44 protein-coding genes and 1 pseudogene are annotated in these 53468 nt (G+C 67.9%); 8 read left to right on the forward strand and 37 right to left on the reverse strand.

Translation table 11 applies throughout. The annotated features are described in order from the left end of the window. The 4 genes and pseudogenes from ACAH41_RS23425 to ACAH41_RS23440 all read right to left on the reverse strand — a co-directional run. Positions 1 to 525: pseudogene (locus ACAH41_RS23425) on the reverse strand (hypothetical protein); the annotation flags it as partial. A gap of 141 nt (positions 526 to 666) precedes the next feature. Continuing rightward, entirely contained in the window at positions 667 to 6468 is a 5802-nt protein-coding gene (locus ACAH41_RS23430) for a hypothetical protein (RefSeq protein ID WP_325655637.1), read from the reverse strand. A 266-nt stretch (positions 6469 to 6734) separates the two neighbouring features. Beyond that, complete coding sequence (locus tag ACAH41_RS23435; protein WP_325655636.1) at positions 6735 to 7508, reverse strand: SDR family oxidoreductase; 774 nt, start codon at positions 7506 to 7508, stop codon at positions 6735 to 6737. Between the two features lie 57 nt (positions 7509 to 7565). Continuing rightward, entirely contained in the window at positions 7566 to 8729 is a 1164-nt protein-coding gene (locus ACAH41_RS23440) for a hypothetical protein (RefSeq protein WP_325655635.1), read from the reverse strand. Positions 8730 to 8880: 151 nt separating this feature from the next. Here ACAH41_RS23440 and ACAH41_RS23445 point away from each other — a divergent pair, with 151 nt between their 5' ends. Beyond that, positions 8881 to 9876, forward strand: coding sequence for an ABC transporter substrate binding protein (locus ACAH41_RS23445; protein WP_325655634.1), 996 nt, complete (start codon positions 8881 to 8883; stop codon positions 9874 to 9876). A gap of 46 nt (positions 9877 to 9922) precedes the next feature. Then, the gene (locus ACAH41_RS23450; protein WP_370538558.1) at positions 9923 to 12220 is read left to right on the forward strand and encodes an ATP-binding protein; all 2298 of its coding nucleotides are present in this window, start codon (positions 9923 to 9925) and stop codon (positions 12218 to 12220) included. Here ACAH41_RS23450 and ACAH41_RS23455 read toward each other — a convergent pair. Beyond that, entirely contained in the window at positions 12210 to 12917 is a 708-nt protein-coding gene (locus ACAH41_RS23455; RefSeq protein WP_325655632.1) for a response regulator transcription factor, read from the reverse strand. The two genes, ACAH41_RS23450 and ACAH41_RS23455, sit on opposite strands and share 11 nt — an antisense overlap. 172 nt (positions 12918 to 13089) lie before the next feature. Here ACAH41_RS23455 and ACAH41_RS23460 point away from each other — a divergent pair, with 172 nt between their 5' ends. Both ACAH41_RS23460 and ACAH41_RS23465 read left to right on the forward strand, forming a co-directional pair. Next, the gene (locus tag ACAH41_RS23460) at positions 13090 to 14574 is read left to right on the forward strand and encodes a hypothetical protein (RefSeq protein WP_325655631.1); all 1485 of its coding nucleotides are present in this window, start codon (positions 13090 to 13092) and stop codon (positions 14572 to 14574) included. A gap of 142 nt (positions 14575 to 14716) precedes the next feature. Beyond that, positions 14717 to 15691 (forward strand): hypothetical protein, encoded by a 975-nt coding sequence (locus tag ACAH41_RS23465; protein ID WP_325655630.1) that lies wholly within the window; start codon positions 14717 to 14719, stop codon positions 15689 to 15691. A 9-nt stretch (positions 15692 to 15700) separates the two neighbouring features. Here ACAH41_RS23465 and fghA read toward each other — a convergent pair whose 3' ends face one another. Together fghA and ACAH41_RS23475 are read right to left on the reverse strand one after the other, a co-directional pair. Then, positions 15701 to 16594: an S-formylglutathione hydrolase gene (gene fghA, locus ACAH41_RS23470; protein WP_325655629.1), complete on the reverse strand. Its 894-nt coding sequence runs from the start codon at positions 16592 to 16594 to the stop codon at positions 15701 to 15703. A 2-nt stretch (positions 16595 to 16596) separates the two neighbouring features. After that, a complete protein-coding gene (locus tag ACAH41_RS23475; protein ID WP_370538559.1) occupies positions 16597 to 17697 on the reverse strand; it encodes an S-(hydroxymethyl)glutathione dehydrogenase/class III alcohol dehydrogenase in 1101 nt (366 codons plus the stop codon). A gap of 155 nt (positions 17698 to 17852) precedes the next feature. Here ACAH41_RS23475 and ACAH41_RS23480 point away from each other — a divergent pair, with 155 nt between their 5' ends. Further along, positions 17853 to 19181, forward strand: a complete 1329-nt coding sequence (locus ACAH41_RS23480; RefSeq protein WP_325655627.1) for a DEAD/DEAH box helicase — start codon at positions 17853 to 17855, stop codon at positions 19179 to 19181. On the opposite strand, the gene fdhD is transcribed toward ACAH41_RS23480, so the two are convergent. The 6 genes from fdhD to ACAH41_RS23510 form a co-directional block, all read right to left on the reverse strand. After that, a complete protein-coding gene (gene fdhD, locus ACAH41_RS23485) occupies positions 19182 to 20024 on the reverse strand; it encodes a formate dehydrogenase accessory sulfurtransferase FdhD (RefSeq protein ID WP_325655626.1) in 843 nt (280 codons plus the stop codon). It abuts the gene before it with no gap. Between the two features lie 65 nt (positions 20025 to 20089). Then, positions 20090 to 20326, reverse strand: coding sequence for a formate dehydrogenase subunit delta (locus ACAH41_RS23490; protein ID WP_325655625.1), 237 nt, complete (start codon positions 20324 to 20326; stop codon positions 20090 to 20092). A gap of 63 nt (positions 20327 to 20389) precedes the next feature. Then, positions 20390 to 23281, reverse strand: coding sequence for a formate dehydrogenase subunit alpha (gene fdhF / locus ACAH41_RS23495; RefSeq protein ID WP_325655624.1), 2892 nt, complete (start codon positions 23279 to 23281; stop codon positions 20390 to 20392). 54 nt (positions 23282 to 23335) lie between these two features. Then, on the reverse strand, positions 23336 to 24922 hold the full coding sequence (locus ACAH41_RS23500; protein ID WP_325655623.1) for an NADH-ubiquinone oxidoreductase-F iron-sulfur binding region domain-containing protein: 1587 nt from the start codon (positions 24920 to 24922) through the stop codon (positions 23336 to 23338). Next, complete coding sequence (locus ACAH41_RS23505) at positions 24919 to 25389, reverse strand: formate dehydrogenase subunit gamma (RefSeq protein WP_325655642.1); 471 nt, start codon at positions 25387 to 25389, stop codon at positions 24919 to 24921. The genes ACAH41_RS23500 and ACAH41_RS23505 overlap by 4 nt, the downstream gene beginning before the upstream one ends. Before the next feature lie 259 nt (positions 25390 to 25648). After that, positions 25649 to 27334, reverse strand: a complete 1686-nt coding sequence (locus tag ACAH41_RS23510; RefSeq protein ID WP_325655622.1) for an OFA family MFS transporter — start codon at positions 27332 to 27334, stop codon at positions 25649 to 25651. A 170-nt stretch (positions 27335 to 27504) separates the two neighbouring features. On the opposite strand from ACAH41_RS23510, the gene ACAH41_RS23515 reads away from it, so the two are divergent. Beyond that, a complete protein-coding gene (locus ACAH41_RS23515) occupies positions 27505 to 28587 on the forward strand; it encodes a substrate-binding domain-containing protein (protein ID WP_325655621.1) in 1083 nt (360 codons plus the stop codon). Here ACAH41_RS23515 and ACAH41_RS23520 read toward each other — a convergent pair. From ACAH41_RS23520 to ACAH41_RS23570, 11 genes are all read right to left on the reverse strand, one after another. Then, positions 28563 to 30026, reverse strand: coding sequence for a chloride channel protein (locus ACAH41_RS23520; protein ID WP_370538560.1), 1464 nt, complete (start codon positions 30024 to 30026; stop codon positions 28563 to 28565). The genes ACAH41_RS23515 and ACAH41_RS23520 overlap by 25 nt on opposite strands. Before the next feature lie 72 nt (positions 30027 to 30098). Next, positions 30099 to 30242, reverse strand: a complete 144-nt coding sequence (locus ACAH41_RS23525; RefSeq protein ID WP_325655620.1) for a hypothetical protein — start codon at positions 30240 to 30242, stop codon at positions 30099 to 30101. A gap of 154 nt (positions 30243 to 30396) precedes the next feature. Next, entirely contained in the window at positions 30397 to 31548 is a 1152-nt protein-coding gene (locus ACAH41_RS23530) for a hypothetical protein (protein WP_325655619.1), read from the reverse strand. A gap of 1 nt (position 31549) precedes the next feature. Next, the gene (locus ACAH41_RS23535) at positions 31550 to 32878 is read right to left on the reverse strand and encodes a hypothetical protein (protein WP_370538561.1); all 1329 of its coding nucleotides are present in this window, start codon (positions 32876 to 32878) and stop codon (positions 31550 to 31552) included. 155 nt (positions 32879 to 33033) lie between these two features. Beyond that, complete coding sequence (locus ACAH41_RS23540) at positions 33034 to 34812, reverse strand: MFS transporter (RefSeq protein WP_370538562.1); 1779 nt, start codon at positions 34810 to 34812, stop codon at positions 33034 to 33036. Positions 34813 to 35040: 228 nt separating this feature from the next. Then, entirely contained in the window at positions 35041 to 35358 is a 318-nt protein-coding gene (locus ACAH41_RS23545; RefSeq protein WP_325655617.1) for a hypothetical protein, read from the reverse strand. A gap of 40 nt (positions 35359 to 35398) precedes the next feature. Further along, the gene (locus tag ACAH41_RS23550; protein WP_325655616.1) at positions 35399 to 36049 is read right to left on the reverse strand and encodes a hypothetical protein; all 651 of its coding nucleotides are present in this window, start codon (positions 36047 to 36049) and stop codon (positions 35399 to 35401) included. Between the two features lie 36 nt (positions 36050 to 36085). Next, on the reverse strand, positions 36086 to 36367 hold the full coding sequence (locus ACAH41_RS23555) for a DUF1289 domain-containing protein (protein ID WP_370538563.1): 282 nt from the start codon (positions 36365 to 36367) through the stop codon (positions 36086 to 36088). Between the two features lie 5 nt (positions 36368 to 36372). Beyond that, positions 36373 to 36888, reverse strand: a complete 516-nt coding sequence (locus ACAH41_RS23560; protein ID WP_325655615.1) for a YbaK/EbsC family protein — start codon at positions 36886 to 36888, stop codon at positions 36373 to 36375. A 23-nt stretch (positions 36889 to 36911) separates the two neighbouring features. Beyond that, complete coding sequence (locus tag ACAH41_RS23565; protein ID WP_325655614.1) at positions 36912 to 38102, reverse strand: YbfB/YjiJ family MFS transporter; 1191 nt, start codon at positions 38100 to 38102, stop codon at positions 36912 to 36914. Then, positions 38089 to 38694: a 2-hydroxychromene-2-carboxylate isomerase gene (locus tag ACAH41_RS23570; RefSeq protein WP_325655613.1), complete on the reverse strand. Its 606-nt coding sequence runs from the start codon at positions 38692 to 38694 to the stop codon at positions 38089 to 38091. The genes ACAH41_RS23565 and ACAH41_RS23570 overlap by 14 nt, the downstream gene beginning before the upstream one ends. 113 nt (positions 38695 to 38807) lie before the next feature. On the opposite strand from ACAH41_RS23570, the gene ACAH41_RS23575 reads away from it, so the two are divergent. After that, positions 38808 to 40217, forward strand: coding sequence for a serine hydrolase domain-containing protein (locus ACAH41_RS23575; protein ID WP_325655612.1), 1410 nt, complete (start codon positions 38808 to 38810; stop codon positions 40215 to 40217). Between the two features lie 2 nt (positions 40218 to 40219). Here the strand turns inward: ACAH41_RS23575 and ACAH41_RS23580 are convergent, their stop codons facing one another. The 9 genes from ACAH41_RS23580 to ACAH41_RS23620 all read right to left on the reverse strand — a co-directional run bounded on the left by ACAH41_RS23580 (position 40220) and on the right by ACAH41_RS23620 (position 48588). Then, complete coding sequence (locus ACAH41_RS23580; protein WP_325655611.1) at positions 40220 to 40864, reverse strand: chorismate lyase; 645 nt, start codon at positions 40862 to 40864, stop codon at positions 40220 to 40222. Positions 40865 to 40884: 20 nt separating this feature from the next. Next, entirely contained in the window at positions 40885 to 42015 is a 1131-nt protein-coding gene (locus tag ACAH41_RS23585) for an acyl-CoA dehydrogenase family protein (RefSeq protein WP_325655610.1), read from the reverse strand. Positions 42016 to 42046: 31 nt separating this feature from the next. Continuing rightward, positions 42047 to 42742 (reverse strand): SDR family oxidoreductase, encoded by a 696-nt coding sequence (locus ACAH41_RS23590; RefSeq protein ID WP_325655609.1) that lies wholly within the window; start codon positions 42740 to 42742, stop codon positions 42047 to 42049. Position 42743: 1 nt separating this feature from the next. After that, positions 42744 to 43388, reverse strand: coding sequence for a phosphatase PAP2 family protein (locus tag ACAH41_RS23595; RefSeq protein ID WP_325655608.1), 645 nt, complete (start codon positions 43386 to 43388; stop codon positions 42744 to 42746). Between the two features lie 58 nt (positions 43389 to 43446). Beyond that, the gene (locus tag ACAH41_RS23600) at positions 43447 to 44109 is read right to left on the reverse strand and encodes a LysE family translocator (protein ID WP_325655607.1); all 663 of its coding nucleotides are present in this window, start codon (positions 44107 to 44109) and stop codon (positions 43447 to 43449) included. A gap of 1 nt (position 44110) precedes the next feature. Next, on the reverse strand, positions 44111 to 45289 hold the full coding sequence (locus tag ACAH41_RS23605) for an acetyl-CoA C-acyltransferase (RefSeq protein ID WP_325655606.1): 1179 nt from the start codon (positions 45287 to 45289) through the stop codon (positions 44111 to 44113). Between the two features lie 44 nt (positions 45290 to 45333). Beyond that, positions 45334 to 47148, reverse strand: a complete 1815-nt coding sequence (gene aceK / locus ACAH41_RS23610) for a bifunctional isocitrate dehydrogenase kinase/phosphatase (protein ID WP_325655638.1) — start codon at positions 47146 to 47148, stop codon at positions 45334 to 45336. Positions 47149 to 47190: 42 nt separating this feature from the next. Further along, positions 47191 to 47955, reverse strand: coding sequence for a carbonate dehydratase (gene can, locus ACAH41_RS23615; RefSeq protein ID WP_325655605.1), 765 nt, complete (start codon positions 47953 to 47955; stop codon positions 47191 to 47193). Positions 47956 to 48090: 135 nt separating this feature from the next. Continuing rightward, a complete protein-coding gene (locus ACAH41_RS23620; RefSeq protein WP_325655604.1) occupies positions 48091 to 48588 on the reverse strand; it encodes a MerR family DNA-binding transcriptional regulator in 498 nt (165 codons plus the stop codon). A 156-nt stretch (positions 48589 to 48744) separates the two neighbouring features. Between ACAH41_RS23620 and ACAH41_RS23625 the strand changes: the two genes are divergently transcribed. Next, positions 48745 to 49866, forward strand: a complete 1122-nt coding sequence (locus ACAH41_RS23625; protein WP_325655603.1) for an MBL fold metallo-hydrolase — start codon at positions 48745 to 48747, stop codon at positions 49864 to 49866. Here the strand turns inward: ACAH41_RS23625 and ACAH41_RS23630 are convergent. From ACAH41_RS23630 to ACAH41_RS23645, 4 genes are all read right to left on the reverse strand, one after another. Continuing rightward, positions 49791 to 50576 carry a GntR family transcriptional regulator gene (locus ACAH41_RS23630; RefSeq protein WP_370538564.1) on the reverse strand — a complete coding sequence of 262 codons (786 nt, stop codon included), beginning with the start codon at positions 50574 to 50576 and terminating at the stop codon, positions 49791 to 49793. The two genes, ACAH41_RS23625 and ACAH41_RS23630, sit on opposite strands and share 76 nt — an antisense overlap. A gap of 61 nt (positions 50577 to 50637) precedes the next feature. Then, a complete protein-coding gene (locus ACAH41_RS23635; RefSeq protein WP_325655601.1) occupies positions 50638 to 51522 on the reverse strand; it encodes an ABC transporter permease in 885 nt (294 codons plus the stop codon). Then, positions 51522 to 52427, reverse strand: a complete 906-nt coding sequence (locus ACAH41_RS23640) for an ABC transporter permease (RefSeq protein WP_325655600.1) — start codon at positions 52425 to 52427, stop codon at positions 51522 to 51524. Before ACAH41_RS23640 ends, ACAH41_RS23635 begins: the two co-directional genes overlap by 1 nt. Before the next feature lie 16 nt (positions 52428 to 52443). Beyond that, the coding region (locus ACAH41_RS23645; RefSeq protein WP_370538565.1) for a PotD/PotF family extracellular solute-binding protein at positions 52444 to 53468 on the reverse strand (1025 nt) is incomplete at its 5' end.

Raw genomic sequence — 53468 nt, forward strand, 5'->3', positions numbered from 1 at the left:
CACGCTGCTGGCGCTCGCCGCGCCGCCGACGCCGCCGGCCGCGCCGAGCCCGGCGCCTGCGCCGGCGTCACTGCCCGCGATACCGGCATTGCCGCCCACGCCGCCGCTGGCCTGTGCGCTGCTGTTCAGCGCCTGGCCGCCGGCCTGCGCGCCCGCCTTGGCCGTTGCCGCTGCTGCGCCGCCGTTGCCACCCTTGCCGGCATTGCCTCCGGCGACGTTGGCTGCGCCTGCGCCGCCATTGCCTCCCGCGCCACCGTTGCCTCCACCGGCCTGGGCCGTGTTGGCGGCATCGGCCGATGCATTGGCGCTGGCGTTGGCGGTGTTGCCCGCGCCGCCCGCACCGCCAGCGCCGCCGGGCACGTTGCCCGCCGCGCCGGTGCTGCCGGCGGCGGCGCTGTCGTTCACCGTGGTGGCCCAGGCCTGCTGAACTGCGGCGGAAAACAACAGCGGGACCAGCGGCGACCACACGCGCCATGCGGCCTTGCCGGCGCTGCGCGCAGCGCCGGCGTGGAAACGAATCGTCATGAAGAGGCTCCTAGAGGGGTCGGCGACTGGCGATCCCACCGGTTGCTGGCCCGTGCCGGCCGCCCCTCTTCATTCGCCATCCGGCGGCATCGTGCCACCGGCGCGCTGTGCCCGCCCCCCCACGATCTTGGGGTAGGGGCTTCAGCGCCGGTCCACCCCGCGCAGGTTCGCCGCGCCGGCCACCGGCATTGCACGCACCGCGCGGCCCCGCCCGGGCTCACCGTCTGCATCGGCGGCAGCCTCGGCCACTGCGGCCGAGCGCGGATTCAGCCGGCTCACCAGCGCGGCGCCGCCCAGCGTCGGCTGCAACGAGCCCAGGCCGGCTCTGAAGCCGACGCCACCGCCGATCCGGCCGACCAGGGTCGGTGCGCGCCGGGCGCTTGCGGTGCCGGCGGCCACCGCGGTCGCCGGGGCCCCAGCGGCCAGGCCCCCCGTCGGCTTGGCCGACAGCACGTAGCCGATGTCCGCGCCCTTGGCGGCGCTGGCCGTCAGGCTGAAGCTGATCACCAGGTTGTTCGCACCCGCCACGAAAGTGCCCAGCGACAGCGGGTGGTCGGTGAAGTAGGTCTGCGCCGAGGCCATCGTCGTGAAGCTGGTGCTGACCAGCGTGGTGGCGCCGCTGACGACGCTGAAGTTCATGCTGGTGAAGCCGCCGTTGTAGGCGGTCATGCCCAGCAGGCCCAGCGTGACGTTGCTGTTGCTGGCCAGCGAGAAGTTGTAGGTCGAGCTGGCGCTGTAGGTGCGGTTGCCGGTGGCGCTGGCCGAGTAGTTCGCACCCAGCGAACCGAGGCCGAGCACGCTGCCGCCACTCACCGCAGCAGTCACGTTGGGCCGGCCGCTGAGCGCGCTGGTCAGCGTGCCGGCGCTGGGCGAGCCATTGCTGTAGGCGAAGGCCTGCAGCCCGTTGCTGCCGCTGCTCAGGTTCGGGAAGGTGAAGCCGGTGGCAGTGTTGAAGGTGCTGCTGGCCTGGCTGTGGGCGCCGGCCTTGGCGGCCGCGGTGGCGCTGTTGCTGATGCTGCTGCTGCCGCTGGTCACGGTGCTGACCGCCGTGCCGGTGCCGGCTTCGCCGGTGACGTAGGCGTCGGCGCCGGCGTCGGCCGCCGCCACGCCGATGCTGGTCGCGGTGACGTTGGCGGTGTAGCCGGTGGCGGTGCCGGTGGCATGGGCGTAGCCGTTGGCGGCGGTGGCGGTCGCCGTGACGGTGGTGGTGGCATTGCCGCGGTTGCCGCCATTGCTGGTGCCGCCGGTGGCGGTGGCATTGAGCAAGCTGTAGGCCTGGGTGTTGCCGCTCAGCGTGGCGGTGGCCTTGCTGCCGGTGGCGCTGCTGGTCGAGTTGCCCGCGGTGGCCGCCATGTAGCCGGTCAGGTGGGCACCGGCCTTGGTGTCGCTCAGCGTGCCGGTGGCGGTGGCCGCGCCGGCAATGGCGGCAGTACCGGTGCTGGTGCCGCCGCCGGTGCCGCCGTTGGCATTGATGGTGACGTTCAGCGTGCTGGGCTTGGCGGTGTTGAACGTCAGGTTCGAGGTGGCATTGCCGCCCTTGCCGGCGGTGCCGGTGTACGAATAGCCACCGGCGCCGCCGTTGGCCGTCTGGGTCAGCGTGAGCGTGCCATTGGTGTTGCCGGCAACGCCGTTGGCCACGGTGACCGCGGCACCATTGCCGCCGTTGGCGCCGCTGTAGCCGGTGCCGCCGCTGCCGCTGGTCCCTGTCGCGCTGACCGACACCGCGCCGGTGCCGGTGGTGCCGGTGCTCTTGAGCAGCGTGGCAACGCCACCGACGCCGCCTGTCTGGCCAGCGCCATTGGCGGAGCCGCCGCTGCCGGCGCTGGCGGTGGTCTGCAGCGTGACGGTCTGGCTGCCGCTGCTGGTGGCCACGCCCTGGCTGCTGGCCGCGCCGCCGGCATTGCCATTGGCCGCGCTGGTGCCGGCACCGCCCACGCCGCCAGCGCTGGTGGTGTAGAGGGTGGTGGTGCCAGCGCCGGTGAGCGTGGCATTGGCAGTGGCTGCGCCACCGGCCCCCGCCGTGCCGGTGGCGCTGTTGCCACCGCTGCCGCCATTGGCCTGCACGCTGGACGCCAGGCTGCTGGCGCTGGTGTTGCTGAAGCTCAGCGTGCTGCTGGCCGCGCCGCCCGCGCCGCCAGCGGCGCTGTCCGAGCTGCCACCGTAGCCGGCCGCCGCAAGCTGGTTCACCGTCAGGCTGCCAGCGGTGCTGCCGCTGACGGCATCGGCCAGCGTGACATCCGCGCCCTTGCCGCCCTTGGCGCCGCCCGTGCCGCCGCCGCCGTTGCCGCCATCGGCCCGGCCGTTGACGTAGACCGCACCGGTGCCGCTGCTGCCACTGGCGCCCATGGTGGCGCTGGCGCCGGCGCCGCCGGTCTTGCCGCTGCCGTTGGCCGCACCGCCGCTGCCGCCGCTGGCCTGGGCGTTGACGGTGGCGGCGAAGCTGCCGCCGGCATGGGCGGCAGTGCTCACGCCCCCGCTGCCGCCGAGCTGGCCAGCCGCGCTGGCGCCACCGCCGCCGCCAACGCCGCCGGTGGCGTAGCTGTAGATCGTCAGCGCGCCGCTGCTGGTGATGTCGGTGGTGTTGTTGGCGGTGCCGCCGGCCTTGGTGGTGCCCGAGGTGGTGCCGCCGCCGGCGCCACCGTTGGCGGTGGTGTTGACGTTGGTCTGCGCGGCGCCCAGGCCGCTCAGCGTGAGGCTGCTGACGGCACTGCCGGCGTTGCCGGCCGCCGCGGTGTAGGCATAACCGCCGCTGCCGCCGGTGGCATTTTGGGTCAGAGAAAGCGTGCCTGCGGTGCTGCCGGAGACGGCGTCGGTCACGGTGACCGCGCTGCCGGCGCCACCGGCGGCGCCGTTGTAGCCGGTGCCACCGTTGCCGCCATAGGCCAGCGCGCTGGCGCTGGCTGCGCCGGTGCCGCTGCCCACCTGCGAGGCCACGCTCGCGCTGGCGCCGGCCCCGCCGGTCTTGCCGGCGCCAGAGGCCGAGCCGCCGCTGCCGCCATAGGCTGTGACTTGGCTGCTGGCGCTGTGGCCCGCCGTGGTGACGGCTGCGCCGGTGGCGCTGGCCGCCTTGCCGGCGGCACCGCTGGCGGTGTTGCCACCTGCGCCGCCTTCGCCGCCGTCGCCGGAGACGTTCAGCGTCAGGTTGCCGACCGAGTGCACGTCACTTGACGCGGTGGCCGTGCCACCCACCTTGGTGCTGCCGGTGCTGGAACCGCCGCCGGTGCCGCCGGTGGCGTTGACCGTGACGTTCAGCGTGCTGGCCGCAGCGTCGTTGACGGTCAGCGCGCTGGCCGCGTTGCCACCGGCGCCGGCCGCCGCCGCGTCGCTGCTGCCACCGCCGCCGCCGTAGGCAGCCTGGGTCAGCGTCAGGCTGCCGGTGGTGCCGCCGCTGGTCGCATCGGTCACGGTGCTGGCGCTGCCCGCGCCGCCATCGGCCGCCGCGGTGCCGGAACCGCCCGCGCCGCCACGCACCGAGTTGGCCACGTAAACCGTGCCGTTGGTGCTGCTGGCACTGGCCGTGCCAGTCCCCTTGTTGCCCGCGCCGCCCACCTGGCCGGCACCGCTCGCAGCGCCGCCCGCGCCGCCCTGGGCGTTCAGCGACAGCGAAGCGCCACTGCCGCCGCCCACCTGCAGCGCGCCGCTGGCCGTGGCCGTGCCGCCCACGGTGCCGCTACCGGTGCCGGCCCCGCCGCCGGTGCCACCGGTGGCATAGACGTAGGCGGTCTGGCTGCCGGTGGTGGTGCTGGCCAGCATGCTGCTGGCCGCGGCGGCATTGCCTGCAGTGCCGGTGCTGGTGCCGCCGCCATTGCCGCCTGTGGTGTTGATGGTGGTGGTGAGCTGCGAGGCGGTGGTGTTGTGGGTGGTCAGGCTGTTGGTGGCCTTGCCGGCGTTGCCGGCCAGGCCGGTGTACGAATAGCCGCCCGAGCCGGCGCTGGCCGTCTGGTTCAGGTAGACGGTGCCGCTGCTGCTGCCGTTGGTGGCGTCGGTCAGCGTGACGGCTGCGCCATTGCCGCCGCCAGCGCCGGTGTAGCCCGTGCCGCCGCTGCCGGCGTTGGCGTAGGTGGTGGACGTGACGGTGCCGGTGCCCGAGGTGCCGCTGGCGCTGGAAGTGGCCGTGCTGCCGTTGCCGCCCTTCTTGCCGCTGCCCGAAGCAGAGCCGCCGTTGCCGCCGTAGGAGGTGGCGTTGATGTTGACGGCATGCGCCACGGTGCTGGTGCCACTGGCGGTGGCCGCGCCGCTGCCGCCAGCGGCGCCGTTGGCGGTGGTGCCGCCCGCGCCACCGCCGCCGCCGCTGGCCGTGACGTTCACCGTCAATCCGCCAATGCCCTGGGCACTGCCCGTGGCGGTGGCGGCCGCGCCTGCAGAGGCGGTGCCCGTGGTCGTGCCGCCGCCTTCGCCGGCATTGGCGTTGGACTGCACCAGCAGGCTGCTGGCGGCGTTGTTGACCACGTTGAGGTTGGACTTGGCGGTGCCGGCAATGCCCGCGGTGGCATCCGCGGAGCCACCCGCCGTGCCGCCGATGGCGTACTGGTCCAGCGTCAGCGCGCCTGCCGTGCTGCCGCTGGTGGCGTTGACGAGTTGCACGTTCGCCCCGTTGCCGCCGCCTGCACCGCCGCTGCCCTGGCCGCCATTGCCGCCGTAAGCCCGGGTGTAGATGGAAGCCGTGCCGGTGCCGGAGCCGCCCCCGGCCTGCGCTGAAGCGCCGCCGCCATTGCCGCCCTTGGCGCCCACGCCTGTGGCGCTGCCACCGGTGCCGCCCGAGCCCTGGGCTGTGACGTTGCTGGAACCACCGCCGGTGACGGTGCCGCTGGCGGTCGCCGAGCCGGCACCGGCCGCGGCGCCGCTGCCCGCGCCGTCGCTGCCGCCCGCGCCGCCGTTGCCATAGGCCGCCAGGCTCAGCGTGCCCACGCCAGTGACGCTGGCCGTGCCCTGGCCGGCCGCGCCCGCGGCGGCCGTGCCGGTGCTGGTGCTGCCACCCGCGCCGCCGGTGCCGGTGACCGAGATGTTCTGGTAGCTGGCCGTGGTGTCGTTGCGGGTCAGGCTGCTGCTGCCGCTGCCCGAGGCGCCGGCCGCGCTGTAGTACGAATAGCCGCCGCTGCCGCCGGTGGCGTTCTGGGTCAGGTAAAGCGTGCCGGCGGTCGCGCCGCCCACCGCATTGCTGACGCTCTGGGCCGCGCCGTTGCCGCCATTGGCGCCGTCGTAGCCGGTGCCGCCCGAGCCCGCCGAAGCGGTGGCCGCGACCGACACCGTGCCGGTGCCGGAGACGCCTTGCGCGCTGATGGCGGTGACCGCGGCGCCGTTGCCGCCCTGGTTGCCGGCGCTGATCGCCGCACCCCCGTTGCCGCCATAGGCCAACGAGTTGGCGGTGGCGCTGCCGCCGCCAGCGGCCGTGGCGCTTGAGCTGGCGCCGGCGCCGGCGCCATTGCCGCCGGAAGAACCGGTGCCCGCACCAGCCCCGCCATTCCCCCCCGGCGAGCCGGAACTGCCACCGCTGCCGCCGTAGGCCGTGGCCGCCGCCGTGGCATTGCCGGCTGCCGGCGTGGACGTGGCCGAGGCCGCAGCGGCACCGCCGTTGCCCCCCTTGCCGCCCTTGCCGCCCTGGATGGACGCCGTGCCGGCACCACCGGCGCCGCCGGTGCCGCCGCCGCCGCCCGAAGCGGTGGCGGTGTTGCTTGCATCGCTGCTCGAAGCCGTGGCCGACGCGTTGCCGCCAACACCGCCCGCCCCGCCCGCAGCCCCGGGCGTGGCGCCATTGGCGCCGGGCGTGCCCGCCGTGCCGCTGTCATTGACCGTCACCGCATAGGCTTGCTGGATGGCCGCGCTGAGCAGCAAAGGCACCAGCGGCGCCAGCATCGCGCCCAGGCGCAAGGCGCGGGCAGAGGAAGCGGAAAGCGAAGACGCGCCGGCGGGAGCGCCGGCAGCAGTGCGGAGGCGACGAGACATGGTGATTCCTTGGGAGTGAGCGAGGACAGCGACGGGCGCCCCATGCGCGGTCGTGCCTGATTGGCCGCCGCTGCGTTCTTTTGCCCGGCCGGCATCCTCCCACCGGGACCCCCATGCGCGTCACCCCCAGGTGGGGGGGCGCGCTGCCTCAGCGGCCGTGCCGTCCCCTGTTACGGGGACGGGGTGTCCCGTTCGCCGTCCCAGCAACGTTCCAGTGCCGATCAACCTTCAGAGGGCTGGATCCGTCGCGTCGTCGCCTCAGAGGCTCAGCCCCGGCCAACAAACGGCATGCCGGTCGCCATGATGGTCATGTTGAGCACGTTGGCGCTCAGCGGCAGCGCGGCCATCTGGACCACAGCTTCGGCGACGTACTGAACGTCCATGCGCGCTTCGGGTTTGACGCTGCCGTCGGCCTGCGGCATGCCGTGGGCCATCGCGGCCGTCATGTCGGTGGCGGCGTTGCCGATGTCGATCTGGCCGACGGCGATGTCGAAGGCGCGGCCGTCCAGCGCGGCGCTCTTGGTGAGGCCGGTGATGGCGTGCTTGGTCGCCGTGTAGGCAATCGAATTCGGCCGCGGGGCATGGGCCGAGATCGAGCCGTTGTTGATGATGCGGCCGCCGCGCGGCGCCTGCGCCTTCATGATGCGGAAGGCCTCGCGGGTGCAGAGGAACACCCCCGTGAGGTTGGTGTTCACCGCCGCCTGCCAGGCCTCCAGCGGCAACGCATCCAGCGGCACGCCGGCGGTGAACACGCCGGCGTTGTTGAACAGCAGGTCCAGCCGGCCAAAGCGCTCGCGGATGTGGTCGAACAGCGCCTGCACCGACAGCGCATCGGTCACGTCCATCGGCAGCGCCAGCGCGTTTGCCGCCTGCGGGTGACCGGTGAACGCGGCCTCCAGCGACGCCTGCTGGCGGCCGCTGAAGATCACCGTCCAGCCGGCCGACAGCAGGCCCAGCGCGCAGGCCTTGCCGATGCCACTGCCGGCACCGGTGATGAGGGCGATGCGAGGGCGCGCAGCAGATGGTGAGGTGGCAGACATGACAAAGTCTCAAATCTTGGATTGAGTGTGTAAGTCTGCCATGCGCATTGCGCGAGCTTACCAGAACTTGAAATATTGTTTACATTCGGCCCGCGCGCCATCCATAAGGGTCGTAAATGTTGAGTTACCGAGCAATCTATTTGCGCACCACGCAGCCACCGCTTTACCGGCTTTGGAGTCGCTAGCAAAATGAACACCGGCAATCTCTCTATTTTTCGCAACTTCTCCTGCTTTTGCATCAAACTCGCCATCATCCCATGTCATACCGTAAAGCTTGGAGAAAAGCTCCTTAAGCAGGATGGCAACTAGAGCGGCCTGCGCAGCATGACCGGATGGGAAGGAGGGATGGCCAGGGTCCTTTATCAATCGATGGACATTCCCGCCCACAACGGACCAAGGTCTGCCTCGGTTAAAAAAAGCCTTGAACAACAATAACAATGCATCCATGTCTCGCAATGCTTCGCCCAGCATGTGCAAGGTCGCGTGCAGCCCCGCTCGCTGAAGGTCATCAACGTCGGTAACCTTGATGACGGGCGAAACGGCTCGCCATAAGCTAGCGGACTGCACCAAAATCTGCTGCCTCGAGTCGTTCCAACGATTTGCAATGGAGTTCAAAGCCTCACATTCTCTGAGCGATCCGTGGTAGCCAGGCAAAAGCGCCGCTAGCTGATCCTTGAGCTCCTTCAATATCGAAAGATCGCTTCCCAAATTCAGGTACAGAGGGGAATATGGTTCAACACTCTTGATCCAGTCCGTGCCGTATCCGGGACAGTTGTCGTCGCGCTCTGGTGGGGTCCAGTCCCCGGGGGTATCATCGGCAACCGCGACAATTCCTTTGGCTTCGTCGACGTCAGTATGGAGTTCAACTTCAAAGAGGAAGTACTCCAAAGCGCCCGACAACCATTCTTGGCCACCACCAACCCCAACCTGCTGCAACCAACTGACAGCGCGACTTCTGTCCGGCCCCGCCGCATGGTATCGATACTGAACCGAAGAACTTGGAATTCCAGGATAATCGCTATCCAACCGGAGACAAGGAATTATTTTGACCTCTTTATCCATTGCCCCAGCCAACAAACATGGAGGGCGAGTGATCCACTCCCAATGGAAATTCACCCCCGCCCTTCCAACACCTTCGAAGGTTTCGTCTTCTCCAGACGGTACTGGACATACTTTTACCCAGAAGAAAAAACTTCCGGCGCTGCTTTCTCGCGTAACCATCACGACTCTCCTGTTCTTTCGTCATCAGACGCGGCTTGCTGGCCGCCCTGTTGACGGCAAAGTAGGAGCCGCGTCGATGCTCCCCTCAGCGTTCCAACTACTTATGTCAAACCGGTGGGGCACAGGAATGACTCGAAGCGAGTCATTCACTATGTCCGCGGCGCTGTTCATCGCTCTTGCTGTCGGCCTGTTTGATCCATGTCCCGCGTCCGCCACAGAGGTCCTCAATAACGACGAACGCACGACGCCTACCATTGCAATCTTGGGCTCTGCAGCTGCAGGCAAAGAAGACCCCAGCTACCAGCGCTTTGCCAAGGCATGGCTGGCTCGCTCGTCAGGTTGTTCATCTCACCACTTGGCTTATCTTTCGGGCCCCGAAATACAAGCCCAGCTTGATGCCGACTTCTCGCGCCAATTGAGACAACTCTCGTCTGACCCGCGCAGTATTTTTGTGGCCCCCACCGCAGCCTTCGCCGAATCAGCTCTACCTCTTCTTGGCCCGGCAAGCCTGGTTTTCGCAACCTACGCCGACCCCGTCGCCCACGGCCTGCTGGAACCCAGTGGCGCCCGCCACCGCCACGTCACTGGCGTATCGCTCAACGACCAGCTGTCACTTTTGCGCCTGACGCTTCTCATGGAAGCGTTTCCTCGCATCAAAGCCATCGGCGTGGTGGCCGACGACTCCTGGGCGGGAGAGCAATTCAAGGAATTGGAAACAGCGTTCCGGAAACAGCATCCCAAGGTTCGCCTGGAACTGCTGACGGCCAACAAAGCGTCTGACCTGGATGCAGTGTTCCGCAAGGCGGCAAGCCCGTCCATCGGCGCTTTGTACTATCCGCCCAGTGCCATCGCCTACTTTGAGGAGGCGACGCTCATTGCCCGCACGGTGGCACTGCGCAAGCCGGCCATGCATTCCACGCAAGGCGAAGTACAAAGAGGTGCCCTGATGGCCTATTCACAAGACACCAGCTTTGTGTTTGACGCTTTGGCGGATCTCGTCCTGCGCATCTGCCGGGGCGAGCCTGCCGAGACCATTCCCGTGGAGCGGCCCCGCCGCTTTGTGCTCAGCATTCGCGCGCAGTACGACCTGGGTGGCGCGAAGATCGCGCCTGCAGTCGTGTCGCGCGCCGATCTTGTCGTGCCCTGAGCACCATGTCCCGCTCGACATTCACTCCTGCGGCGACGCCCTCGCAATGAGGCGCCCTCAGCTGCCATTGACCACCCTGCTGGCGCGCCGCCAGGCGCTCAGGGTGGCAGTGATCGCCATGGGCATGCTGCTGCTCTCGGGCCTCACGGAGATGTGGTTCTCCTATCGGGAAGCACGGGCTCAGGTTTCAAGGCTGCAACAGGCACAGGCCAGCGCGGTGGCGCGGGAAATCGGCCAGTACCTGCGCAACATCGAAGCAGGGCTGCGAGACACGGCCAAGCAGCCGTGGGGTGACACAGGGTTCAAGCTGGCCCGCCAACGCGAGGAACTGCTGCGTCTGATGGTGCTGTTCCCCGCCCTGGCCGAACTGCACACGCTGGACGACCAAGGCCGCGAGCTGCTGTTCATTTCCCGAACCGAGCCGAGCAGGCAAGGCCACGGCGTGCTCAATGCCAGACCGGTAACGCAACAAGCGACCACGGGCAGCGTCACCTACGGCCGCCCGTATTTCCAGAACGGCGCTGAACCTCATGTGCTGATGACCGTGCGGGAAGCCGGCACAGCCGGCCAGTCGCCACACGACAGCCTGGTGGCGGTGGTGCATCTGCGCGTGGTGGCAGACGCGCTGGCTCGCCTCAGCGGAACGGGGCGCGCCTACCTGATCGACGACCAGGACCGTTTGATCGCCCACCCGACGCAGATCGAGATGCTGCGCCAGCGCGACATGCACCAGCGACCGGAAGTGCGCGCGGCCCGGGCGGCGCTGGCCGCCGGCGCATCGGACCTTGCAGCGACGGAAAGCTCCGACCTGGATGGACAGGCCGTCATCGCGACTGCGGTGGCCTTGCCAGAGACCGGCTGGCTGCTGTTTCTCGAACAGCCGCGCGCCACTGTCATGGAGCCGGCGCTGGAAACCTTGAAGCGAACGACCTTGCTGATCCTGCTCGCCGCCCTGGCCGCAGCGCTGGCCAGTGCCTGGCAGGGCGGGCGGCTGGCGCAGCCCATTCTTGCGTTGCGCCGAGCCAGTGCCCGCATTGCCGGCGGCGACTTCAGCACCCCGGTGGAACTGCACACCGGCGATGAACTGGAACTGCTGGCGCAAGACCTCAACAGCATGGCGCATCGGCTGGGCCGCTTCTATCAAGAACTGGAAGAGCAGGTGGTGCTGCGCACCGAGGAATTGGTAGCGGCCCGCGAAGTCGCAGAGCGTGCCAGCCAGGCCAAGACCCGCTTCCTGGCCGCCGCCAGTCATGACCTGCGCCAGCCCATGCACACCATCGGGCTGCTGGTGACCCTGATGCGCAGCCGCATTGAGTCACCTGAGCTGCTTGCCCTTGCGCAGAAACTCAGCATGTCCGTCGAGGTGATGGAACGCCTGTTCAGCAGCCTGCTGGACATCTCCAAGCTGGACGCTGGCGCGGTACAACCACAACCCGAAACCTTCGCCGTACAAGACCTGCTGGACCGGATCGCCCAACGCTTCGAAGCGGCTGCTGCAGAGGCGGGCCTGCAGCTGCTCGTTCGGCCCAGTCGCGTCGTCATTCACAGCGACCCCGGTCTGCTGGAACGCTGCCTGAGCAACCTGGTGTCGAACGCACTGCGCTACACCGAGCATGGGCGTGTGCTGGTGGGCTGCCGGCTGCGTGGCCATCAGTTGGCCATCCAGGTCCACGACACCGGGATCGGCATTCCCGCCGAGCACCTGGATGCGATCTTCGAAGAGTTTGTCCGCCTGCCGTCGGCACAGATGAGCCCCAGCAAAGGCCTGGGGCTGGGCTTGCCCATCGTGCGCAGGACGGCAGAACTGCTGGGCCACGCCATGCGCGTTCGCTCAAAGCCGGGCCAAGGCTCCATGTTTGAGCTGCTGGTGCCACTGCGCCACTCATCTGCCCAAAACACCTTGCCGCCTCAGGCCGGAATCAGCGCCGCGCAGTTGCGGGGGCTGTTCGTGCTGGTGGTGGATGACGACACGGATAACCGAGAGGCCCTGGAAGCCCTGTGCACGCAGTGGGGCTGCCTGGTCGCGACCGCAGCTTCCGCAGCGCAGGCGCTGGCAGCCCTGGACGCGCACCTGCGCACGCCAGACCTGGTGCTCACGGACCTGCGGCTGGGTGCAGACACCGACGAGGACGGTCTGAGCATGTTGGCTGCGTTGCGCCGGACCGCCGAGTTCAACATTCCTGCAGTTATCGTCACTGCCGAGACCACGGCTGGCGTGCAGCAACGCGCCAGGGCGCTTGACGTGCTGGTGCTGCACAAGCCCGCCACGGCAGACCGGTTGGCCAAGGCCATCCGGTCCCTGCTGGACACCGACGTGGCGCGGTCGAAAACCCTCACCGGCTGAGCCGCAGCCCCAGCCGTCCCGCTGCGACAACTGCCTGCGTCCGCGTGGTCGCGTTCAGCGCGCGCAGCACGGCGCTGGTGTGAGCCTTCACCGTTCCGGGCGCCAGGCCCAGTTCGCGCCCGATCAGCTTGGCGGCTTTGCCTTGGAGGATCAGGTCCAGCACGTCGGTCTGCCGGGGCGTCAACCCCAGGTCGGCAGGTGTTCTCACTGGTGCGTGCGCGACCTGGACATCACTGGGCGGCGCGCTCTCAGTGGGTGGATGGTCAACCCATCTTGTCGGCGCGCGCCCACCGGCTGGACCCGTCAGGAAAACTGACGGCGGCAAATAGATGCCTTTGGCGAGCACCAGCCCCAGTGCACCAATCAAAACGGAAGAGTTTGAACTCTTGGGGATGAAGCCCATCGCGCCGGCATCCAGCGCGCTCAGCACCGTTTCCCTGTCGTCCGCAGAGGACAGGGCAACCACGGCGGCGTCTGGGCAATGCACGCGCAGCCACGCGATGCCCTCCAAACCCGACATGCCAGGCAAGCCCAGGTCCATCAGCACCAAGCGCATGTCAGGCTGCACCGCCAGCAGCGTCTGAGCTTCCTCGCAGCTGCCGGCCTCGAACACGACGAGATCTGCCTGCAGCGGCCTCAGCAGCAGCGCAAGCCCTTCTCTGAAGAGGGCATGGTCGTCGATCAGGAGCACGTTCATGGGCATGGCTCGTCCGTCATGTGACGCATGGTGTCATCCAACGGCCATCGCCCGCGACGGCGATGGCTCAGCCAATTGGGCGAGCCATTGGGCGGGTTCACGCAGCGCAGCGAGCGGTATCGAATGCACATCACGCATTCCCCACCCAACGCACCAAGCAAGGAGCCTCGCGATGGCCGATCCGATTCTGTTCTGGAACGCAGTTGCACTGGAAGCCAACCGGCAAGATTTCACTTCCGAGCCCGGCGCCAAAGCCGCGCAGGAGCAGCCCGGGCCAACCATGAGTTCGCGTGCACTGGGGCTGGTGCACTTGGCGATGTATGACGCTTACTTCGGCGCGCTGGGCTTTCCCGCGGGCGTTGCCAGCCCCTACTTGCCGGGCATCACGCCACCGGCCCCGCCGGTCGACCCGGATGGCGCTGTCGCGCAGGCGGCCTACGAAATCCTTCAATGGCTGTATCCCGCGCAGAGCGCACTGTTCAATCGGAATCTGACGCAATTCCTTGGGGCCAACGCAGAGTGGGGTCCAGCCCGGCAGTGGGGCCACGTGGTTGCCAATCAGCTCCGTGCGCGGCGCGAACGCGACCCTGGCGCTGGCGCTGGCGCTGGCGACTCGGGCTACACCTATTCGCAAGCGCCCAGGCACCATCGCGCTGATCCTGCCCAGCCCGAGCAGCGGCCCCACGCACCCTTCTATGGCGCACGCTCGGCCTGCTTTGCAGTGCAAAGGCGGCATGCCCTGCTGGCGCCGCCTGCCCACGGAACCTTGCTTTATTCCGCAGAGCTGCAGCGGGTCCGCAGCAAAGGCATTGCCCCGGAACTGGCCGCTTCCGTGCCATTGGCAATTCAGCGCACGCCCGAAGAAACCATGATCGGCCAATTCTGGGCCTACGACGGAGTGCGCAAACTGGGCACGCCGCCGCGCCTTTACAACCGCATCCTGCGACAGATTGCCCAGGCGCAAGGCAACAGCCCAACGGAAAACGCGCAACTCTTCGCGCTGGTGAATGCGGCCATGGCCGATGCCGGGATCCTGGCGTGGGAACAGAAATACGTTCACGACCTCTGGCGCCCGGTGGTAGGCATACGGGAGCACGACACTGCCGAGATGGGCCCCTCCGCTGTCGGCAGCGCAGTGCTCGCACCGGACTGTGACCCCGGCTGGCTGCCGCTGGGCGCGCCTGCCAGCAACAGCTTCAATCCAAGCACCAAAGCGGGGGAGCCCAACGGCACGCCCCCATTCCCCGCCTATCCGTCCGGCCACGCCACCTTCGGTGCTGCGGCGCTGCACATGATCGAGTTGTTCTACGACGGCAAGCTGGGCCAAGGCAAGGGCAACGACGTGTTCCAGAACGAGGCCTTGGTGTCGGAAGAACTGGACGGCCAGACCACCAGCAACACCGGCGTGACCCGGCCTCGCCATGCCCGCACCTTCCCCGGCGGGCTGCGGCAGATGATCGAGGAGAACGGTTGGAGCCGAGTCTATCTCGGCGTGCACTGGCTGTTTGACGCTTTTCTGCCCGATGCCGATGTCAAACCCGACCTATCGCAGCCGGTTGGCGGCGTCCCTCTGGGCCTTGCCATTGCAGAGCACATCTTCCAGGCCAACAAGGGCACGAGCGCGTGGTCCTCGCCAGTAGGCCCCGCCCAGCCCTGACCCTCGGGCTTCCCACAACAGGCGCCCCTGCCTCATCTAACCCTCTCTGCCGCGTGCCCTATGCACGGCAGAAGCACCGCTGCGGGTGTTTTCTGGCGGGGCCTGCTGGTGCCACCCGCGCAGCAAACAAGGAAACGACATCATGACCTTCGCAACACTTCGATCAATTCTTTGCGCCGCTGGACTGTGCGCTGGCGCCACGACTCACGCAGCGGTGGTCACGCCGACCTGTGCCGGCGGGTTCAGCAGCTACGACAGCGTGAAGCAAACCTGCGTGCTCACTGACGCTGCAACACAAGCTGCCGCACGGTCCAAATCTGCGTGCGAGAGCTACGCTGGAGCCACTTGGGGCGCTCCAGCGAACCCCAATTCCTGCAGCTTGCCGCCTGCACCAGCACCGAGTTGCCCCGGCGGAGCGCGCATCAAGTTTTCCGAAGGTGCTTGCGTCTATGACGACAGCGTCGCCAGCAGCGACATCAACAACTACAAGGGGGACTGCTTCAAAACGGTCAGCCACGTGAATGGCGCTCCGCAAGGGGCCAAGCTGCTCTACGTGGCCTCGCAGTCACCAAACGGTGAGACGCTCAATGTCGTGGAAGGCGCGCTCTGGCCAATCGACTCGGACCTCCTCGACATGTTGGGCATGGCGCTTTGCAAGCCCAAGGAAAAGCTCCAGGACACCAACACGACACCCATTCCGGTCAATGCCATCTTGGAGAGTGGCGCAATGCGACGTGGTTGGGTCTATGGCACCTTGGTGGTCCCATACAAGTACTACACCAACAACCATCAACTGAACGGGACCAGCAGCACGGTCGCGCCCTACTTCGGAAGGCGATCAGAAATGTTCGGTGGCGCGGTGTCCTACATCGCCGCCATCGGTCTGGGCTCGGTAAAAGGCACGATCAACGACGGCGATGGCAAGCCGCGCACCACCGATGCGAACGCCCTCAGCATCGCTGCGGGCGTCACGTTCGAGGTTGCCAAAAGCAAGAGTCCATTCCGGATGGGGTTTCTGGTGGGCAGGGACTATGCGGAGCTCAAGCAGGGCGTGACCTACGACCAGAACCGCCGCACCTGGATCGCCCTGCAACTCGGCTTCGACTTCACCGACTGAAGCGGTGCCTCATGCGCACAGCGCCGCCGCATGGTGGCGCATGTGGTCCTCGATGAAGCTCTGGATGAAGTAGTAGCCGTGGTCGTAGCCGGCCTGGCGGCGCAGGGCCAGCGGCTGGCCGGACTTCAGGCAGGCGGCTTCGAAGGCTTCGGGCTGCAGTTGGCCTTCGAGCAGGAAGCGGTCGGCTTCGCCCTGGTCGATCAGGATGCCGGCCGGGTGCGGCGGGCTCGCTTGGGCCGCCATCAGTGCGCTGGCGTCGTGTTCGGCCCAGCTGCTTTCGTCTGCCCCCAGGTAGCCGGTGAAGGCCTTGCGGCCCCAGGCGCAGCTGCTGGGCGCGCAGATGGGCGCAAAGGCGGACAGGCTGGCAAATTCGCCGGGATGGCGCAGCGCCAGTGTCAGGGCGCCATGGCCGCCCATCGAGTGGCCGAAGATGCCGGTGCGGCCGGGCAGGAAATCCATCGCAGCCAGCTCGGCCCGCACCCCTGGCAGCAGCTCGCGCAAGAGGTAGCTTTCCATGCGCCAGTGGGTGGCCCACGGCGCCTGCGTGGCATCCAGGTAGAAGCCGGCGCCAACGCCGAAGTCCCAGGCCTCCGCCTCGCCCTGCACGCCCGCGCCGCGCGGGCTGGTGTCTGGCATCAACAGCGCAATGCCGAACTCGGCCGCCCAGCGCTGCGCGCCGGCCTTCATCGTGAAGGTTTCTTCGGTGCAGGTGAGCCCGGCCAGGTAGACCAGCAGCGGCACCGTGGCGCCCGGCTTGGCCTGCGGTGGCAGGTACAGCGCAAAGCCCATGGGCAGGCCGATCTCGCGCGATTGGTGGCGCTGGAAGCGCTGCTCGCCGCCAAAGCTCAGGTGATGGCTGACCAGCTTCAGCTCGTCCAGCTGCATGTTGCCTTGCACTGCCATGGTCAGAACTCCACCACGGCGCGGATGGACTCGCCGCGCTTCATCAGGTCGAAGCCTTCGTTGATGCGCTCCAGCGGCAGCTTGTGGGTGATCAGGTCGTCGATGTTGAGCTTGCCGTCCATGTACCAGTCGACGATCTTGGGAACGTCGGTGCGGCCGCGCGCGCCGCCGAAGGCCGAGCCTTCCCAGTGCCGGCCGGTGACCAGCTGGAACGGCCGGGTGCTGATCTCGGCGCCCGCCTCGGCCACGCCGATGATGATGCTGCGGCCCCAGCCCTTGTGGGTGCACTCCAGCGCCTGACGCATGACCTTGGTGTTGCCGATGCACTCGAAGCTGTAGTCGGCGCCGCCATCGGTCAGCTGCACGATCGCGTCGACGATGTTCTCGTGGTCCTTGGGATTCAGGAAATGCGTCATGCCGAACTTGCGCGCCATCGCTTCGCGCGCAGGGTTCAGGTCCACGCCGATGATCTTGTCGGCACCCACCATCTTCGCGCCCTGGATCACGTTCAGGCCGATGCCGCCCAGGCCGAAGACGACCACGTTGGCACCCGCTTCCACCTTGGCGCTGAACAGCACCGCGCCGACGCCGGTGGTCACGCCGCAGCCGATGTAGCAGACCTTGTCGAACGGCGCGTCCTGCCGGATCTTGGCCAGCGCGATGCCGGGAACCACGATGTGGTTCGCGAAAGTGCTGGTCCCCATGTAGTGCAGGATGGGCTTGCCGCCAATCGAGAAGCGGCTGGAGCCGTTCGGCATCAGGCCCTTGCCCTGGGTCGAGCGAATGGCCTGGCACAGGTTGGTCTTGCGCGACAGGCAGAACTTGCACTGCCGGCATTCGGGCGTGTAGAGCGGAATGACGTGGTCACCCGCCTTCAGCCAGGGCACCTTGCTTTCCAGCACCACGCCCGCGCCTTCGTGGCCGAGGATGGCCGGGAACAGGCCTTCCGGATCAGCACCGGAGAGCGTGTAGTGGTCGGTGTGGCAGATGCCGGTGGCCTTGACCTCGACCAGCACCTCGCCGTCCCGCGGTCCTTCCAGGTCCACGTCTTCGATGGTCAAGGGTTGGCCGGCCTGCCAGGCCACGGCTGCACGGGTTTTCATTGCTGCTTCCTCTGCGGTGTCTTTGAATCGAGCGGCGATGCTAAACCGCGGACGCACCCGGCGCCACCGTGGCATGCCACACGGTGCAGGGGCTTGCCTGCCAGCACTTGACGCCGCGCCACCTACACTGCCGGCCAGACCATGAAAAGCGCTTGATGACGTCCTTTGAATCCCTGGGCCTGGCGCCCGCCCTGCTGCGTGCGCTGGCCGACCAGGGCTTGCCGGAGCCAACCCCTGTGCAGGCCGCGGCGATTCCGCCCTTGCTGGCGGGGCGCGATGTGCTGATGCAGGCGCGCACCGGCGCGGGCAAGTCGGTGGCGCTGGCGCTGCCGCTGTTGCAGCAATGGCTGGCCGGTGCGGCGCAACACCCGCGGCCCACGCATGCGCTGCTGCTGGTGCCCACGCGCGAGCTGGCGCTGCAGCTGGGCGAGACGCTGCGCGAACTGGCGCACAGCCTGCCTGGGTTGGTGAAGATCGCGGTGGTGTTCGGCGGCGTGTCGATCAACCCGCAGATGATGGGCTTGCGCGGCGGGGCCGACATCGTCGTCGCCACGCCCGGCCGGTTGCTGGACCTGGTGCGGCACAACGCGCTGTCGCTGGGCCAGGTCAAGACGCTGGTGCTGGACGAAGCCGACCGGCTGCTGGCGCTGGGCTTCGAGGAAGAGCTGGCCGAGGTGCTGGCGCTGCTGCCGGCCCGGCGGCAAACGGTGCTGAGCTCGGCGACCTTCCCGCCGGCCGTCACCACGCTGGCGGAACAGTGGCTGCACGAGCCCGAACAGATCCGCCTGAGCAACCTGGCCACGGCGCGGCCGGACATCCGCCAGCGCGCGCTGGTGGTCGAGGAAACCCGCCGCACCTCGCTGCTGCGCCACCTGCTGGCCCAGCGCATCGAGCTGAAGCAGGACGCGCGCGCGCTGGTCTTCGTGGCCAGCCAGCATGCGGCCGAGAAGGTGGCGCACAAGCTGGCGCTCGCAGGCGTGGCGGCCGAGCCCTTCCACGCCGGGCTGAGCCAGGGCGCGCGGCAGAACATGCTGCATGCCTTCAAGCAGTCCAAGCTGCAGGTGCTGGTGGCGACCGACATGGCCGCCCGCGGCCTGCACATCGACGCGCTGCCGCTGGTCGTCAACTACGACCTGCCGCGCTCATCCGAGGACCATGTGCACCGCATCGGCCGCACCGGCCGCGCGGGTGCCGAGGGCGAGGCCATCAGCTTCGTGACACCGGCCACGGAGGCGCATTTCCGCCTGATCGAGAACCGCCAGGGCCAACGCGTGCCGCGCGAGCAGATCGCCGGTTTCGAGCCGCACGTGCACCATTCCGCGCCGGCCGCGTCGGTCGAGGAAGACACCGGCGACACGCCACTGCCGGCCGGCACCGGGCTGGACCCGAATGGCGGCATCAAGGGCAAGCGCAAGAGCAAGAAGGACAAGCTGCGCGAAGAGGCTGCGGCCGCCGCCGCGCAGGCCCAGCGGCGCCCTCGCTGATCAGGGCACGTAACGCACTGCCTGCTCACCCCGGCAGAAGCCGTAGAGGTGCAGGCCGGCTTGCTGGGCGATGTCGACGGCCAGCGAGGTCGGCGCCGAGATCGTGGCCAGCAGCGGCACGCCCAGGCGGGCGCACTTGCGCACCAGCTCGTAGCTGGCGCGGCTGGACATCACGATGAAGCCGTCGTCCATCGGCAAGCTTGCCCGCACCCGGCTGCCCAGCAGCTTGTCCAGCGCGTTGTGGCGGCCCACGTCTTCCATCACCTGCAGCAGCTCGCCCTCGCGCGTGGCCCAGCCGGCGGCGTGGTGCGCGCCGGTCAAGGCGTTCAGCGGCTGCAGCGCGGGCATCTGCATGAAGGCCTTCAACACGGTGGCCGGCGGCAGTTCGGCCAGCCAGGCGGGTGGCGACAGGCGCTCGGGCAGCAGGTCCAGGCGCGTCAGGCTGTCGATGCCGCACAGGCCGCAGCCGGTGCGGCCGGCCAGCGTGCGGCGCTGGTCCTTGAGCCGCATCTCGGCGGCGGCAGCCACTTCGAGCTGGACCTCGACGCCTTGCGCGTTCGAGATCACGTCAATGCCGTGGCATTCGGCCGGCGACAGCAGCAGCCCTTCGGACAGCGCAAAGCCCAAAGCGAAGGCTTCGAGATCGGCCGGCGTGGCCATCATCACGGCATGCGAAATGCCGTTGAAGACCAGCGCGACCGGCGTTTCGGTGGCCAGCTGGTCGGACTCGGCATGGTCCCGCAACTGGCCCTGCCGCACGCGCTGAACGCTGACAGGCAGCGTGGCGGGCGGCAGGGACTCGTCGGCCGGCGAAAGAAGATGGGGAGAAAAATCGTCGCTCATGCTGGCGGCAGATTCTGCGCGCAAACGCCCGCCCCGGCTTGCGCAGGCTCTCGCACTGGGGGCGCTCAGTCGAGCAGGTCTGCGCGCACCTGCAAGGCGTCGCGCACGATGGGCAGCAGCCCGTCTTCTGCGCCGGCTTCGGCCCGGGCCGCGATGTGCCGCGCCAGGGCTTGGCGCATGCGCGGCGCCCAGAACTTGCGGATGTGGGTGGCAATGCCGTCCAGCGCCTCGGCCCGGTCGGGCTGGGCCTGGAAGAACTGGCCGATCTGGTTGGCCATGCGGACCAGGTGTTCAACGTCCATGAAACGCGCTTTCAGATTGCCCGCGGAGCGGGACGGCGGGCCGGGAGACAGTGGTGACGGTCTTCATTTGCCGACCACCTCCGCGCGCCGCGCCTGGCCCAGCAGGTCCAGCTGGGTCTGGTTGAACTCGGCGTAGCCGCGCTGCCATTCCGAGGGCTGGGCCACCGGCATCACCTGCACCGCCGTCACCTTGTATTCCGGGCAGTTGGTGGCCCAGTCGGAGGCGTCGGTGGTGATCACGTTGGCGCCGGATTCGGGGAAGTGGAAGGTGGTGTAGACCACGCCCGGCTGCATGCGCTCGCTGAGCACCGCGCGCAGCACCGTGTGGCCAGCGCGGCTTTCCACGCCCACCCAGTCGCCAGCGCGCACGCCGCGCTCCTCGGCGTCGTGCGGGTGGATCTCCAGCCTGTCTTCGTCATGCCACTGGTTGTTCGGCGTGCGGCGGGTCTGCGCGCCCACGTTGTACTGGCTGAGGATGCGGCCTGTGGTCAGCAGCAGCGGGTACTTGCGGGTAACCTTTTCCTCGCTGGGCACGTACTCGGTGATGATGAACTTGCCCTTGCCGCGCACGAACTTCTCGCGGTGCATGATGGCGGTGCCGGCTTCTTCGGTGCTGTCGTTGCAGGGCCACTGCACGCTGCCCAGGCGTTCGATCTTCTCGTAGCTCACGCCGGCGAAGCTGGGCGTGAGCATCGCGATCTCGTCCATCACCTGCTCGGGCGAGGCGTAATCCATCGGGTAGCCGAGGGCGTTCGAAAGCTTGACGGTGACCTCCCAGTCGGCCAGGCCCGGCAGCGGCGGCATGGCCTGGCGCACGCGCGAAATGCGGCGCTCGGCATTGGTGAAGGTGCCGTCCTTCTCCAGGAACGAAGACCCGGGCAGGAACACGTGGGCGTACTTGGCGGTTTCGTTCAGGAAGATGTCCTGCACGACGATGCATTCCATGCGGCTCAGCGCATCGGCCACGTGCTGGGTGTTGGGGTCGGACTGCACGATGTCCTCGCCCTGGCAGTACAGGCCCAGGAAACTGCCCTCATGCGCGGCGTCGAACATGTTCGGAATGCGCAGGCCGGGCTCGGGGCTGAGTGTCACACCCCAGGCCGCCTCGAACAGGTTGCGGGCGGTGGTATCGGAAATGTGGCGGTAGCCCGGCAGTTCGTGCGGGAAGCTGCCCATGTCGCAACTGCCCTGCACGTTGTTCTGGCCGCGCAGCGGGTTCACGCCCACGCCCTCGCGGCCCACCATGCCGCAGGCCATGGCCAGGTTGGCAATGCCGATGACCATGGTCGAGCCCTGCGCGTGTTCGGTGACGCCCAGCCCGTAGTAGATGGCCGAATTCGGACCCGCGGCATACAGCCGCGCGGCAGCCCGCACCTCGGCCGCCGGCACGCCAGTGGCCGCTTCCAGCGTCTCGGGCGAGTTCTCCGGCCGGGCGACGAATTCGCGCCATTCGGCAAAGCTCTTGGTGTCGCAGCGCTCGGCCACGTAGGCTTCGTTGACCAGGCCTTCGGTGACCACCACATGGGCCAGGGCCGAGATCATCGCCACGTTGGTGCCGGGGCGCAGCGCCAGATGATGCTGAGCCCGCACATGCGGCGAGCTGACCAGGTCGATCTTGCGCGGATCGACCACCACCAGCTTGGCGCCTTCGCGCAGCCGGCGCTTCATGCGCGAGGCGAACACCGGGTGCGCATCGCTGGGGTTGGCGCCAATGACCAGGATCATGTCCGACTGCTCGACCGACTTGAAGGTCTGGGTGCCGGCCGAGGTGCCGAAGGTCTGGCCCAGGCCGTAGCCGGTGGGCGAGTGGCAGACCCGGGCGCAGGTGTCGACGTTGTTGGTGCCGAAAGCCGCGCGGATCAGCTTCTGCACCAGGTAGGTTTCTTCATTGGTGCAGCGGCTGGAGGTGATGCCGCCCACCGAATCCTTGCCGTGCGCGGCCTGGATGCGCTTGAACTCCGAGGCGGCGTAGCCGATGGCCTCGTCCCAGCTGACGGGCTGCCACGGGTCGCTGATCTTCTTGCGGATCATCGGCGTGGTGATGCGGTCTGCGTGGGTGGCGTAACCCCAGGCGAAGCGGCCCTTGACGCAGCTGTGGCCGTCGTTGGCCTTGCCGTCTTTCCAGGGCACCATGCGGACCACGGTGTTGCCCTTCATCTCCGCCTTGAAGCCGCAGCCCACGCCGCAATAGGCACATGTGGTGATGAGGCTGTGCTCGGGCTGGCCGAGCTCGATGATGCTGTTTTCCTGCAGCGTCGCCGTCGGGCAGGCTTCCACGCAGGCCCCGCACGACACGCACTCGCTGTCCATGAAGGGCTGGTCCTGGCCCGGCGAGACGCGGCTCTCGAAGCCCCGGCCGGAAATCGTCAGCGCAAAGGTGCCCTGGGTTTCCTCACACGCCCGCACACAGCGGTTGCAGACGATGCACTTGCTGGCGTCGTAGGTGAAGTAAGGATTGGAGGTGTCCTGAGGCGTGTCGCAATGGTGCGCACCGGAAATGCCGTCGACCTCCTTGCCGCCCACGCCGTAGCGCACATTGCGCAGGCCGGTGACGCCGGCCATGTCCTGCAGCTCGCAGTTGCCATTGGCGCTGCAGGTCAGGCAGTCCAGTGGATGGTCGGAGATGTACAGCTCCATCACGCCCTTGCGCAGCTGCTGCAGCTTGGGCGTCTGGGTGCGCACGACCATGCCTTGTTCGGCCGGCGTGGTGCAGGAGGCCGGGAAGCCGCGCCGGCCGTCGATCTCCACCAGGCACAGCCGGCAGGAGCCGAAGGGCTCCAGGCTGTCGGTGGCGCAGAGCTTGGGCACCTGGATGCCGGCCTCCACGGCGGCCCGCATCAGCGAGGTGCCCTTGGGTACCTTGACCGGGTAACCGTCGATGTTCAGCGTGACCTCTTGCGCAGATTCGCGCGCAGGGGTTCCAAAATCGATCTCTGTCTTGAGGTGGTTCAGCATGATGGCGGTCCTCGGGTGCAGGCAATGATGGGGCGGGTGATCCGGCAGCGCGGATCAGGCGAGCTGCGGATCGGGCGCGGCGGCAACAGCCGGCACCAGACCGAAGTCCTCAGGGTAGTGATTCAGGGCAGACAGCACCGGATAAGGGGTCATCCCGCCCATGGCGCACAGGCTGCCGTTGAGCATCGTGTCGCAAAGGTCGCGCAGCAGTTCGACCTGCTGCTCGCGATGGCTGCCCACCAGGATGCGGTCGATCACCTCGACCCCGCGGGTGGAGCCGATGCGGCACGGCGTGCACTTGCCGCAGCTCTCCAGCGCGCAGAATTCCATCGCGTAGCGCGCCAGCTTGGCCATGTCGGCCTTGTCGCTGTGCACCACGATGCCGCCGTGGCCCAGCGCCGCGCCCATGGCGGCATAGGCTTCGTAATCCATGGGCACGTCCCACTGCGATTCGGGCACGTAGGCGCCCAGCGGGCCACCCACCTGCACAGCCTTGATGGGCCGGCCGCTGCGGGTGCCGCCGCCAAAGCCGTAGAGCAGCTCGCGCAGGGTCAGGCCGAAGGCCTTTTCGACCAGGCCGCCGTGGCGAATGTCGCCACCCAGCTGGAACGGCAGCGTGCCGTGCGAGCGGCCCATACCGTAGCCACGGTAGAAATCGGCCCCCCGCGAGAGGATGATGGGCACGCTGGCGAAGGTGATCACGTTGTTGATCACCGTGGGCTGGCCGAACAGGCCTTGCAGCGCTGGCAGCGGCGGCTTGGCGCGCACGATGCCGCGCCGGCCTTCAAGGCTCTCCAGCATCGCCGTCTCTTCGCCGCACACGTAAGCGCCCGCGGCCTTGCGCACCTCCAGGTGGAAGCGCTTGCCGCTGCCCAGCACATCGTCGCCCAGGAAGCCGGCGGCGGTGGCGCGGGCGATGGCCTCGCTCATCGCGGCGACCGCATGCGGGTATTCGGAGCGGATGTAGACGTAGCCCATGGAGGCGCCCACGGCCAGCGCGGCGATGGTCATGCCCTCGATCAGCATGTAGGGGTCGCCCTCCATCGTCATGCGGTCGGAGTAGGTGCCGGAGTCGCCTTCGTCGGCATTGCAGACGACGTACTTCTGCGCCGAGACCGCCCCCGCCACGGTCTTCCACTTGATGCCGGCCGGGAAGGCAGCGCCACCGCGGCCGCGCAGGCCCGAATGGGTGACTTCATGGACCAGCGCGGCGCTGTCCAGCGTCACGGCGCGGCGCAGGCCGGCCCAGCCTTCGTGGGCAGCGTAGTCGCTCAGCGAGAGCGGGTCCGTCACGCCCATGCGGCGGAAGGTCAGGCGCTCCTGCAGGGCCAAAAAGGGAATCTGCTCGGTAATGCCGTGACGCAGCGCATGCGCACCGCCTTGCAGCATGCCGGCATCGAGCAGGCCGGGCACGTCTTCCGGCGTGACCGGGCCATACGCGACGCGGCCAGCCGGCGTGGCCACTTCAACCAGCGGTTCCAGCCAGAACATGCCGCGCGAGCTGTTGCGCACCAGTGCCATGGCCAGGCCACGCTGGGCGCAGCCAGTCTGCAGCGCGGTGACGACAGCGTCGGCACCGGCGGCCAGCGCCGCCGAATCGGCCGGCACGTAAACGGTGACAGGAGCGACTGCGGTGTTCATGCCAGGATCTCCAGTTGCTCGCCGAGCTGGCGCAGCCGGGCGGGGGTCATGCGGGCATGCAGCTGGTCGTCCACCTGCACGGCAGGCGAGGAGGCACACAGGCCCAGGCAGAACACCGGCTCCAGCGTCACCGCGCCGTCGCTGCGGGTTTCATGGGATTTGCAGCCCAGCAAGGCCTCGGCCTCGGCCAGCAGCTCGTCGGCCCCACAGGCCTGGCAGGCCTCGGCCCGGCAGACCTGCACCACATGCCGGCCCGGCGGCGTGCTGCGGAAGAAGTGGTAGTAGCTGACCACCCCATGCACCTCGGCACGCGAGAGGTTCAGCGCCTCGGCAATCGCCGGCACCACCATCGGCGGCACATGGCCCAGCCGTTCCTGGACGGCGTGCAGCAGCGGCAACAGCGCGCCGGCCCGATCGCGGTGGGCAGCGATGAGCGGATTGACCTGCGCGGCCAGCGCGGGCGCCATCGGCTCCGCCCCGGCGCCGGGGATCTTGGACGTGCGCGGCACGAAGACCAAAGGGGCCACCACCGGCGCACCGGCAACGGACAAGGGACGATCTGGCTTCATGCTGGCATCCTCTGAATCAAGAGCAGGTTCGAGACAGGGCTCGAACAAAGAACCTTGGAGGCCTGGCAACTGCCGAGCCTTGGCGGCGCTCCGGCCGCGCCGCGATAGCCTGCGCCTTCGCGGGGCTGGCGGCACACCGCCGGCCTCGCTCGGACTGTCAATGGAAGAACTTCGTCACGCTCAGGCCGGTGCGGTAAATGCCCCAGGCCAGCGGGATGCCCACGGCCGCCCAGGCCAGCACCACCCAGACGGGGTTGCTGACGTGCGCAGCTGCATGGCCCACGCCGCCCTGCGCTGCCACCGCCGCCTTGTCATGCGCCAGCCGCTTTTCCTCGGCCAGTTCGGCATCGCTCATGAAATGCTTCTTGTCGATCGGGCGGACCAGCAGGTTGCAGACCAGGCCGATGGCCAGCATGCCGACCAGGATGTACATGGTCTGGTTGTAGACCTGCTCGCGCGGGAGCCCCAAGCCGAGCTGGTAGTCGCGCATGTAGTTCACGACGACCGGGCCCAGGATGCCGGCGGTCGCCCAGGCGGTCAGCAGGCGGCCGTGGATGGCGCCCACCATCTGCGTGCCGAACAGGTCGGCCAGGTAGGCCGGCACGGTGGCGAAGCCGCCGCCGTACATGCTCAGGATCACGCAGACCGCGCCGACGAACAGCAGCTTGGAGCCGGCGGCGGCACTGGCCGGGATGCTCGCGTACATGGCCGCGCCGAGCACAAAGAAGACCACATAAGTCATCTTGCGGCCCAGCTTGTCCGACAGGCTGGCCCAGACGAAGCGGCCCCCGATGTTGAACAGGCTGATCAGCGCCGCGAAACCGGCGGCAACGCCGGCGATGGCCGTGAGCTGACCCTTGTCGAGGGCGGTGAACTTGGCCGCGTCACCGCTCAGGCCGATCAGGCTGCCACCAAAGATCTCCTGCAGCATCGGGCTGGCCATGCCGATCACGCCGATGCCGGCCGACACGTTCATGCACAGCACCATCCACACCAGCCAGAACTGCGGAATGCCCCAGACCTTCTTCACGTGGACATGGCCCTGGGTGATCATCGCGTTGCCGGTCTGCGCCGGCGGCGGCGTCCAGCCCTCTGGCTTCCAGTTGGTGGCCGGCACACGGTAGGCCAGCGCGCCACCCATCATGAAGACGAAATAGACCAGGGCCATCACGACAAAGGTCTGGGCCACGCCCACATCGGTGGGCGTGGCAAAGGTCTTCATCAGCTCGGCTGCCAGCGGCGAGCCGATCATCGCGCCGCCGCCAAAACCCATGATGGCCATGCCGGTGGCCATGCCACGGCGGTCAGGGAACCACTTGATCAAAGTGCTGACGGGCGAGATGTAGCCAAGCCCCAGGCCGATGCCGCCAATGACACCGGAGCCCAGCAGCAGCATCCAGAATTGATGCTGCATCACCCCGACGGCCGACATCAGCATGCCGCCGCACCAGCACACCGCGGCCACCACGCCGGCCTTGCGCGGTCCGGCCCGTTCCAGCCAGCCACCCCACAGCGCCGCCGAGCAACCCAGCAGCACGAAGAAGGCGGTGTACATCCAGCCCAGCGTCGACACCTTCCAGTCACAATTGGTAACAAAAAGCTCCTGCCAGAAGCCCACTTCGGGGCCGCACTTGAGGGCTTCCTTGATGCCCAACGCCTTCGACAGTGGCAGCCAGAACACCGAGAAGCCGTAAGCCATGCCAATGCAAAGATGGATCGCGAGTGCCGCGGGCGGCACGAGCCAGCGGTTGAAACCGGGCGCGGCAATGATGCGTTCCTTGGACAAGAAGCCAGAGGAAGGTTGCGCCGCGGGCGGCATGTCGCCTGCTACGGTGGTGGACATCGTTCGATACTCCTTTTTGTGACAACAGGGGTAATGCGAACCGATCCCAACGACCCGCACCCCGCACCGGCAACAGGTGCTCGGCGATGGTCGCAATAGGCGGGCCAAGGCGCAATATGCAAGGCATTGCAGTTCACATGTGCCCGCCACCGCCTAAAGTGCAATCCCGCATGGACAAGATCTCAATTCAACCCGTCTGGACCATCCAGACCCCGGACGGCAGCGCAGTGCCCACCCGTCTGCTGACGCTGCTGGTGCAAGTGCATGCGCAGGGCAGCCTGCTGGCCGCCTGCCAGCATCTCGGCCTGTCCTATCGTCACGCCTGGGACCTGGTGCGCCAGGGCGAAGCACTCTTCGGCACGCCGCTGCTGCACATGGCGCGCGGCAAGGGCTCGAAGCTCTCCGCCCTCGGCGAGAAGCTGGTCTGGGCCGACCACCGCATTGCCGCGCGGCTCAAGCCGGTGCTGGACTCGCTGGCCTCGGAGCTGGCAGCCGAGATCGGCCGCCTTGTCGTCCATGCGCCCCCCGTGCTGCGGCTGCATGCCAGCCACGGTTTTGCGATCGAGGCGCTGGTCAGCGGGCTGAGCCAGGACGGCATGGCGGTGGAACGACGCTACGGCAGCAGCACCGAGGCTGTCGCCGCACTGTGCGACCACGCCTGTGATGCCGCTGGCTTCCATGTGCCGCTGGGGCCGCTGGCGACGGCCACGCTCGCCCACTACGCCCGCTGGCTGGGCGAGCCGTCGCTTTGCGTGATCGACATCGCCACCCGCCGCCAGGGCCTGATGGTCGCCTGCGGCAATCCAGCGAAGGTCTACGAACTCTCCGACCTGCTGCGGCCGGGCCTGCGCTTCATCAACCGCCAGGCCGGCTCCGGCACCCGCTTCCTGCTGGAGCGGCTGCTCGCCGCGCAGGGGCTGGATGCTGGTCGCATCTCCGGCTTTGAGCAGGGGGAGTTCACCCATGCCGCGGTGGCGGCCTACGTGGCCAGCGGCATGGCTGACGTCGGCTTCGGTCTGGAGCCGCCGGCCCGCCGCTTCGGGCTGGACTTCATGCCGCTGGCCAACGAGCGTTACTTCCTGCTCTGCCATGCCCAGACGCTGGACCGGCCGGCCATGCAACAGTTGCTGGCGCGGCTGCGCGACCCGGCGATGCGCGCCCAGCTCGACGCCTTGCCCGGCTACGACGCCCGCCACGCAGGCCGGGTCACCCCGCTGGTCGAGGCCTTTCAGGAACCTGCAGCGCTGGGCTGAAGCTTGCCCGCTTGAGGCGCGGCCGGGGCAATGCGCAGCAGGCCGGCCAGCTCCTCGTACATCGGCCGCGCCAGCAGCCGCGACACGCCGCTGGCCAGCATCGCGCTGGCCATCAGGCTCAGCACCATCGCGTGGCCGGAGACCATTTCCATCACGATGATGAAGGCCGTCAGTGGTGCCTGCGTGGCCGCGGCCAGGAAGCCGACCATGCCCAGCGCGATCAGCGGAATCGCCGCGTCGCCGGTGATGCCGGTCAGCAAGGCAATGTCCCGCCCGACCCCCGCACCCACCGCCAGCGACGGCGCAAACACGCCCGCCGGCACACCGGACCAGGCCGACAGCCAGGTGGCGCAGAACTTCAGCAGCGTGAACACGCCCGGCAGCTGCGCCTCGCCTTCGAGCATGTCGCGCGTCGGCGCGTAGCCGGCGCCTGCCGTGGCCTGGCCGGTCACCAGGCCGATGACGGCCACCGCCAGCCCGCAGCCGGCGGCAAAGCGCAGCGGATGCGACCGGCGCCAGCCGCTGACCCGGTCGGGCAGTCCGCGCATCGAGACCACCACCAGCCGCGAAAACAGCCCGCCGCCCAGCCCGGCCGTCAGCGCCACCAGCAGTCCGGGAAAGAACATGTGCCAGTTCAGCCGCTGCACCTGCAGCTCGCCGAAATAGGTGTGGTTGCCAAACACCGAGACCGACACCAGGCCGCTCAGCACGATGGCCGCAATCACCAGCGCGCTGTGCGAAATGCCTCGCCGGCGCGAGAGTTCCTCCATCGCGAAGATCACGCCGCCCAGCGGCGTGTTGAAGGTGGCCGCGATGCCTGCCGCCGCACCGGCCACCATCAGGTCATGGCTGTCGATGCCCGACAGCGGCGACAGCCAGCGCCGCGCATGGTCCATCACACCGGCGCCGACCTGCACCGTCGGCCCCTCTCGGCCAATGGACAGCCCGGCCAGCATGCCGCCGGCCACCAGCACCACCTTGGCCAGCGACAGTCGCAGCGAGACCAGCGCGCTGCGCTGCGACGGCGTCAGGTCGTTTTCCAACGCCCGCACCACCTGCGGAATGCCGGAGCCCAGCGCTCCCGGCACCCAGCGGCGGGTGCACCACAGCACCAGCACCGTGACCGCAGGCGTCCAGGCCAGTGCCCACCAGCGCCCGCCCGGTACCGTACCGCGCAACAGCAGGAAGGCTTGATACGCATGTTCGGCCAGCAGCGTGGAGCCGACCACCAGCAGTCCGGTCAGGACCGCATAGACAAGCACCACCGCGCGGTCCACCCACTGCCGGCCGGCCACCATCTCTTGCTGGAGATTGCCCCAGAAATCGGGCGCCACACCGTGCACGCCGCGCACCGCCGCTTGCGCCCTGGCCTGGCCGGCGCGCAACACGCGCCCGAGCATGGCCAGCCAGCGGGTCGGCAACTGTTTGGGCAACTGCATGCCCCGATGATAGGCGGCCCTCGCCCTGTTTCGCGGCCTTCAGGCAGGCTCGCGGCAGGGATACAGGGTACTTCAGGGCGCAGTGCCGGAGGCCTCCGGGGCATGGGACTCGATCCCGTGCTTCTCGCCGCTCATGTCGACCGAATCACCGGCCTTCATCACCACGAAAAGCGCCAGCGCGGCGAACAGCACAAAACCCAAAGCCAGCTTCCACATCGCACTTGTCTCCGTCAGTTATTTGAAGCCCGCAGGCTATCGACCGGCGCTGACGCCACCCCAACACCAGCCGACACCAAGCTGACAACCGGATTGCGCGGGTAAACAGGGGCCAACAGGGCCGCCTTGCGTCAACTGGATTTACACAGCCGACTCAAGGCGGCGACATCCCAAAGAGCTTTTGGTAGAGCTGAGCCACTTGGCTTGCTTCCGGCAATTGCATTTGCTGCGCCGCCTGATGAGCCAGTGCCAACAGTCTCGCCGCCTCGGCGCTGTCCGCCCCATGTCCACGCAAATGCAGGCCAACGGCCAGGTTGACTCGCCCCACAAGCAACTCGCGCACGTCGCCCAGCTGTTCATAGACCGGCAACTGTTCTTCGCGCCGGATCCTCAGTGCCTCTTCCAAATCCCCCCGCGCCTGCAGCACGTCGGCGATCTTGCCCATCGTCACCGCCCGCGAGCGCACGTCGCCTAGGCGATCAAATACAGGCAGTACTTCGCTGGTGAGCAAGCGCAAAGCCTCGTTCGGCTGCCCCTGCACGTGCAAGCACCGCGCGATCTGGGCCTTGGCCTGGGCCGCGTGCAGTTCGTCGCCGCCCTTCGAAAACGCCAGGGCAGCGATCCTTGCATGTTCGGCGCTCCGGCCCATCTGTCCCAGGCGCCAATAGGCCTGGGCGGCCTCCAGGTGCAGGTTGGCGGAACCGGCGCCTTCCAAGTCCGATCGGGCAAGGTACTGCTCGATGGCCTGCAGTCGTGCCATGACTTCGACTGCTTCTTTGCCGGACGCCGGCTCGAAACGCGAACCCGCAACAGGTTCTGCGGTCCTCGTGACAACGGCCGTGAACGACACCACCATCTCACGCCAGTTCCACAAATCGGGCGCCTGGTGCGCCATGGCATCAATGTCGGCATCGGACAGCCACAGCACCTGGATGCCGGGCAGCGCGTCGGCCAAGCGCTCACGAAGAACGTTGGCCTGCTGCCACCACAAGGCGCCCCGCGGCCTATCCAGCGGGAAACACAGATGAAGCCTGCCTGAACCGGCAAGCTGCGCTCGCTCGGCCCCAATCAACCATTCGTCAGGCCCCAGTTCCGGCCCCAGGTCCATGCGTTCCGCCGGTGCGATCTGCCCCAGCCTTTCGATCAGTGCGTCCCGGTAGGCGATGTTGTCCACCGCGGCCAGCACCAGGCTGAAATGGCCTGGATGCCCCCAGAGTTGGGCCAGGCGAACAAAACTGCCCGAGTGCTCGCTGCGGACATCCGGCAGTGCCTGAGCGGCATCGCTTGGGGCGCCGTCGGCGTTCATTTCAACCCGCGCCGTCTGCCGCGGCCGATTGGCGCGCCTTCGCGTAAGGCGGCAGCAAACGCACCAGCGGATGGCTGCGCCACCAGTAGTTGTTGTACTCCAGCAGCACCAGGTCGTAGAGCATGCGCAGCCGGTCGTCGGTGCGATCCTTTTCCTCGCCACGCGACAGGTCGATGCGGACCAACTCGGCCCAATCGCTCTGCCGCACCAGCCGCTGGTATTCGGAGGCCACGTCGCGCACGGCTTGCTCCGCCACCTCGCGCGTGATGAGGTCCTGCGTGATGCGCGAGAACGCTGCCCGTACCAGCCGCAGCAGGTCACGCACGTGGCCGCCGCTGCACTGAACGAGGTAGCGCACGGTTTCCTCATCGTCGAAATACACCAGCGGCATGCGTTTGCACACCAGTGCGATCAGCGCATCTTCTTCGCCGCCGCGTGTCGTCTCATCTTCATTGAAGACCTTCACCATCGGCAACTGCACACGCGTGAACCGCTGCGCTGTGACCGAAACCTCCAGCAGCACTGAAATCGGCGCGCAAACAATCAGGTTGGTCTGGATCTGGCTGAGCTGATTGACGTCCGCATGGAAGAACGCATCCGCATCTTCTTTCGAGAGCTTGTCGGTGCCGTCAATGATGAACAGCAACGGTCCGTGGCCCTGATGGCTCAGCAGTCCATTGGCGTGCGCAATCAAGGCGTTGAAATGCAACGACAACTGCAGGAAACCATCGCGCACTTCGCGCCGCAGTTCCTCGCGATAGCTTGCTCCCCCGCGCACCTTGGCCGTCATGGTCGCCAGCAAGCTGGCCAGGAATGGAATGCCGCCCTGCGCTTTGATTTCGGTCTTGACCTCGCCTTCGATGTCCTTGAAACGCTCCTGCTTCAGGATCCGCGTCTCGAACCAGTCCACCACGGGCTTGATGAACACCGGGTCCGGTCGCAGCGACAACTGCGCATCCTCGAAGGTGTCCACCAAAGCTTGCGCCAACGCGATCAGCAAGTCGCTGAAGCGCAAATTGTTGATGTCCAACTGCTTGGTCAGCTCCAGTTGGTGCACCGTGTAAGCATGCCGGAACAGGCCGGCGTAGTCGCGCAGCTCGGTAGATTTTCCACACCCGACATGGCCGCCAAACAAGACCGCCTCGGCCGTCTTGGCCTTGGTGCCTGGACGCAACTGGCCGGCGGGGTCCAGGTGGAAGGCCGTCAACATCCGCTGCCGGCTGTAGGCACCCCGATGCTGCTCCAGCGGGTAATGGAAGGGACTTTTCGCGTCGACATCGAGGCGAAAGTCAAAGTTGTCCTGGAACGACCAGATGCTGGGTTCGGTCATGTGCGGGAGGTCCCAACGGGAGTTCAGCCAAATTATGGGCCTTTGTGCACTGGCCGGCCGGCTCATGAATCTTGAAAGGAGATCGCCTTGAATCGGCTCGCGAAATTAAAAAGCGGCCCCGCAGGGCCGCCTTGTTGTGATGGGAAGCTGATCGCTCAATCGCCCGCGTAGATGTCCACGTCCTTGGTCTCGCGCACGAACAGCATGCCGATGACGAAGGTGGCGCCGGCGATGATGATCGGGTACCACAGGCCGTTGTACATGTTGCCGGTCTGGGCCACGATGGCCAGTGCGGTGGCTGGCAGCAAGCCGCCGAACCAGCCGTTGCCGATGTGGTACGGCAGGCTCATCGAGGTGTAGCGGATGCGGGTCGGGAACATCTCCACCAGCATCGCGGCGATCGGGCCGTAGACCATGGTGACCAGGATCACCAGGAAGGTCAGCAGCGCAACCAGCTTGACCTTGTCCATCTTGGCCGGGTCGGCCTTGTCCGGGTAGCCGGCGGCCTTCAGTGCGGCCTTGAGCTTGCCGGTCAGCACCGGGTCCTTGGCGGTCTTTTCGTCGCTCAGCGCCTTCAGGCTGGCTTCGGCGGCGGTGATGGCCTTGCCATCCGGCGTGGCGGCGGCCTTCAGGTCGGCCAGCTTCTTCTCGGCGCCGGCCTTGGCGGTGGCAATGTCCTCCGGGCTGACGGCCGTGCTGATCACGGTCTCACCGATCTTGATGACGGCCGGTGTGCCGGCAGGTGCCTCCACGTTGTCATAGCTCACCGAGGCGCCGGCCAGCTTCTGCTTGGCCACGTCGCACGAACTGGTGAACTTGGCGGTGCCGGTCGGGTTGAACTGGAACGAGCACTCCTTCGGGTCGGCCGTCACCGTGACCTTGGCGCTGGCCTGGGCACGTGCGAGGTCGGGATTGGCCGACTCGGTGATCATGCGGAAGACCGGGAAATAGGTCAGCACGGCGATCAGGCAGCCGGCCATGATGATGGGCTTGCGGCCGATCTTGTCCGACAGCGAGCCGAAGACCAGGAAGAACGGCGTGCCGATCAGCAGCGACAGCGCGATCAGGATGTTGGCCGTGGCCCCATCCACCTTCAGTGCGCCGGTCAGGAAGAACAGCGCGTAGAACTGGCCCGTGTACCAGACGACGGCCTGGCCGGCGGTCAGGCCGACCAGCGCCAGGATCACGATCTTCAGGTTCTTCCACTGGCCGAAGGATTCGGTCAGCGGCGCCTTGGAGGTCTTGCCCTCGGCCTTCATCTTCTTGAAGGCCGGCGATTCATTCATCGACAGCCGGATCCACACGCTGATGCCCAGCAGCAGGATGGAGACGATGAACGGGATGCGCCAGCCCCACTTGGCGAACTCTTCTTCGCCCACCGCGGTGCGGGTTCCCAGGATCACCAGCAGCGACAGGAACAGGCCCATGGTCGCGGTGGTCTGGATCCACGCGGTGTAGGCGCCGCGCTTGCCGTGCGGTGCATGCTCGGCGACGTAGGTCGCGGCACCGCCGTATTCACCGCCCAGCGCCAGGCCTTGCAGCATGCGCAGCACGATGAGGATCACCGGTGCGGCGATGCCGATGGACGCATAGTTGGGCAGCACGCCGACGATGAAGGTCGACAGGCCCATGATCAGGATGGTCACCAGGAAGGTGTACTTGCGGCCAATCATGTCGCCCAGGCGGCCGAAGACCAGCGCACCGAATGGCCGCACGATGAAGCCGGCGGCGAAGGCCAGCAGCGAGAAGATGGTGCGCGAGGCCGGGTCCAGCGCCGAGAAGAACTGGTTGCCGATGATCACGGCCAAGGTGCCGTAGAGATAAAAGTCGTACCACTCGAACACCGTGCCCAGCGAGGACGCGAAGATGACCTTCTTCTCCTCCGCTGTCATCGGCGCGGTCGACACCGTCGGTGTCATTGCCACTGTTGCCATGTTTGTCTCCTGATGACCGAGCGCTGCCCCAACGGCGACGCTGCTGCGCACTGTTGGCCTTGGCGCTGACCCGCTTCTGACGCGAAGCTGAACGGAAACTGACAAACTCCGGTCGAACCCTGAGGCATCGTTCCGGCATGCGGAAAACAGACGCTTGGCGAGGGAAAGTCCCAGGGGCCGGCAGGGTCAGTGCAAACCCGCAGCACGGGGGCTCGGAACGAGCCGAGCTCAGGCCAGGGCAGTGAACTCGGCAAACATCGTGTGCGACTCCGGCAGGCTGGCCAGCGGCACGTAGTCGCAAACCTCGGCGAACTCGGCCCACAGCGCCAGCACCGCCGGGTTGCCGTGCGCCGCGGCCACTGCCTCGGCCGAACGCCATTCAAAAACCTCCACCAGCGTGCCTTCGGCCGCCTGCATGACGTAGGCCGGCCGGTCACTCACCAGCCCCTGCTCGGCCAGCACCCGCAAGTGCTTGTCGATCAAACTGCGCAACACCTGGTCCTGGCCCCGCCTGGGCTTGTAGGCCACGATGACAAACAAACCCATGGTGGCACTCCTTCAGCTTGGAAGAGGGTCAGATGCAAGGTCAGTGCCGGGCCTGGCCGCCGAACCCGAGCAAGGTCTGCTGCTGCCGCCAAGCCAGGTAACCCAGCAGCTCGGGCAGCGGGAAAAAGCCTTCTTCGGGCGGATGGGCCGGGAGCTCGCAGACTTCCAGCAGCTCGACTTCGGTGGCTGCAGCGCGTTCGCCCAGGGCGGTGTCCAGCACGATCAGCACGCCATTGTCGAACTCCTCTTCCATCTCGGGGATGAAGCCGGGCACGGCAATGCGAAGGCCCAGCATGTGCGGCGCGTCTTCGTCCAGCAGCGGCTGGAACCACAGCTCGGCTGGCTGCAGCTCGATGCCCTGGTAGCGGATGCCGAAGTCGAAGCCCAGCGGTGGCTTCAGCGCAATGACCAGCCAGCCGGTGAGCGGCGAAGCCAGCGCCACCAGGGTTTCGACCTTGTCGAACAGGTCCACATCGCCCTGCGCGGTGATGACCAGTTCGCGCGGAGAGACCTCGGCCGACGAGACCTCGAACCAAAGGCCTTCGTCGAGTGCCTGCAGGCGCAGCAGCAGCTCGTCCCAGAAGACGTCGTCGGGGCCGCGCAAGGCATCCAGCTCGGCCTGGTGCTCGAACAGCCACATCCAGAACGCCTGGGCCGCCTCACGCCACGGGACGGGGTCATTCAACTGCATGCTTTGGCCTCGGGTGACGGGAGTGGGGGAACGGAGTCAGCTGGCGCCGGGCGACGGTGGCAAAGGGTCGAACAAGGCGTCCTGCTGCTGTTGCCAGCGCCCGGGCAACCGGGCCCAGACCTGCAGCTTGCCGGCCTCGTCCTGGCGCGACCAGGCGATGATTTCGTCGATGTTGCGCAGGCAACCTTCGCACCAGCCGGTGGCCGGGTCCATGCGGCAGACCGAGACGCAGGGCGACGGCACCGGCTGGCCAGCGGACCAATCCGCGGGCAGGACCGGTGGCGCGTCCAGCACAAAAGCGGGAACGGAGCGGTCCACTCAGCTCAGCCTTCCTGCGCCACGTCGGCCACCGGCGCGCCGGTGAGCTGCACCAGCTCGTCCGGGTGCAGGCGGAACACGCCGTTCGGGTGACCGGCGGCGGCCCACACTTCGTCGAAGCGGAACAGCGTGCGGTCGATCAGCGTGACCGGTCGCGTGGCATGGCCGACCGGCGAGACGCCGCCGATGGAAAAGCCGGTGCGCGCCTTGACGAAGGCCGCGTCGGCCCGGCCAATGGGGCCGACCAGCGCGGCGACCTTTTTCTCGTCCACCAGCTGGTCGCCCGCGGCGATGACCAGCACCGCCACTTCGTCAGCCTTGCGCCGGAAGATCACGCTCTTGGCGATCTGCCCGGTCGCCAGGCCCAGCGCATCGGCCGCCTCCTGGCAGGTGCGGGCCGGCACGTCCAGCCACTTCGGCAGGTGCGGGTGGCCACGCTCGGCCAGCAGGCGGGTGACCAGCGCAAAGCCCTCGTGCGGGGCTTCGAAGGCGGAGGAGGAGGATTCGATCTCGGCGCTCATGCCGACATTGTGGCGGCAAGCGCTCAGCGTTTCGCCGCCGGGTCGGCCACCTTGGGCAAGCTGGCCAGCAGCAGCAAGCCAACCGTCATGACCGCAGCCGTCAGGTAGAGCGCGCCATGGAAACCGCCACTGGCCTGCGCCATGCCGCCGGCCAGCGCGGGCCCGATGATTTGCGCGGCGCCGTAGCTCAGCGTCAGCCGCGCCATGGCCTTGCCGGGGTTGTGCGGCGAGCGGCGGCCCACCAGCGCCAGGGTCAGGCTGACAATGCCGATGAAGGTCGCGCCATAGCCAATGGCGCCCAGCAGCGCCGCTGCCAGCGAGCCCGACAGCGCAGGCAGCAGCACCGCCAGCGTCTGCAGCGCAAACGCAATCAGCAGCGCCCTTTGCTCACCGAGCCGGCGTGCCACCCGGTCCCACAGGAACACAGCCGGCATGGCGGCCAGGCCCACCAGCGCCCAGGCCAGCGCGCCCTGCCCGGCCAGCGCCGGCTCGCGCTCGACAATGGTGACGGTGAAGGTGGCGCTGATGACAAAGCCCCAGCCCGCGGCGAAGTACGCGGCCGACAAGGTGGCCAGCCAGCGCAGCGACGGTCCCGGCGCAGCGCCCGCCGCACCAGGGTGGGCGCTGGCTGGCGGCACCGGCGGGCGCCAGCACCAGGCTGGCCACAGGAACAGCGCCCCCACGCCACCCAGCGCCCACCAGTGTGCCGGCCAATGTGGCCACCAGCGCGTGAACAGCCAGGCGCACACGGCCGACACCACGATGCCCAACCCCAGCCCCATGAAATGCAAGCCCAGCTCCGGCCGGCGCCCGGCGCGCATCAGCCAGTTCAGCACCAGGCCCGAGCCCAGCAGCATGCCCGCCGCGCCACACAGCCCGCCCAGGTAACGCAGCAGCATCCAGCCCGGCAGCCAGGCGCCCAGGCCCATGGCCATGGTGCTCAGCAGTGCCAGCCAAAGCCCGCCGCCGTACAGGCGTTGGCGCCAGCGCGGGTCGTCGATGTACGAGGCCAGCAGCGCCCCGCTCATGTAGCCGGCGTAGTTCACGGCCGCCAGCAGGCCGGCATCGCGGTCGCTCAGCCCGGTTTGCGCCTGCAGCGCAGGCAGCAGCGGCGTGTAGGCAAAACGCGCCAGCCCGATGGTCAGCACCAGGCCGCACAGCCCGCCGGTGATGACCTGCCAGGGCCGCAGGCCGGCGGCGTCAGATGCGGCCATCGGCCAGGCGGCGTTCGAGCTGCGGCTTGCGGTCGTTGCCCCAGAAGGGTTCGCCGTCGATGATGAAAAACGGCGCACCGAACACGCCCAGCGCCAGTGCGTCGTCGTTGGCCTGCTTGAGGCGCTGCTTCCACACCGGGTCGCCCCAGGCGTCCTGCGCGGCCTCGGCGTCCAGCGCGGTTTCGGCCACCAACGCCTTCAGCGCCACCGGCTCGTTCAGCGGCACGCCGCGCGTGAAATAGGCCCGCATGCCGGCGCGGGACCAGGCGGCGGCGGCATCCGGCCCTTGCGTGTCGTGCAGCCACCAGAACACGCGGGCGGCGTTTTGCGTGGCGATGGGGAACGGCGAGGGCTGGCGGTAAGGCACGCGCTCGAAACGCGCCGAGCGCTCGAAGTCCAGCAGCGTGTATTCGCGCTTGACCGGATGCGACACCGGGCTTTTCAGCTCTGCGGCCTGGAAGGCCACGCCCAGCAGGATGGCGTGGCGGCGCACCGGCCGGCCGTGGCGCGCGGCCAGCGCGTCGATCCATTCGTTGGCGATGTAGGCATAGGGCGACGAGAAGTCGAAGAAGAAGTCGATGGCGGCGGGCATGATCGTGCAAACGATAGACCGATCCGTCGCGCGTGGCGACAGTGCATGCCCCGGTTGCGCAGTTTCGTCGCAGCAGTACCGCACGCGGCAAGGCCATGCCTAGCATTGGCGCCATGCTGCACCCTCCTGCCCACGCCGCACGACGGCACTTCCAGGCCCTGGCGCTTTCGGCCTTGCTGGCGCTGAACCCACTGGCAACGCGCGCCGCACCGCTCGCCGCCGCCGAGGCCGACGCCATCGACAGCACCGTGCGCGAGGCGCTGCGCGCGCAGCACGCGCCCGGCGCCGTGGTGGCGATCCGCCGTGGCAGCGAGCCGGTGTTCCGCCGCGCCTATGGCCTGGCGGACACCACCAGCGGCCGGGCCATGCACGAGGACACGGCCTTCGAGATCGGCTCCATCACCAAGCAGATGACCGCGGCCGCGGTGCTGCAGCTGGTGCAGGCCGGCCGGCTCTCGCTGGACGACGCGGTCGGCAAGTTTGTGCCCACATTCCCGGCCGCCGCGCGGGTCAGCGTGCGGCAATTGCTTCAGCAGACCAGCGGGCTGCCGGACTTCGCCGGCACGGAGGCTTTCGCCGCCAACGCGACGCAGACCCCGGCCCGCTTCGAGCAGGTACTGGCAACCGTGCAGGCCGCGCCGCTGCAGTTCACACCGGGCAGCCGCTTTCGCTACAGCAACACGAACTACCTGCTGCTGGCCCGCATCGTCGAGACCGTCAGCGGCCAGCCGTTTGCGAGCCGGCTGGGCGAGCAGGTGCTGGGCCCTGCCGGCATGGCCCACACCGGCGCCAGCGACGGCACCTTGCGCTGGCCGGACCTGGCCAGTGGCCACAGCACCGAAGCCGGCCAGGTGCAGCCCGCGCCGCGCTTCCAGCCGAGCTGGATTCGCGGTGCGGGAGAACTGGTGTCGACCGCCGACGACCTGCTGGCCTGGGCCGATGCGCTGGCTGGTGGCCGCGTGGTCGCACCCGCGCAGTTCCAGGCCATGGCCACGCCCGCCATGCTGAACGACGGCCAGCCTGACGGCTACGGCTTTGGCCTATTCGTCGACCGACAGGCCGGCCATCCGCGGCTGTGGCACGGCGGTGGCACGTTGGGCTTCTCGTCCAGCCTGATGCTGTATCCAGCGGACCAACTGACCATCGTCGTGCTGGTGAACCACGAGGCGCTGAATGCCTCGGCGCTGTCGGCCTCGCTGTTCGAGGTGCTGCACCCCGAAGCCCGAGCCGCCCATGCGCCAGTGCCAGGCGAGGACCCAGCGCTGACGCAGCAGGTGCGGGCCTGGCTGGTGGCGCTGAAACAAGGCACGCAAAGCGCCGACATCGCGCTTGCGCCGGCCGTGCGGCTGACATTGCAAAACGCGCTGGACAACTATGGCCGGCCCGAAGCGCTGGTGTACCGCGGCCAGGGCATCGATGGCGAACGGCGCTACCTGCTGCGCTTCGGCGCGCAGTGGTTCCGCTTCGATTTCAGCCGCGCAGTTGGCGGCGCCCTGCGCGCCGCGACGATCACGCCGGAGTGATCTCAGTCTGCGCGGTGGTAGCGCAGCGCACGCTGTGCCCGGCGCGCTGGCCAGCCGGCCATCAGTCCCGGCACGAAATATTCGCCGACCAGCAGCGCCTGGCCATGGCGGTGGAAGGTGGACCAGCGCTGCCACACGCCACGCGCCGGACACGGCTGGCCGGTGGCCTCGGACCAGGCACGGCACAGCGCGCGGGCCACTGGGTGCGCAGCGGGCAGCCAGTGCTGCGACAGTGGCGAGCGCTGCACGTCGCCGCGCGTGAACAGCAGTTCGGCCAGAGGCCGCTGCGCCAGGCCACGCAGCGCCTTCCACGGCCCGCGCGCGGCGGCCGCGGCCGGCGTGACCGAATGCGCGAACACCATCGGCTGGCCGGCGCCGATCAGCAGCACGGTGCGCGCATGCACCGCCGCGCCGGCGCGCAGGCCCAGTGCCTTTGCGTCACCCGCATTGCACGGCCGCAGCCCTTGCGCCAGCACCCTCACCGACAGCGGCGGGCGCGCGGTGCGCAGGTGCACCGTCAACGAACCTTCAGCGGCCAGCCAGCGCTGGTCGGCCCCGCGCACGGCGCGCGCCTTGGCCAGGCCGTGCGTGGGCCGGCCGGCCGGCGCGGCAGCACGCAGCGTGCGCAACGGGGCCAGCTGGCGCATCAGGGCTGGTTCACGAGAACTCAGACCAAGGCCCTCCCGATCAGGATCTTCTGCACTTCGGAAGTGCCTTCGTAGAGCTGGCAGACGCGCACGTCACGGTACAGGCGCTCGACCGGGAAGTCGCTGACATAGCCGTAGCCGCCATGCACCTGGATGGCCGCGGAGCAGACCTTTTCGGCCATCTCGCTGGCGAACAGCTTGGCCATCGCGGCTTCCTTCAGGCAGGGCAGGCCAGCGTCTTTCAAGGTGGCGGCGTGCCAGACCAGCTGGCGCGCGGCTTCGAGCTGGGTGGCGCAGTCGGCCAGCTTGTGCTGCACCGCCTGGTGTTCGTAGATCGGCACGCCGAAGGCCACGCGCTCCTTGGCGTAGCGCAACGCGGCTTCCAGCGCAGCGCGCGCCATGCCCAAGCTTTGCGAGGCAATGCCGATGCGCCCGCCTTCCAGCCCGCCCAGCGCAATCTTCAGGCCCTGGCCTTCTTCGCCCAGCCGGTTCGCCACCGGCACGCGGCAGTTCTCGAACAGGATTTGCGCGGTGTCGGAGCTGTGCTGGCCCATCTTGTCTTCGAGGCGGGCGACCGTGTAGCCGGGCGTGTTCGTCGGCACCAGGAAGGCGCTGATGCCTTTCTTGCCGGCGGCCTTGTCGGTGACGGCCATCACGATGGCCACGTCGCCGTTCTTGCCGCTGGTGATGAACTGCTTGACGCCATTGAGGACGTAGTCGTCCCCATCGCGCACCGCCATGGTCTTCAACCCGCCGGCCTCGGAGCCGACGTGCGGCTCGGTGAGGCAGAAGGCACCCAGCATGTCGCCCCGCGCCAGCGGTTTGAGGAACCTCTGCTTCTGGTCCTCGTTGCCAAAGGCCATCAGGATGGAGCAGACCGGGCAGTTGTTGACGCTGACCACGGTGGACGTGCCGCCGTCACCGGCACCCACCTCTTCCAGGATCAGCGACAGCGCCAGGTAGTCCAGCCCGGCACCGTCGTATTCGGTGGGCACCGCCACGCCGTAGCAGCCGAGCGCGGCCAAGCCTTTCAGTTGCTTGGCCGGGAAATGGTGTTCCTTGTCCCAGCGCGCGGCGTGCGGGGCGATTTGGTCCTGCACGTAGGCGCGCACCGCTTCCTGCACCGCCTGGTGCTCTTCGCTCAGCAGCATGGTTCTTGTCTCCGGATGTGTTGTGCAGTGCTTACCAGGGGATGGTGGCACCGCTGTAATCGTAGAAGCCGCCATGGCGGGCATCGTTCAGCCCGGCCAGCACCTGGCGGATGCCGGCGGCGCTTTCCTCGGGCGAAATGTCCGCACCCTCGCCGCCCATTTCAGTGCGCACCCAGCCGGGGTGCAGCGCGCAGCAGAAGGCCTTGCCCTTCAGCGCCAGCGCAGTGTCGGCCAGCACCGAATTGACCGCCGCCTTGGACGCGCGGTAGAGCCAGCCGGCGCTGCTGGCGCGGGTGCCGATGGAGCCCATGCGCGAGGACAGCACCCCCACGCGCGCGCCCGGCGCCAGCGCGTCCAGCATCTGCGGCAGCACCTGCATGGGACCCAGCACATTGGTGTGCATGACCTCGTCGAATTCGGCCGCGGTGGGCGACTGCAGGCCGCTGTGGCGCGGTCCGTAGACACCGGCATTGACGATGGCCACGTCGAAGCTTTCGCCGTCGACCTGCCAGGCCAGGCCGGAGACGCTGGCGGCCGAGGTCACGTCCAGCCGCAGGCCCTTGGCGCCCAGCGCGTGCAGCCTGGCCAGGCCGGCGTCGTCGCGCGCGGTGGCCACGACCTGTGCGCCAGCCTCGCGGTACTGGCGCACCAGTTCCAGGCCGATGCCACGCGAGGCGCCGATGACCAGCACGGCACGGGGCGAAAAGTTGGAAGCAGCGGCGCTCATGTCAAAGCCTGGCGATAGAGGTGTCCAGCCGCTGGTGCAGCGTGTGCAGCAGCTGGGCCCGGGTGTAGGGATGTTCGTGGCCTGAGAGCCGCAGCGCGATGCGCGTCACCAGCGCATGCGTGGGCGACGGCGGGGACCAGGCGGAGGCGCCGAACAGCCACAGCGCGATGGCCGCCAACGCGCCGCCTTGCAGCCAGCGCTGCAGCCGCGGCGCGTGCCAGTGTTCGGCGTACAGCACCGCCAGGCTCACCGCTCCGCCAACCACGAAGCCGGCGATGACCTCGCTGACCGAATGCGCGTCCACCGCCAGGCGCGAGACGCCGACCACCAGCGCGATCACAGCGCCCAGCAGCGCGGCGGCCATGCGGCCGCGGCCGATCAGCAGCTCGGCGCAGGCGGCCAGCAGCACCGGGTAGATTGCCGAGGCGTACATCGAGTGGCCGGAGACGCCGGTGAAGTTCAGGCTCGCCGAACCAATGCCCCAGCCGATGAAGGCGATCTTGGTCAGCGTGGTGAGCCCTGTGGCCAGCACCAGCCCGGCCAGCCAGCGCGATGCGGCCGGCCGGCCCTCCGGGCGGCTGGCGAGCAGCAGGCCGACCAGCAGCGCGGCCGGCAGCAGGATCTGGGCTTCCCCGAAGCGGGTCACGAAATGCCAAGCGTTCACAGCGGTATCAGTCAGTGCAGCGGAAGGCCTGCATTCTTCATCAAACCCTGTGCTCGACCAGCGCCAGCCGCGCCGCCAGGCCAAGGAACAAGGCGCCGCCCAGGCCGTTCAACCAGCGCGACAGCGTGGGCGAACCGCCCAGCCGGCGCAGCCGTGCCGAGACGGCCACCAGCGCCAGCAAAAAGACCGTGCCCTGCGTGACCATCAGGGTGCCCAGGGCCAGGAAGGCCATTGTCTTGTGCGGCGCGTCCGGCGCGATGAACTGTGGCAGGAAGGCCAGGAAAAACAGCGCCACCTTGGGGTTCAGCACGTTGGTCACCATGCCCTGGCGGAACACTGCGGACAGCGACGGCGCACGCGCCGGTGCCGCCTGCGCGCCTTCGGCCGCGGCGGGCCTGGCCGCGCTGCGCAGCATCTGCAACGCCACCCACACCAGGTAGGCAGCGCCCACCCACTTCAGCGCGGCAAAGGCCAGGCTCGAAACGGCCAGCAGCGCCGCCAGGCCAAAGGCGGCCAGCAGCGCATGCACCACGCAGCCGGCCGAGACGCCCAGCGCCGCCGCCACACCGGTGCGCGCGCCGCCGGTCAGCGTGCGCGAGACGGTGTAGAGCATGTCCACGCCAGGCGTGGCGTTGAGCACCAGGACCGTCAGCGAGAACAGGCCCAGGCTGTGCAGGCCCAGCGTCGCGGCAAGTTCGCTCATGTCAAAGCAGCTCGATGGCCATGGCCGTGGCCTCGCCGCCACCGATGCACAGCGCCGCGACGCCGCGCTGCAAGCCCCGCTTCTTCAGCGCGCCCAGCAGCGTGACGACGATGCGTGCGCCGGAAGCACCGATCGGGTGGCCCAGCGCGACCGCGCCGCCGTGCACGTTGACGATCTCGTGCGGCAGCTTGAACTCGGCCATCGCGGCCATGGTCACCGCGGCAAAGGCTTCGTTGACTTCCCACAGGTGAACCTGCTCGGCCGTCCAGCCGGCCTTCTTCAAGACCTTCTGGATCGCGCCGACCGGTGCGGTGGTGAACCACTCGGGCGCCTGCGCATGCACCGCGTGCGAGACGATGCGGGCGATCGGCGTCAGGCCACGCGCCTTGGCCGTGGATTCGCGCATCAGCACCAGCGCTGCGGCGCCGTCGGAAATGCTGGACGAGGTGGCCGCGGTGATGGTTCCGTCCTTCTTGAACGCGGGCTTCAGGCCGGGGATCTTGTCGAGCTTGGCCTTGAACGGGGCTTCGTCGCGCTTGAACAGGGTTTCACCGCCCTTGCCGGCCAGCGCCACCGGGGCGATCTCCCAGTCGAAGCTGCCGTCTTCGTTGGCCTGCTTGGCACGCTGGGTGGACGAGATGGCGAACTGGTCCTGCGCTTCGCGGGTGAAGCTGTACTTGCTCACGCATTGTTCGGCGAACACGCCCATCGCCTGGCCGCGCTGGTAGGCGTCTTCCAGGCCGTCCAGCGCCATGTGGTCATAGACCGCGCTGGCGCCGTACTTGATGCCCTTGCGGGCGAACATCAGGTGCGGCGCGTTGGTCATGCTTTCCATGCCGCCGGCCACCATCAGCTCGGCCGAGCCGGCGGCCAGCATGTCGTGCGCGAACATCATCGCGCGCATGCCCGAGCCGCACATCTTGCTCAGAGTGACGGCCCCGGTGCTGTCCGGCAGCCCCGCCTTGCGCAAGGCCTGGCGCGCAGGTGCCTGGCCCTGCCCGGCCATCAGGCAGTTGCCCATCAGCACTTCGTCGATGGCGTCGCCCGGCACGCCGGCGCGCTCGACGGCAGCCTTGATCGCGACGGCGCCCAGCTCCCAGGCAGCCAGCGATGAAAAGTCGCCCAGCAGGCCCCCGATGGGGGTGCGGGCAGCGGAAGCGATGACGATGGAATCGGCCATTTTTGAGTCTCCAGTGAATGCCGTGGAACGAGGGGGAGTGCGGTCTAGGCCGCAGCCTGGGCGCGCTGCACGGCGAAGCGCTTGCCCGGCTCATAGGGAAAAACGTCATGCACATGGCCGGCGGCAATGCGCTGCTTGTGACCTTGCCAGAATGCGGCGTCCAGCAGGTCGGCATGGTGTTTCATGAAGACTTCGCGCACCTGCGGGTTGCCCAGCAGGAACGGCGCGAAGGTCTCGGGGAAGACGTCCCGCGGGGCGACCGGCCACCAGACCTCGCCGGACATTTCCTCTTCCTCGTTGCGCGGCGCAGGCACGCGGCGGAAGTTGCAGTCGGTCAGGTACTCGATCTCGTCGTAGTCGTAGAACACGACCTTGCCAGCGCGGGTCACGCCGAAGTTCTTCCACAGCATGTCGCCAGGAAAGATGTTGGCCGCGACCAGGTCCTTGATCGCGTTGCCGTATTCGATCACCGCGTTTTCCAGCTGGACCGGCGTGGCGTCCTGCAGGTAGATGTTCAGCGGCACCATGCGGCGCTCGATGTAGACGTGCCTCAGCACCAGCTCGCGCGGAGCTTCGCCTCTGTCCGAGATCTCCAGCTGGCTGGGCGCGAAGTGGCGCAGCTCGGCCATCAGTTCGTCGTCGAAGCGCGAGAGCGGGAAGGCCACGTTGGAGAACTCCAGCGTGTCGGCCATGCGGCCCACGCGGTCGTGCTGCTTGACCAGCAGGTACTTGCCCTGCACCTGCTCGCGCGTGGTGTCCTTCTGCTCGGGGAAAAAGTCCTTGATGAGCTTGAAGACAAACGGGAAGCTGGGCAGGTCGAACACCAGCATCACCATGCCCTTGATGCCGGGCGCGATGCGGAAGCTGTCGCTGGAGTGCTGCAGGTGGGCCAGGAAGTCGCGGTAGAACAGGTTCTTGCCGTGCTTCTGCAGGCCCAGCGCGCTGTACAGCTCGGCGCGTGGCTTGCGCGGCATCAGCGAGCACAGGAACTGCACATGGGCACTGGGAATTTCCATGTCCACGAGGAAATAGGCCCGCGCGAAGCTGAAAAGCATCTGCAGGTCGTCCTCGCCGAACAGCACGGCGTCGATCACCAGCCGGGGCACAGCGCCCCCGGCCGGGTCCAGGTGCAGGATGGGCAGCGCAAACGGCGCTTCGCTGTCGCCGTTGACCACCTTGCCGACCACGTAGGCGCCCTTGTTCCGGTAGAACAGCGGGGACAGCACCTGGATCTGGAAATTCGCCCGGGCGCGGAACGGGCGATCCTTGTCCAGCAGCTCCAGCCGTTCCAGCACGGCGGCCAGCACCGCGTCCACGTCGCGCGCCAGGTCCTCGAACTCGACCTGCAACCGGAAGTTGGTGATGACGCGCATCAGCGTGTCGCGCAGCGACTCGCGCGTCGGGTAGTAGCAGCGGTAGGTGGGCGTGGCGGCCGGTTCGTCGTTCTCGATGTATTCGGTCGAGATGGCGGGGCGGACAAAGATGAAGTCGTTGTGGAAGTAGTGCCGGTGCAGGATCTTGGTCGTGACCGAATTGAAGAAGGTCTCGGCCAGCTCCGGCTGGTGGTGGTGGGTCAGCAGGCCGATGTAGTGCAGCTTGACCTGCTGCCAGATGGCCATCGGCAGCTTGCCGGCTTCGAACTCGGCCTGCAGCCGCTCGGCGGCCTCGGCCACGCGCAGGTCGTAGAACTCGATGCGCTCGCGCTGCGCGCGCTGCTGGCCGTGCCAGTCTGCCCGCTCGAAGCGCTGCTTGGCGCTGGCACTGGCCTCGCGGAACAGGCGGTAGTGCTTGTCGAACCCGTCCAGCAACGCGCAGGCGATCTCGTAGCCGCGGCTGTCGTCAAGCTGCTGCGGGAACAGGGTTTGACGGACAGGCGGGCGCATGCACGACTGAAGTTGCAATCAGCCGGCGGGCTGGCCGGCCATGTCGGGCGTGGCGCTGCTGTCGGCCGCCAGGGCCGGTGCCAGCGGAGCTGCGGCCGCCAGTGCCGACTCCGCCGACGGCGGCGCGCCGAGGAAGCGGCGGTGGATGCCGGCCAGGGCCTTGGCATAGGCCTCGGTCACGTCGGTGGTGCCGGAGACGGTCATGCGCAGGTCGTCCAGCAGGCCGTTGTGCAGGCCGTAGACCCAGCCGTGCACGACCACTTCCTGGCCGCGCGCCCAGGCATCCTGCACCACGGTGGTGTAGCAGGTGTTGCGCGCCTGCTCCAGCACGTTGAGTTCGCACAAGGCGTCCACCCGGTACTCGGCCGGCAGTCCTTCGAGGAAGTCCTGGTGCATGCGGCGAACGTCCTTCACATGGCGCAGCCAGTTGTCGACCAGGCCGTTGCGGGTGTCCATCAGCGCGGCCTTGACGCCGCCGCAGTTGGAATGGCCGACGATGATGATGTGCTGCACGCGCAGGTGGTCGACCGCGAACTGGATCACCGAGAGCGCGTTCAGGTCCGAGTGCGCGACCACGTTGGCCACGTTGCGGTGCACGAACAGCTCGCCGGGCAGCAGGTCCACCAGCTCGTTGGCCGGCACGCGGCTGTCGGCGCAGCCGATCCACAGGTACTGCGGCGTCTGCTGCTTGAGCAGGCGGCTGAAGAAGCCGGGCTCGCGCGCCTCGGTGGCGGCGGACCAGCGGCGGTTGCTTTCAAAGAGTTCTTCGAGGTGTTGGCTCATGGCAGGACGGCTTCAAAAGGCGATTCGGGTACAAGGCGCCAGCGGGACGGTGCCGGCTGAGCCACCGCGTTTGCTGCATTGCACCAAACGCCGGACGCGAGTGTAAGCACGAGGGCCTCTGGAAAACATCAGGACTCAAACAGCCGCAGCACGGCGCGCGGCCTTGGCACGGCCAGCAGGTTTCGCAGCCGGCTCCGGCTTTGCCAGCAACTGCCGGCAACGGGCCTCATGCTGCTCGATTTCCGCCAGCGTGACCTGGATGTCCTCCAGTTGCTGGGCCAGCTGGCGCCGATGTTCGGCCAGCACGCCGAGGAAAGCTTCCAGCTGCGGGCGGGCGTCTGTGCCGGAGTCGTACATGTCGACCAGTTGCTTGATCTCCTGCAGCGACAGGCCCAGGCGCTTGCCGCGCAGCGTCAGCTTCAGCCGGGTGCGGTCGCGCAGCGTGTAGACGCGGTTGCGACCGGCACGCGCCGGGGTCATCAGGCCCACGTCCTCGTAGAAGCGGATGGCCCGCGGCGTGATGTCGAACTCCTGCGCCAGCTCGGTGATGGTGAAGGTCGCAGCGGCTTCCGCACGGCCGTCGCCACCGGGGGCCTGGGCACGTGCGCGGGAAGGGCGATCGGAAGCGGGCATGACGTGGATTGACGTTTACGTTAACGTGAACCGAAGTCTACGCGATACGCGCCCGGCCCGTCCCGCACGCGACAGGCAGGCCGGCGAAGTTGGCGGACCATCGCCAGCCACGCCGCGGTTTCGTCACATTCAAAGCTCTTCGTCGGACTCCCTGCCATGGCCAATGCCCAAGAAGCCCAGCTGCACTACCCCTGGGGCGACACGCTGCCCGAAACCGGCCATGCGATGGAGGTGGCACCGGGGGTGCGCTGGCTGCGCATGCCACTGCCGTTTGCGCTGGACCACATCAACCTCTGGCTGCTGCGCGACGAGGCCGAGGACGGCAGCCCCGGCTGGGCCGTGGTGGACTGCGGGCTGGACATTCCCGAGGCCCGCGCGGCCTGGACCCGGCTGTTCGCGCATGGGCTGGACGGCCTGCCCATCCTGCGCGTGATCGTCACCCACATGCACCCGGACCACCTCGGGCTGGCGCATTGGCTGTGCACGCAATGGGGCTGCCGGATGTGGATCAGCGCGACCGATTTCTATTCCGCCGGCCAGGCCTGCCGCAACGACCCCGAGCTGATGCGTGCGCAGGCCGAGAAACTGTTCTCGCGCCATGGGCTGACCGACACGGAGCGCCTGGCCGCTGTGCGCTCGCATGCCACCGGTTACGCGCACCTGGTGCCGCAGCTGCCCGATGAATACCGCCGGCTGCTGCACGGGCTGACGCTGCGCATCGGCGCGCACGACTGGACCTGCATCGTCGGCCACGGCCACGCGCCCGAGCACATCGCGCTGCACTGCCCTGCGCTGAATGTGCTGATCTCGGGCGACATGCTGCTGCCGCGCATCTCGACCAACATCAGCGTCTACGGCCACGAGCCGGAGGCCAACCCGCTGCCGCTGTTCCTGCAGTCCATCGAGCGCTTCCGGCCGCTGCCGGCGGACACGCTGGTGCTGCCTTCGCACGGCAAGCCCTTCACCGGCGCGCACCAGCGCATCGACCAGTTGCAGGCCCACCATGCGCAGCAGTTCGACCTGCTGGTGGCCGCCTGCAGCGAGGCGCCGCGCTCGGCCGCGGACCTGCTGCCGGTGCTGTTCAAGCGCACGCTGGACGTGCACCAGACCAGCTTCGCGATGGGCGAGGCGATTGCGCATGTGCATGCGCTGCAGGAAGCCGGCCGGTTGAAGCCGCTGCCAGGCGACGATGGCGTGCTGCGCTACGTGCCGGTGGAGCCGCCGCTGGCCGTGCGCGCGTCGCCCTCGGGCGCCGAGGTTTCGCTCGCCTCCCGATAAGGCGCGAACACGTCGCGCAGCGTCGTGCCGCCCTGCCCGCCGACCAGCGACTTTTCCAGCTCGGTCAAATGCCGCCGCATCTCGGCCGCAGCCTGGGCCGGCGTGCCGACGGTGAGCGCGGCGATCAGCTCCTGGTGCCGGTGCGTGACGCAGCCGGGCCGGTCACCGCGCTGGTAGAGCGCGATCAGCAACGAGGTGGTGGGGAGCAGTTCGTCGATCAGGTCGATGAAGACCGGATTGCCGGCCAGCTCGGCCAGGGCCTGGTGGAAGCGGCCTGAGAGACGGATCGCGGTCGCCGCATCGTTGCGCGCATGGGCGGCAGCTTCGGCCTGTACCAGGCCGTTCAGCTCGCTGACCTGGGCCGCGCTGAGCTTGCCGGCCAGGCGGCGCGCGATGTCGCATTCGACGACGCGGCGCGCGTCGAACACATGCGCTGCATGCGCCAGGTCCGGGTGCGGCACCTGCGCGCCGCGGTTGTGCTGCAACACGATGATCTGGTCGGCCGCCAGGCGTTGCAGCGCCTGCCTCACAACGGTGCGCGAGACGCTGAAACTCTCGGCCAGCTCCTCTTCGCGCAGCCGCGCGCCGGGCGCCAGCCGGTGCTCGATGATGGCTTGATAGATGCCCTGGTAGACCCGCTGGGTCGCCGTGTCGGCAGCTTCTGCCTTGCCGGCCTGGCGCCGGCGCGGGACGGAGTGGGCAGTGGGCATCGCGGCATTGTCCGCAAACACTGCTGCACTGCGCAGCGGCTGGACGGCGGCTTTCATGCGCTCAGGCCGCAGCACGGCGCCGCCACAGCGCGACCAGCAACAGCGTCAGGCCCATCACCGCAAACGAGATCACCGTGGTGACGGTGCCCAGCGCGTAGATCACCGGCGTGGTCACCGTCGTGGTCAGGCCCTGCAGCTCCAGCGGCAAGGTGTTCAGGTCGCCCATGACCTGCGAGCTGCGGGCGATCTCGTCCCAGCTCAGCGTGAAGCCGAACATGCCGATGCCGACCAGGCTGGGCGCGATCAGCGGCAGCACCACGTGGCGCAGCGCCTGCCACGGCGTGGCGCCCTGGTCGCGCGCGGCTTCCTCGTAGGCGGGGTTGAAGCGGTTGAAGATCGCGAACATGATCAGCAGGCCAAACGGCAGCGTCCAGGTCAGCTGCGCGCCCAGGCCGGAGCTGAACATGCCCAGCGTGCTGGTGAAGCTCTCGGCCAGCGACGGTGCGTGCGCCTCGAACAGCGTCTTCAGCCCGGTGTCGATCAACCGGAACATCAGGCCCACGCCCAGCGAGACGATGATGCTGGGCATGATCAGGCTGGCGACGACGACATAGAACAGCGCGCTGCCACCCGGCAGCTTCTTGCGGTAGGCGAGGCCGGCGAGCAGCGAGCAGACCACCGTCAGCACCATCACCGTGAGGCCCAGCGCCAGCGAGCGGCGCAGCGCGGCGCCAATGTCGATCACGCCAATGCCTTCCCACAGCTGTGCGAACCAGTGCAGCGACCAGCCCCGCATCGGGAAGGTCAGCCCGCCCTCGGGGCCCTGGAAGCTGAGCACGAAGATGGCCAGCATCGGGCCGTAGAGGAACAGCACAAACGCGGCGAAGACGGCGCCCAGCAGCCAGAAGCTCAAGGGGCGCGTTTCGCGGCGAGGGATGGCAGCCATCAGAGTTCTTTCCTCAGGTTCACCAACCGCATCAGGGCCACGATCATCATCAGCACCACTGCCAGCAGGATCATCGCGTTGGCCGCGGCCAGCGGGAACTGCAGGTAGCTGGTCTGCACCTGGATGACCTTGCCGACCGAGGCAATCTGCTGGCCACCCATCACGCCCACCGTGACGAAGTCGCCCATCACCAGCGCCAGCACGAAGATGGAGCCGATGATCAGCCCGGTCTTGGACAGCGGCAGCACCACGTGCAGCACCGTCTGCCAGGGCTTGGCGCCGTTGTCGCGCGCGGCTTCCAGCAGCGCGCGGTCAATGCGCATCATCGAGTTGAAGATGGGCACGATCATGAACATCGTGTAGAGGTGCACAAAGGCGAGCACCACCGAAAACTCAGAGAACAGCAGCCACTCGATGGGCTGCTCGATCAGGCCCATCGCGACCAGCGTGCTGTTGATCAGGCCGTTACGGCCCAGCAGCGGCACCCACGAGATCATGCGGATCACGTTGCTGGTCCAGAAGGGCACGGTGCAGACAATGAACAGCACCGTCTGCATCAACTGGCTCTTCACATGGAAGGCCAGGAAGTAGGCAATGCTGAAGCCCAGCATCGCGGTGATCAGCCAGGTCAGCAGGCTGAACTTCAGCGTAGAACCGTAGGTCTTCAGCGTGACGCAGACGTCTTCGCCGGCGGTGACCAGGCTGTGGCCGCAGCCGTTGAAGACGTCCAGGTAGTTCTGCCCGGTGAAGGCCGGGATCAGCTCGTAGTCGGTCGCCTGCCAGGTGCTGACCATTGCGATCAGCGCCAGCGGCACGACAAAGAAGATGACGAACACCGCCGCCAGCGGCGCGGCCTGCAGCCAGGCCAGCAGGCTGCGGGACGAAGGGCGGCGGGTGCGTGTCATCTTGCTTCTCGGGACGTCAGGCAGCCACGAATTCGTTCCACTTCTGCACCATGTACGTGTTCTCGTCCATGATCGCGTTCCAGCAGGCAATGCCGCCCATGCGGGCCTCGTAGCTGCCACCGTCGCGCACCGCACCGGCCTTGGCCAGCACGTCGCCATTGGGCGACTTGATGTCCTGCGTGGCCGGCTTGCCTTCCATCCAGTAGGCCCACTCGTAGGCCTCCATCTTGGCCTTGGCCGTGTCCAGCACGGCGCTGTAGTAGCCCTGGCGGTTCAGGTAGGCGCCGGCCCAGCCGTCGAGGAACCAGTTGATGAATTCGTAGACCGCGTCGGCTCGTCTGCCGGTGACCGTCTTCGGCACGCCGAAGCCGGCCGCCCACGCGCGATAACCTTCCTTCAGCGGCTGGAAGGTGCAGGCAATGCCCTTGGTGCGCACCGCCGTGACGGCCGGGCTCCACATCGACTGGATCACCACTTCGCCCGACGCCATCAGGTTGACCGACTCGTTGAAGTCCTTCCACAGCGAGCGGAACTGGCCGGCCTTCTTCGCCTCGATCAAGGTCTTGATCGTCAGGTCGATTTCCTTCTTGGTCATGTTCCCCTTGTCGGGGTACTTGTAGAGGCCCATGGCCTCGACCACCATCGCCGCGTCCATGATGCCGATGGACGGGATGTTCAAGATCGCGGCCTTGCCCTTGAACTCGGGGTTCAGCAGTTCCTTCCACGACTCGATCGGGCGCTTGATCAGGTCCGGGCGAATGCCCAGCGTGTCGGCGTTGTAGACGGTCGGGATCAGCGTCATGAAGCCGGTCGCGTCCTTCGCGAAGGTCTTGCTGTCCGGCTTCTCCAGGTACATCACCTTCTTCGGCGCGGTGCCCTGGTCGCCCACCTTCTTGCCGGCGACTTCGCCCTTGGTGAACAGCGAGGTGATCTTGTCGGCGTTCTTGATGCGCTTGACGTCGATGCCCAGCAGGTTGCCGGTGGGGATGATCTTCTTCAGCGAGAAGTACTCGGTGTCGATCAGGTCGAAGCTGTTCGGCG

Origin of the sequence: Ideonella sp. (assembly GCF_041287625.1) — a bacterium.
GTDB lineage: Bacteria > Pseudomonadota > Gammaproteobacteria > Burkholderiales > Burkholderiaceae_C > Ideonella.

Coding starts and splice junctions, on each gene's coding strand:
- ACAH41_RS23430 (WP_325655637.1), bottom strand. CDS start 6,468: ATGTCTCGTCGCCTCCGCACTGCTGCCGGCGCTCCCGCCGGCGCGTCT.
- ACAH41_RS23435 (WP_325655636.1), bottom strand. CDS start 7,508: ATGTCTGCCACCTCACCATCTGCTGCGCGCCCTCGCATCGCCCTCATC.
- ACAH41_RS23440 (WP_325655635.1), bottom strand. CDS start 8,729: ATGGTTACGCGAGAAAGCAGCGCCGGAAGTTTTTTCTTCTGGGTAAAA.
- ACAH41_RS23445 (WP_325655634.1), top strand. CDS start 8,881: ATGTCCGCGGCGCTGTTCATCGCTCTTGCTGTCGGCCTGTTTGATCCA.
- ACAH41_RS23450 (WP_370538558.1), top strand. CDS start 9,923: ATGAGGCGCCCTCAGCTGCCATTGACCACCCTGCTGGCGCGCCGCCAG.
- ACAH41_RS23455 (WP_325655632.1), bottom strand. CDS start 12,917: ATGAACGTGCTCCTGATCGACGACCATGCCCTCTTCAGAGAAGGGCTT.
- ACAH41_RS23460 (WP_325655631.1), top strand. CDS start 13,090: ATGGCCGATCCGATTCTGTTCTGGAACGCAGTTGCACTGGAAGCCAAC.
- ACAH41_RS23465 (WP_325655630.1), top strand. CDS start 14,717: ATGACCTTCGCAACACTTCGATCAATTCTTTGCGCCGCTGGACTGTGC.
- fghA (WP_325655629.1), bottom strand. CDS start 16,594: ATGGCAGTGCAAGGCAACATGCAGCTGGACGAGCTGAAGCTGGTCAGC.
- ACAH41_RS23475 (WP_370538559.1), bottom strand. CDS start 17,697: ATGAAAACCCGTGCAGCCGTGGCCTGGCAGGCCGGCCAACCCTTGACC.
- ACAH41_RS23480 (WP_325655627.1), top strand. CDS start 17,853: ATGACGTCCTTTGAATCCCTGGGCCTGGCGCCCGCCCTGCTGCGTGCG.
- fdhD (WP_325655626.1), bottom strand. CDS start 20,024: ATGAGCGACGATTTTTCTCCCCATCTTCTTTCGCCGGCCGACGAGTCC.
- ACAH41_RS23490 (WP_325655625.1), bottom strand. CDS start 20,326: ATGGACGTTGAACACCTGGTCCGCATGGCCAACCAGATCGGCCAGTTC.
- fdhF (WP_325655624.1), bottom strand. CDS start 23,281: ATGCTGAACCACCTCAAGACAGAGATCGATTTTGGAACCCCTGCGCGC.
- ACAH41_RS23500 (WP_325655623.1), bottom strand. CDS start 24,922: ATGAACACCGCAGTCGCTCCTGTCACCGTTTACGTGCCGGCCGATTCG.
- ACAH41_RS23505 (WP_325655642.1), bottom strand. CDS start 25,389: ATGGCGCCCGCGCTGGCCGCGCAGGTCAATCCGCTCATCGCTGCCCAC.
- ACAH41_RS23510 (WP_325655622.1), bottom strand. CDS start 27,334: ATGTCCACCACCGTAGCAGGCGACATGCCGCCCGCGGCGCAACCTTCC.
- ACAH41_RS23515 (WP_325655621.1), top strand. CDS start 27,505: ATGGACAAGATCTCAATTCAACCCGTCTGGACCATCCAGACCCCGGAC.
- ACAH41_RS23520 (WP_370538560.1), bottom strand. CDS start 30,026: ATGCAGTTGCCCAAACAGTTGCCGACCCGCTGGCTGGCCATGCTCGGG.
- ACAH41_RS23525 (WP_325655620.1), bottom strand. CDS start 30,242: ATGTGGAAGCTGGCTTTGGGTTTTGTGCTGTTCGCCGCGCTGGCGCTT.
- ACAH41_RS23530 (WP_325655619.1), bottom strand. CDS start 31,548: ATGAACGCCGACGGCGCCCCAAGCGATGCCGCTCAGGCACTGCCGGAT.
- ACAH41_RS23535 (WP_370538561.1), bottom strand. CDS start 32,878: ATGACCGAACCCAGCATCTGGTCGTTCCAGGACAACTTTGACTTTCGC.
- ACAH41_RS23540 (WP_370538562.1), bottom strand. CDS start 34,812: ATGGCAACAGTGGCAATGACACCGACGGTGTCGACCGCGCCGATGACA.
- ACAH41_RS23545 (WP_325655617.1), bottom strand. CDS start 35,358: ATGGGTTTGTTTGTCATCGTGGCCTACAAGCCCAGGCGGGGCCAGGAC.
- ACAH41_RS23550 (WP_325655616.1), bottom strand. CDS start 36,049: ATGCAGTTGAATGACCCCGTCCCGTGGCGTGAGGCGGCCCAGGCGTTC.
- ACAH41_RS23560 (WP_325655615.1), bottom strand. CDS start 36,888: ATGAGCGCCGAGATCGAATCCTCCTCCTCCGCCTTCGAAGCCCCGCAC.
- ACAH41_RS23565 (WP_325655614.1), bottom strand. CDS start 38,102: ATGGCCGCATCTGACGCCGCCGGCCTGCGGCCCTGGCAGGTCATCACC.
- ACAH41_RS23570 (WP_325655613.1), bottom strand. CDS start 38,694: ATGCCCGCCGCCATCGACTTCTTCTTCGACTTCTCGTCGCCCTATGCC.
- ACAH41_RS23575 (WP_325655612.1), top strand. CDS start 38,808: ATGCTGCACCCTCCTGCCCACGCCGCACGACGGCACTTCCAGGCCCTG.
- ACAH41_RS23580 (WP_325655611.1), bottom strand. CDS start 40,864: ATGCGCCAGCTGGCCCCGTTGCGCACGCTGCGTGCTGCCGCGCCGGCC.
- ACAH41_RS23585 (WP_325655610.1), bottom strand. CDS start 42,015: ATGCTGCTGAGCGAAGAGCACCAGGCGGTGCAGGAAGCGGTGCGCGCC.
- ACAH41_RS23590 (WP_325655609.1), bottom strand. CDS start 42,742: ATGAGCGCCGCTGCTTCCAACTTTTCGCCCCGTGCCGTGCTGGTCATC.
- ACAH41_RS23600 (WP_325655607.1), bottom strand. CDS start 44,109: ATGAGCGAACTTGCCGCGACGCTGGGCCTGCACAGCCTGGGCCTGTTC.
- ACAH41_RS23605 (WP_325655606.1), bottom strand. CDS start 45,289: ATGGCCGATTCCATCGTCATCGCTTCCGCTGCCCGCACCCCCATCGGG.
- can (WP_325655605.1), bottom strand. CDS start 47,955: ATGAGCCAACACCTCGAAGAACTCTTTGAAAGCAACCGCCGCTGGTCC.
- ACAH41_RS23620 (WP_325655604.1), bottom strand. CDS start 48,588: ATGCCCGCTTCCGATCGCCCTTCCCGCGCACGTGCCCAGGCCCCCGGT.
- ACAH41_RS23625 (WP_325655603.1), top strand. CDS start 48,745: ATGGCCAATGCCCAAGAAGCCCAGCTGCACTACCCCTGGGGCGACACG.
- ACAH41_RS23630 (WP_370538564.1), bottom strand. CDS start 50,576: ATGCCCACTGCCCACTCCGTCCCGCGCCGGCGCCAGGCCGGCAAGGCA.
- ACAH41_RS23635 (WP_325655601.1), bottom strand. CDS start 51,522: ATGGCTGCCATCCCTCGCCGCGAAACGCGCCCCTTGAGCTTCTGGCTG.
- ACAH41_RS23640 (WP_325655600.1), bottom strand. CDS start 52,427: ATGACACGCACCCGCCGCCCTTCGTCCCGCAGCCTGCTGGCCTGGCTG.